Genomic DNA, 55767 nt, shown 5'->3' on the forward strand with positions numbered 1-55767 from the left:
TGCCGATCATCGCCCGGGCGATCAGCAGGACGCCGATGAGGACGAAGGCGTACGCCAGGAAGGTCCCGGTGCTGGAGGAACCGCCGTCCGGGCCGCCGTCCGGCTCGCGGGACAACAGCCACAGCACGAGGGCGTGGATCCCCACGAGGAGCATGATCCCGAGGAAGATCAGCGTCGCCGGGACGTAGACCACCTCCAGGCCCTGGAGGGTGAGGCTCTGGTTCGACAGGCCGGTCATGTCGAGCGGGACGCCGAAGTAGTCGTAGCGGGCGCGGGTGGCGACATAGCCGAAGTAGAGGAGCAGCGCCGTCGCGAGGGTCGTCGGCCCGATCGCCTCGGCGAGCTGCCGGATCCGGACGGAGACCGGCTGCTGGACGGGGGTGGGGTCGGGGGCCGGCGCGGGCGGTGGCGGCGGTGGTTCTCCGGCCGTCATCACTGGTCCGGGGAGAGGGAGGAGTCCGGGGAGTCGGGGGAGCGGTTCGGGGAGGTGGGCGGGGACTCGGGCGAGGCGGGCGGGGACTCGGGCGAGGTGGGCGGAGAATCGGGCGGGGAGTCCTCCTCGGGTGCCGGCCCCGGGGAGTCGGTGGACATCGTCAGGATGAGCTTGCCGGCGTCCTGGCGGGCCGCGCCGTGGACCAGCACCGGGTTCTCCCGCGTCGGCGGCGGCCCACCCCAGTCCGGCACGCCACTGCACGGCTCGTTCTCGTCGTTGTCGCACAGACAGCTGTAGTGCACCACCGCCCTGACCCGGTACGTGCCGGACGGCGCGTTCGCGGCGAGGACCGCCCCCGCCCGGCACTGGTCGCCCTCGTCCACCCGGACGGAGCGGCAGGGGGGATCGACGAGAGGTTCGTCCTCGTCGACCGAGCAGTGCGCGGCGTCGTCGGAGCGCACGGTCGGCCACGGCTTCGGGCCGCCGATCACCTCGAAGGAGATCCGCTCGACGGTGAGGGGGGTGGCGGTCTTGTTGATCAGGGTCAGGCAGCCGGGGTCGTTGCGATTGCCGTCGAGGCGTGGGCCGTTCCAGTTGACGGACCTGTGACCGCCGCCCTGAGGCGTCTTGCCCCCGCCCGAGGTGTCACCGCCGCCCGAGGTGTCACCCCCGTCCGACGTGTCACCGCCGTCGGCCGTCGAGTCGCCGTCCGGATCGCCGCTCCGGTCGCCGTGCGGCTCGGCGCTGCCGTCGTCGGCCGTGCCGTCCGTCGTGGCGGCGGAGTTGTTCCCCACGGTGTCCGACGCGTCGTCGCCCGTCGTCGCCGAGCGCACCAGCCAGACGACGCCGAGGACCGCCACCAGACCGAGGACCACGGCCATGACGAGGAAGCGGGTGCGCTGAGGTGGCATATTCGGAGGGTAAGTGCACCTTTCGTACCACTTCCTCCGGTACTACTCCACTCGCAGCATCCGCCGCAGCAACCCCCGCAGCACCACCCGCTCCTCCTCCCCCAGGCCCGCCAGCGGTTCGCGGGCGAAGCGGAGGGACTCGCGCAGGCTCTTGGCCACCCGGCTGCCCTCCTCCGTCGTCGCGGCCAGTTTCACGCGGCGGTCGGCCGGGTCGGGGCGGCGTTCGACCAGGCCGCGGGATTCGAGGCGGTCGACGATGCCGGTGACGTTGGACGGCTCGCACTTCAGCTTCTGGGCGAGCTTGCGCATGGGGAGCGGCTCCACGGAGAGCAGGCTCAGCAGGCGGGCCTGGGCGCCGGTGAGGGCGTGATCGGCGGCCGCCTCCTCGTAGTCCTCGTAGAAGCGGGCCACGACCTCGCCGATCAGCTCGACGACTTCCGTGGTCAGGGCGTCGGGGAGGGGGGTACGGGGTGAGGTCGCCATGGGCCGAGGGTACCCCGCTTACTTGACATCCTGAAATATTCAGGCGCATGGTTGTTTCAGGTAGTGAAACATTTCGTGTGTGAAAGGCAGCCCCCCATGACTGACTCCGCTCTCCCCACCACCAGCCGCGAATGGCGTCTTCTCAGCCGTCCCGTCGGCTGGCCGAAGGTCGAGGACTTCGAACTGGCCGAGGCGGAGATCCGGCAGCCCGGTCCCGGTGAGGTGCTGGTCCGCAACGCATACGTCTCCGTCGACCCGTACATGCGGGGCCGTATGAGCGCCGCCAAGTCCTACGCCGCCCCCTACGAGCTGGGCAAGGCCATGCAGGGCGGGGCCGTGGGCGAGGTCGTCGCCTCCGGCGCCGAGGGCGTGGCGGTCGGCGATCACGTCCTGCACTTCGGCGGCTGGCGCGAGTACGCCACCTTCGACGCCAAGCAGGCCGTCAAGGTCGACCCCGAGGCCGCGCCCCTCTCCACCTACCTCGGCGTCCTCGGCATGACCGGCCTCACCGCCTACGCCGGCCTGCTGCGCACCGCCGCCTTCAAGGAGGGCGACGTCGTGTTCGTGTCGGGCGCGGCGGGTGCCGTCGGCAGCCAGGTCGGCCAGATCGCCAGGCTGAAGGGCGCCTCGCGCGTCATCGGCTCCGCCGGCTCCGACGAGAAGGTCAAGCTGCTCGTCGAGGAGTACGGCTTCGACGCCGCCTTCAACTACAAGAACGGCCCGGTCGCCGAGCAGCTGCGGGCCGCCGCCCCCGACGGCGTCGACGTCTACTTCGACAACGTAGGCGGAGACCACCTGGAGGCCGCCATCGGGCAGCTCAACCAGGGTGGCCGGATCGCCGTCTGCGGCATGATCTCGGTCTACAACAACACCGAGGCCGCCCCCGGCCCGAGGAACCTCGCCCGCCTGATCCAGACCCGCGGCCGTATCGAGGGCTTCCTGGTCGGCGACCACTACGACCTCCAGACGGAGTTCGTCCGGGAGGTCGGCGCCTGGATCCGCTCGGGCGAGCTGAAGTACCGCGAGACGGTCGTCGAGGGCATCGAGAACAACCTGGAGGCGTTCCTGGGTGTGCTGCGCGGCGACAACACCGGAAAGATGATCGTCAAGCTCTGACCCTCCACCCCTCCCGCCGGTTTCCGGCATGCGGTAACTTCTTTCCGAAATCAACCGCCATTCAGCGACCCGGGCGCGAGTCGCGGCGGACGAAGGAGGAAGACATCCGTATGTCCATCCAGCAGTCCGACGTCCTCTACACCGCCGTCGCCACCGCCCTGAACGGCCGCGACGGCCGGGTCGCCACCGACGACGGCCGGCTCGACGTGACCGTGAACCCGCCCCGGGAACTGGGCGGCAGCGGCGCCGGAACCAACCCGGAGCAGCTGTTCGCCGCCGGCTACAGCGCCTGCTTCCAGGGCGCCCTGGCCGTGGTCGCCCGGGAGGAGAAGGCCGACCTGACCGGCTCCACGGTCACCGCGAAGGTCGGCCTGGGCAGGAACGACGACGGTTTCGGGCTCATCGTCGAGATCTCGGCCCGTATCCCCGAGGTCGACCCCGACACCGCCCGGTCGCTGATCGAGCGGGCCCACGAGGTCTGCCCGTACTCCAGGGCGACCCGGGGCAACATCGGCGTGACCCTGGCCTGAGCCCGGAAGACTTGCCGGGGCGCGCACCGTGACGCCCGTGCGGCGGCGGTCGTTGCGCATCACGAAGGCCGCACCCTTGGACGTGGGGTGCGGCCTTCACCCATGGGCGCGAGCCCCCCGGGCGAGCCCCGGAAGGCGTCGGAAGGCGTCGGAAGGCGTCGGAAGGCGGCGATCGGCGAGCGGGGCGGGAAGGCGTCGGGTGGGCGTCAGCCGGCCGCCAGTGCCGCCCGGTGCACCGCCGCCACCAGCCGCTTGTTCTCCGTCGCCGCCCCGCCCGGGAAAGCGAACCGGCGCCGGGTGTATCCGTAGGCCAGCCCGCTGCGCGGGTCCGCGAACGCCTGGCAGCCGCCCGCCCCGCTGTGCCCGAACGCCCCGACCCCGAGGAACGGGTACCAGGTGTCCGCGGTCGCCTGGAAGCCCAGCCCGAACGATTTGTGGGCGCGCGCCACCAGGTCGTACCCCACGGAGTGGAACTGCCCGAACTCCGCGGCCGTGTCCTCCTTCAGCAGCGGCGCCTTCCCGCCCCGCTCGCTGATCGCCGCCGCGTACAGCCCGGCCAGCCCGCGCGCCGAGGCCACCCCGCCCACCGAGGCCGGCCCCTTCGCCCGGACGAGCGGGTCGTTCGGCAGCAGCTCCAGGTCGGTCGGCTCGGCGGCGTGCCGGTTGAAAGCGATCGCGGCCAGAGTGTGCGGCCCGCCGGGCAGGGCGTCCAGCAGCGCCCGCTGCTCGGCCGTCGCCACCATCGGCTGCGCACTGCGGAACCGCGGCTCGTGCACGGCCGGCAGCCCCAGGAAGAGGTCCAGCCCGTACGGGACGCGCACCCGCTCCTCGTACACCTCCTGGAGCGTACGGCCCGTCGCGCGCCGTACGACCTCGCCGGTGAGCGCGCCGATGACCAGGCCGTGGTAGCCGAAGGCGGTGCCGGGGCGCCAGAACGGTCGCTGGTCGGCGAGGCGTTCGGCGAGCTGGCGGTCGTCGGCCACCTCCTGCCGGGAGAAGCCGGTGTCCGTGCCGACCACCCCGGCCCGGTGCGCGAGCAGCTCGCGCAGGGTCAGCTGACCCTTGCCCTCGGCAGCGAACTCCGGCCAGTAGTAGGTGACTTTGCGGTCCAGCTCCAGCGTGCCGTCCTGTACCAGGAGCGCCGTCACCAGATGGGCCGCGCCCTTGGTGGACGAGTACACGCCGTAGAGGGAATCGGGCTCGGTGCCCTCGCCCGCCCAGAGGTCGACGACCCGCCTGCCGTGCACATACGCGGCCAGCTGGCCCTCGTAGTCCGGCCGTTCGTCCGCCACGAACGAGGCGAACTCCTCCCGTACCGCCTCGAAGCCGTCGGCCACGGTGCCGTGGATCTCGTTCGTCGTCCGGGTCATCCCAGTCATCCGCTCTCCTCAGCCGGCCCGCTGCTTGCGTGCGCCATGGTGATCAGTGCCTGTGCGATCTGGGGAAACTCCCCCTCGGGTGGTCCCGGAAGCGGGATTCCGGAGATCGGTACGGCGAGGCGTACCTGTTCGACTCAACTGCAACACGAGGGCGTTGGTGTCACCGATACCCCGGATGGCCTATGGGGACCGCCGGAAGCGGGCATGCTGAGGGCACCGGACGCGCGTGCGGCGAGGAGAGTCCATGCCAACGATCCCTTCGCTCCCCAGCAGGGCCGACGTCCTGCGCATGGCCCGCAGTACCACCGACATCACCGGACAACTCCTCGACACGGCGGGCAACATCACCCGGATCGCCCTCAACACCCTGGACCCCAGGGACGGTTCGGGCGCGGAGGCGCTGCGGGTGCTGCGCCGGACCACGGCCGAGCTGGCCGAGGCCAGCGCCTCCCCGCAGGCCCAGGAGTCGTTCTACCGCGCCGTCGAGGCCCTCACCCGGCTCGGCGCCGGCGGGGCCCCGCTGGCCGCGCACCCGGTGGGCGAACCCGCCCGGGTGCTGCTCGTGGCCCTCGGCGACAGCCTGCTGCCGGTGCTGGACGCGCTGGAGCCCGCGGTGGCGGAGGGCGCGGCCGCGCTGGGGGAGCTGATCGAGGCGGCCTCCCCGCTGCTGCCGGCGGGCGCCGGACTGGCCGCCGGGCTGCTGCTCGCCCTCGCGCCGGTGCTGCGGACCTCGGCGGAGGTGCTGCGGGAGTCGTCACCGGAACTGCGGCGGATCGCGGACGCGGTGACGGCGGCCCTGGCCCCGCTGCTGCCGGTCCAGGCCGCGCTGGCGGAACGGGCCGCCACGGCGGGCGCGGACGTCGTACGGGCCGCCCTGCCCGCCCTCGCCGACCTCACGGAGGCCGCGTCCGCCTCGGCGCAGGCCGTCCGGCCGGTGCTGGTCGCGGGGGAGGAGCTGGTCGTGGCGGGCCTGGAGCAGCTCCAGCCCGCCCTGCTGGCGGGCGCGGCCCGGGCCGGCCGGGTGGCGCGGGCCACGGCGGTACGGGTGTCGGCGGCGGTGTCGCCGGCCGCGGGCGAGGGGGAGGTGCTGGTGGCGGTGCCGGTGTGACCGGCCGTCGGGCGGGTGGCCGGGCCCCTCGCCGTCTCCTCGCCGTCCCCCCGCGGTGCCCCCCGCGGTGCCCCCTCGCGGCCGCGCCCGCCGTCGACCCGTCGGCCCGGCTCGGCGGTCTCCAGGACGGGCGGATGATATGCACACGACCGATAGAGTTCGGCCATGCGAGATCTTGGGGTGGGGTTCCGGTACCTCCTGAAGGGCCAGCGCTGGGTGGCCCGGCACGGCAAGAGCTACAACTTCGGGCTGCTCCCCGGCCTGATCACCCTCGTCCTGTACGCGGCGGCGCTGGTCGCGCTCGCGGTGTGGGGCGAGGACTTCGTGACATGGGCGACCCCGTTCGCCGACGACTGGTCGAGCCCGTGGGAGAGGCTGTTCCGCGGGTTCCTCACGGTCGTGCTGTTCGCCCTCGGCCTGCTGCTGTCCGTCCTCACCTTCACGGCCGTCACCCTCCTCGTCGGCCAGCCCTTCTACGAGAGCCTCTCCGAGAAGGTCGACCGGGACGTGTCCCCCGACGGCACGGCCCCCCACTCCGGGCGGCCGCTCTGGCAGGAGCTGTGGATCTCCGCCCGTGACAGCCTCCGCATCCTGGCCCGGGCGCTGGTCTGGGGCGTGCTGCTGTTCGCCTGCGGATTCATCCCGGTCCTCGGGCAGACGGTCGTCCCCGTGATCGGGTTCTTCGTCACCGGGTTCTTCCTCACCGAGGAACTGTGCGCCGTCGCCCTCCAGCGCCGCGGGGTCGACCTGCGCAGCCGGCTCGAACTGCTGCGCGCCCGCAAGACCCTCGTCTGGGGTTTCGGCACCCCGCTGGGCCTGGCCTTCCTGGTCCCCTTCGTCGCGGTGTTCCTGATGCCGGGCGCGGTCGCCGGCGCCACCCTCATGGCGCGCGAACTGCTCGGTGAGGAGATCCGCGAGGACGGCAGCGACGAGGACGGCAGCGACGAGGACAGCAGGGACGACGCGGAGGTCACGGCGTGAACGAGCTGCTCGCCGTCGCCGTCATCACCGTCCTCGCGGTCGTCGCCCCCGGCGCCGACTTCGCGATGATCGTCCGCAACAGCTATCTGTACGGCCGCCGTACGGGGCTGCTCGCGGCCACCGGGGTCGCCGCCGGTGTGCTCGTGCACGTCACGTACACGATGCTCGGCGTGGGCCTGCTGATCGCGTCGTCCACCTTCCTCTTCACGGTCGTCAAGCTGATCGGCGCGGCCTACCTGATCTACATCGGCGTCCGCACCTTCCGCACCAAGGGTGACGTCGAGATCGACCTCACCGGCGCGACGGAGCTGACCCCGTTCGCCGCGCTGCGCGCCGGGTTCCTGACCAACGTCCTCAACCCGAAGACGACCCTGTTCGTCGTCTCGACGTTCTCGCAGGTCGTCAGCCCCGGCACACCGGTCCACCAGCAGGCCGGCTACGGCCTGTTCATGGCGCTGGCGCATCTGATCTGGTTCGGGGTGGTCGCCGTGTTCTTCTCCCACGACCGGATGCGGACGCTGATGCTGCGCGGCCAGAAGGTCCTCAACAAGGTCATCGGCACGGTCCTGGCGGGTCTCGGCATCAGCCTCGCCTTCGCGCCCGCCCACTGACGGCCGTGCGCACCCTCACCCCCGAGGCGCTCAACCGGGCCACCCTCGCCCGTCAGCTTCTGCTCCGGCGCGAGGAGTTGCCGGTGCCGGAGGCGGTCCGCCGGGTCGTCGCCCTTCAGGCGCAGGAACCCGCCTCGCCCTACCTCGCCCTGTGGAACCGCCTCGCCGGCTTCCGGCCGGCCGACCTCGACGCGGCGTTCGCCGGCCGTACGGTGGTCAAGGCGACCCTGATGAGGATCACCCTGCACGCCGTCCACGCCGACGACCACCGGACCTTCCGCGGGGCGATGCAGCAGACGCTGTACGCCTCCCGCCTCGGCGACCGCTTCGCCGCGGCCGGGCTCACCCCGGAGCACGCCGGAGAACTCGTCCCGGAACTCGTGGAGTTCACCCGGCGACAGCGCACCACCCCCGAGATCGACGCCTGGCTGGAGGAGCGGCTGGGCGCGGAGCGCAAGGCGGGCGCCTGGTGGGGCCTGCGGGGATACGCGCCGCTGCTGCACGCCCCCACCGGCGGTCCCTGGTCCTTCGGTGTCCGCCCGTCCTTCGTCGCGGCCCCGCCCGGCCCGCCGCTCACCGGCCGTGCCCCCGAACCGGAGGCCCTGCGCACCCTGATCCTGCGCTACCTGGCCGGCTTCGGCCCGGCGACGGAGGCGGACATCGCCCAGTTCGCCATGGTCCGCAGGGCCCCGCTGCGTGAGGCCCTGCGCGCCCTGGACGACGGCACGCTCGAACACTTCGGCACCCCCGAGGGCGTCCTCCTGCACGACCTGCCCGGCGCCCCGCGCCCGCCCGCCGACACCCCGGCGCCGCCCCGCCTGCTGCCGATGTGGGACAGCGTCCTGCTGGCGTACGCCGACCGCTCCCGGGTGATCCCGCCGGAGTACCGCAAGCTGGTCATCCGGGTGAACGGGGACGTCCTGCCGACCCTCTTGGTCGACGGCCGGGTCGCGGGCGTGTGGCGGCCGGCCCCCGAGGGCGCGGGCGTCGAGGCGAGCGCCTTCCACCCGCTGCCGCCCGCCGTCTGGGAGGCCCTGGCGGCCGAGGCCCGCTCGCTGACCGCCCTGCTCGCCGACCGCGACTCCCGGCTCTACAGCCGCTACGGCCACTGGTGGGCCAAGCTCCCGCCGGCCGCCGAGGTCCGGCTACTCGCCGGCGGCCACGGCTAGGATCGCCCGCACCTGCGCGACGATGTCCAGCCGGTTGCGGACGAACTCCGGGTCGGTCACCTCCGTGGTGTTGCCGGCGGCGAACTGGAGCACCGGTGTGTGCACATGCCCGCCCGGCAGGCGCTCGTGCAGTCCCAGCCGGTCGCGCAGCAGCGTCGCCCGGTAGGCGATCTCGTTGGAGAGGTAGTTCCCGCCGCCCCCGGCCCGCGCGGCCGAGCCCGCGGTGGGCCCGTCCGGCCGTACGACGGGGTCGGTGCCTCCCGCCGGGATCTCGGTCACGCCGGTGTTGTCGTAGACCGGGAACCGCCCGGTGTCCGCCGCCACGATCGCCGCGTACGGCAGGGTCGTGACCGTCCACTGGGGCGCGGCGGCGGGGTCGGTGACCGGGATGGTCTCCGTGCGGCCGATGTTCTCGTTGTCGGGGAAGCCGCCGCGCCAGGCGCCGTTGGTGCGCTCCACGTCGAAGCGGCCGACGCGGCCCTGGCTGACGGTCGCGAACAGGTCGACGTGCGGCAGGTACGGCCGCAGGGTGCGCTCCACCGTGTTCTCGGCGAAGTCCTGCCAGCGCACCGGGAACACGGCCGTCTCCACCCGGGCCGGTCCGTCCGCGGTCCGGATGACCGTGCCGTCGAGGGCGAGCGCGGTCGCCCCGGACGGGTTGGATATCCGGATGTCCCGGTCCAGGGTGAACGGGTCGAAGCCGGTGACCAGGACCCGCTTGAGTCCCCCGGTGTGCGGATACCCGATCCCGGTCTGGCCGCGCGAGGTGCGCTCCAGGGAGTCGAGCAGCGCGTCGCGCCGGGCTTCGCCGAGCCCGAACTCCGGCTCCCAGGTGCGCAGATGGCGGGTCATGGCGAGCCGGGCCCAGTACAGCGGCCGGTCGTCGTCCCGGCTGAGGTCGCCGCCGGCCGGACCCCGGCCCTGCGCCCGGTCCACGGCCCGCCGCCACAGCGCCGTTCCCTCCCGGACGACGACCCGGCGTGCCTGCGCGTAGGAGTGCGCGTCCGCCAGCAGCCGGGCCAGGCGCGGGGCGACGGCGTCGAACCCGGAGCGGGCGAGGATCTCCCGGGGGACGGCCTGGTCCAGCCGTTGTTCCTCGACGGTGGGGACGGGCGCGGCCTGTGCGGCGGTCGCGGTGGTGGGGGCGGAGAGGGCGGCCAGCAGGGCCAGTCCGAGGACGCCGGCACGAACGCGTAGGGAATGCACGGGGGTTGAGGTCCTTCCGTCGCTGTGGGGGAAGCGTGGTGCGGGACGACGGAAGTATCCCGTGAGGGGTGTGGTCCACGCCATGGCCCCTCGCGACGGTCAGTCGCGGCCCTCGCCCAGCAGTCGCAGGAAGTCCCGGAAGGCGCCCGGCATGTCCACGGACTCCGGGTCCAGCAGCCACTGGTACTGGAGGCCGTCCATGACCGCCACCAGCAGCGGGGCCGTCCGCTGCGGGGTGAGGCCGTTCGGAAGGCGGTCGCCGTACTCGGTGCGCAGGACGGCGGCCATGCTCTCCCGCACCCGGGTGTAGCGCTCGGTGAAGTACTCCCGTGCCGGATGACCCTCCGTCACGCTCTCGCCGAGCAGTGCGGAGAAGGTCTGGATGATGGCGGGCCGCATGGCGTTGTACTCGACGAGGGAGGTGAGCAGATCGACCCGCCACCGGGTGTCCGGCACCGCGTCCCACTGGTCCCGTTCCTCCAGCACCGCGACCAGCAGTGCCTCCTTCGTCGGGAAGTGGTGCAGCAGCCCCTGCTGGGTCAGCCCGACCCGCTCGGCCACCGCCGCCAGGCTCGCCCCGCGGTAGCCGCGCTCGGCGATCACCTCCAGGGCCGCCCGGACGATCTCGGCCCGCCGCTCCTCACTCCTGGCTCTGGCGCTCATGCCGTCACCGTACGGCATCCGTGGGAGGAAAAGTAACAGCGAGATAACGAAACCTACCGATCTACAGGTAATCGATGCACGATGGAGGCACTGCACGCGTACTCAATGAGGAGGCATCGCCCATGACGGGAATCGAAGGCGCCGTCGAGGCGGCGCTCGGCAAGCTCGACCTGGAGGCCAAGACCCGGCTCCTGTCCGGCAAGGACATGTGGTCGCTGCCCGAGCTGCCGGAGATCGGCCTGAAGTCCCTGGTCATGTCGGACGGCCCGATCGGCGTCCGGGGTGTGCGCTGGACCGCCGACGACCCTTCCGTCGCCCTGCCCTCCCCGACCGCCCTCGCCGCCACCTGGGACCCCGAACTCGCCCGCCGGGCCGGCGTACTGCTCGCCCAGGAGGCCCGCCGCAAGGGCGTGCACGTGCTGCTCGCCCCCACCGTCAACCTCCACCGCTCCCCGCTCGGCGGCCGCCACTTCGAGGCCTACAGCGAGGACCCCTACCTGACCGGACGCATCGGAACCGGGTACGTGCGGGGCGTCCAGGAGGGCGGCGTCGGCACCACCGTCAAGCACTTCGTCGCCAACGACGCCGAGACCGACCGCTTCACCGTGAACAACCTGGTCGGTGAACGCGCCCTGCGCGAGCTCTACCTGGCCCCCTTCGAGGCCATCGTCGAGCACGCCCGCCCCTGGGGCATCATGACCGCCTACAACTCGGTCAACGGCCCCACCATGACCGAGCACCACCAGCTGGTGAACGGGATCCTGCGCGGCGAGTGGGGCTTCGACGGCTTCAACGTCTCCGACTGGATGGCGGCCCGCGACACCGTCGGCGCGCTCCGGGGCGGCCTCGACGTCGCCATGCCCGGCCCGCGGACCGTCTACGGCGAGGCCCTCGCCCGCGCGGTGCTCGACGGCCGCGTCGAGGAGTCCGAGGTCGACGAGGCCGTACGCCGCGTCCTGCGCCTGGCCGCCCGCGTCGGGGCCCTCGCCGACGCCGAGGCCGCCGTCCCCGAACCCCCCGCCCCCGTCCACGGCGCGGCCCTGGCCCGCGAACTGGCCCGCCGCTCCTTCGTGCTCGTCCGCAACGAGAGGGGCGCCCTGCCCCTGAAGCCCGGCACCGTCGCCCTCCTCGGCGCCGCCGCCCGCGACGCCCGCGTCCTCGGCGGCGGCTCCGCCACCGTCTTCCCGGAGCACGTCGTCTCCCCACTCGACGGCCTCACCGCCGCCCTGCCCGAGGGCGCCCTCGTCTACGCCGTCGGCGCCGACCCCACCACCGAACTCGCCGTCGCCGACAAGGGCTTCACCCTGCGGGCGGTCTGCCGGGACGCCGGCGGAAACATCATCGGAAGCGGTTCCGCGCCGGGCGGCCAGATCCAGTGGATGGGCGACGACCTCCCCGACGGCGTCACCCACGACACCCTGCACACCGTCGAGCTCACCGGCACCTTCACCCCGCGCGAGACCGGCACCCACACCTTCGGCGTCAAGGGCACCGGCGCCTTCACCCTCGCCGTCGGCGGGACGACGTACTTCGACGGCCCCCAGCTGCCCGCCGACGACGCCGACCCCTTCGAGGCGTTCTTCGGCGCCCCCGTGCCCCGCGCCGAGGCCGAACTGACCGCGGGCGAACCGGTCGACGTCTCCCTCACCCACGTCTTCGCCCTCCCCGAGGACATCCCCTTCAAGGTGGTCGCCTTCGCCCTCGCCCACCAGGGGCCGCAGCGCGACCCCGACGAGCTGATCGCCGAGGCGGTCGAAGCGGCCCGCGCCGCCGACACGGCGATCGTGGTCGTCGCGACCACCGACCGGGTGGAGTCGGAAGGCTTCGACCGGCGGGACCTGCGCCTGCCCGGCCGCCAGGACGACCTCGTCCGCGCCGTCGCCGCCGCCAACGCGAACACCGTCGTGGTGGTCAACTCCGGCTCCCCGGTCGAGCTGCCCTGGCGCGAGGACGTCGCCGCCGTGCTGCTCACCTGGTTCCCCGGCCAGGAGGGCGGCGCCGCCCTCGCCGACGTCCTCACCGGCGCCCACGAGCCCGGCGGCCGCCTCCCCACCACCTGGGGCTCCCTCACCGACGCCCCGGTCACCCGGGTCGCCCCGGCCGGCGGCGAGCTCCCCTACACCGAGGGCGTCTTCATCGGCTACCGCGCCTGGGAGAAGGAGGGCCGCACCCCGGCCTACCCCTTCGGCCACGGCCTCGGCTACACCGACTGGGCCTACGAGTCCGTCGAGGTGGCGGGAACCACGGTGACCGTGCGCCTGCGCAACACCGGCACCCGCGGCGGCCGGGAGGTCGTGCAGGTCTACCTCGCGCCCGCCGGGCACGACACCGGCCGCCCCGCTCGCTGGCTGGCCGGCTTCGCCGGCGCCTCGGCCGCCCCGGGGCAGACGGCGGAGGTCACCGTCGACCTCCCGCGACGCGCCTTCGAGATCTGGGACGACACCGCACACCGGTGGTGCTTTGTGAAGGGTTCGTACGAAATCCAGGTGGGGCGCTCGATCGCCGACCGCAGGATCACCGCGACGGTTAACGTCTGAGACGGGACTCCTCACCCCAAGGACAGCCCCGGTCCGGGACCTGACCCCTGGACCGGGGCTTACCCCTGCCCGCCGCCCCGGAGCCGGCCGGCCTACCGGACGGAGAAGCCGTACACCGTCTCCGACCGGTACACCGCGCCCGGCCGCAGCTCGGTGCTCGGGAACTCCGGGCGGTTCGGGGAGTCGGGGAAGTGCTGGGTCTCCAGCGCGACCCCCTCGCCGGGGACGAACGGCTCGCCCAGATGGTCCGCCGAGTACACCTGGATGCCCGGCTCGGTCGTCGCCACCGTCAGCACCCGCCCGGACGCCGGGTCGTACAGCTCGGCCACCTCCTGCGGTGCCGCCGTCACCCCCTTGTCGAGCACGAAGTTGTGGTCGTACCCGGAGCCGAGCTTGCGCCGCGCCCGGAAGTCGAAGCGGGTGTCCACGACCTCGGCGAGCTCCCCGGTCGGGATCAGGTCCGCGTCGACCGGCGTGTACCGGGAGGCGGCCAGCCGCAGTTCATGGCTCCAGGCGTTCCCGGAGCCGGCCAGGTTGAAGTAGCTGTGGTTCGTCAGGTTCACCACGGTCGGCGCGTCCGTGACCGCCTCGTACACGAGGTGCAGGCCGCCCGACGCGTCGAGCGTGTACGTCGCCGTGATCTCCAGCCGGCCCGGGAAGCCCTCCTCGCCGTGCGGGCTGACCCGGCTCAGCCGCAGCCCGTGCTCGACCGGCGTCACCTCCCACACCCGCTTGTCGAAGCCCCGGGGGCCGCCGTGCAGGGAGTTGGGCGCGTTGTTGGGCTCCAGCGCGTACGTCATGTCGTCGAGCGGGAAACGGGCGTGCGCGATCCGGTTCGCGTACCGTCCGATCAGCGCGCCCAGGAACGGCTCCGGGTGCGTGAGATAGCCGTCCAGATCCGCGAACCCCACCACCACGTCCGCCGTCCGCCGGTCCCGGTCCGGGACCTCCACGGACTGCACGATCCCGCCGTACGACAGGACCCGCACCCGGGTCCCGGCCCGCTCCAGGGTCCAGCGGTGCACCGCCGTGCCGTCGGAAAGTGTTCCGAAGTGTTCGCTCATGAGCGAAACATTAGGTCACGGCCCCGGCGCGGTCCCACTCACCTCTCCTTCGCCACCACCTTGCGGTACGCGATCTCCGCCAGCCGGGCCTGTCCGTCCGTGCTCGGATGGAACCAGTCCCAGTGACTCAACTGATCGGTGCCGAACCGGAAGTCGTACACCGCGCCGCCGTCGAACCGGCACCGCTCGTCCTTCGCGCAGACCTCCTCCAGCACCGTGTTGTAGTCCGCCACCCGCCGCTGCACGGTGTCGCGCCGCTCGGTCGCCGCCGCGTCCAGCGCGTCCGCGTCGCCCAGCATCGACGGACAGATCCCCAGCTTCCACACCTGCTTGCCCAGGGCGCTGGTCCGCCCCTGCGCCCACAGCCGCTTCAGGTTCGGCACGCTCGTCACATACACCTGGGCGGTGGGCACCGCCCGGCGCAGCGTGCCCAGCGCGTCCTCGAACTCGGCGCGGAAGTCGGCCACCGGCGTCATCGCCGCCGTGGAGTCCCGGCACGCGTCGTTCGCCCCTGCCATCACCGTCACGAGCTGGGGCTTTCTCGCCGCGGCCCGCGCCATCTGGCCCGGCAGATCCGCCATCCGCGCCCCGGTCACCGCGTAGTTCCAGCTGTGCGTGGCCGCCTTCGACGCGCCCAGCAGCCGGACCGCCAGACTGTTCACCTCGGCGCTGCCGCCGGTCGCCCAGGACACCTCCGGACAGTCCTGGAGGACCGCGCAGGCGTCGAAGCCCCGGGTGACGGAGTCGCCGACCGCGGCGATCGAGGAGGGACTGGAGTCCCACAGCGGGGTCGGTGACGGCGACGGTCTCGCCTGCCGCGCCTGCGAGCCGGACGACGAGCCGTCCCCACCGCCCAGCGCGTCGCAGCCGGCCAGACCCAGTACGGCGGCCGTCGTGACGGCGAGCCCCGCCCGCGCCCGCCGGTTTCGCATCCGCATCCCCTGGTGATCCCCTCGCTCCTCGTACAACGGCCCCCTCATGACAACGTCCGGGAGTTCCCGGCCCGGGACGGCGGCCGCACATCAGGGCCCACAAGATGCAACGGTTCACGCCCGTACAGGCGTCCTGCCGGGTGAATGGCGGACGTTTCACGGCACCGGGACCGACGGTACGTCACACTCCTTGCGCCGCCGCACGGTAGCCTCGCCATCAACGCGGCTGCCTGCCACCGCCGCCACACCAGCCTGCAAGACTGTCCTGCTCTGCCCGGAGGTCCCGGTGACGACACGTGGAGTTCTGTACGTGCACTCCGCGCCGCGCGCGCTGTGCCCGCACGTCGAGTGGGCCGTCGCCGGGGTGCTCGGCACGCGCGTCAGCCTCGACTGGATCCGGCAGCCCGCCGCGCCCGGCACCTGGCGCGCCGAGTTCTCCTGGAAGGCCGAGGCCGGCACGGCGTCCAAACTGGCCTCGGCGCTGCGCGGTTGGCACCTGCTGCGCTTCGAGGTCACCGCGGAGCCCCGCGCCACCGCCGAGGGCGAGCGCTACAGCTGCACCCCCGACCTGGGCATCTTCCACGCCGTCACCGGGATCCACGGTGACATCCTCATCCCCGAGGACCGGCTGCGCGCGGCCCTGTTGCGCAGCCAGCGCGGCGAGACCGACCTGGAGGCCGAACTCTCCAAGCTCCTCGGCAAGCCCTGGGACGACGAACTGGAGCCGTTCCGGTACGCCGGCGAGGGAGCCCCGGTGCGCTGGCTGCACCAGGTGGTCTGAGACCCGACACGGGAAGGGCCCCCGCCTCGAGAGGCGGGGGCCCTTCCTTGTGTCCTTGCGCGGACGACCGCGTACGGACGCTTCTCAGATCGTGCGGAACGCCAGCACCACGTTGTGCCCGCCGAAGCCGAACGAGTCGTTCAGCGCGGCGATCCGGCCCTCCACGGGCAGCTTGCGCGCCTCGCCCCGCACGATGTCCACGTTCGCCTCGGGGTCGAGGTTCTCCACGTTGATCGTCGGGGGAGCCACCCGGTGGTACAGCGCGAGCACGGTCGCGACGGACTCGACACCGCCCGCACCGCCCAGCAGGTGCCCGGTCATCGACTTGGTCGCGGAGACGGCGAAGTGGTCCGCGTCGTCCCCGAAGACCTTCCGCAGCGCCTTCAGTTCGGCGATGTCACCGGCCGGCGTGGAGGTGGCGTGCGCGTTGACGTGCACGATCTCCGCCGGGTCCAGGTCGGTGTGGTCCAGCAGGTTCTGGAGCGCGTGCGAGATGCCCCGCCCCTCCGGCTCCGGCTGCACGATGTCGTGACCGTCGGCGGAGATGCCCTGCCCGACCGCCTCGGCGTACACGCGGGCCCCGCGCTTCGCCGCGTGCTCGGCGGACTCCAGGACGATCACACCGGCGCCCTCGCCCATCACGAAGCCGTCGCGGCCGACGTCGTAGGGACGCGAGGCGGCCTGCGGGTTCTCGTTGTTCTTGGACATCGCCATCATGTTGCCGAACGCGGCGATGGGCAGCGGGTGGATCGCCGCCTCCGTGCCACCGGCGACGACGATGTCGGCGCGGCCGGTACGGATCATCTCGATGGCGTAGCCGATGGCCTCGGCGCCCGACGCGCAGGCGGAGACCGGGGTGTGCACACCCGCGCGGGCGCCCACGAGCAGACCCACGTTGGCGGACGGGCTGTTCGGCATCAGCATCGGCACGGTGTGCGGGGAGACGCGGCGGACGCCCTTCTCCTTCAGCACGTCGTACTGGTCGAGGAGGGTCGTGACACCGCCGATGCCGGAGGCGATGACGGCACCCAGACGGTCGGGGTCGACACTCCCGTCCTCACCGGCCTTCGCTTCGAAGCCGGCGTCCTTCCAGGCCTCCTGGGCCGCGATCAGCGCGAACTGCGCCGAGCGGTCCAGCTTGCGGGCCTGCGGCCGCGGGATGACCTCGGTGGGCTCCACGGCGACCCGGGCCGCGATACGGACGGCCTGCTCGGCCGCCCAGTCTTCCTCCAGGAGCTTGACGCCGGACTTGCCGGCGATCAGCCCCTCCCAGGTAGAGGCTGCGTCGCCACCCAGCGGTGTGGTTGCGCCGATACCGGTGACGACCACGGTGCGATTGGTCGGGCTCACGGATTCTTTCTCCAACGTGACGAGGATTCAGCGGCGCCACCGCCGGGTGGCGGGGCAGTCCGGCCCAGGGGGACCGGGTGGGGATCAGCCCTGGTTCTTGAGGATGTAATCGGTCGCGTCGCCGACCGTCTTGAGGTTCTTGACGTCCTCGTCGGGGATCTTGACGTCGAAGCGCTCCTCGGCGGCGACGACGACCTCGACCATGGACAGCGAGTCGACGTCCAGGTCGTCGGTGAAGGACTTGTCCAGCTGGACGTCCTCAACCGGGATGCCGGCGATCTCGTTCACGATGTCGGCGAGACCGGCGACGATCTCTTCCTGAGTGGCGGCCATTGTGGCGCTCCTTCTTTGGTATCCAGAGGGTGTGGCTGTGGTGCTTCCCGTGCCGGAACGAACGATCCGGCACGGAGTGCCTAGGGGAGGGTAACGACAGTGGCGGCGTAGACGAGACCCGCCCCGAAACCGATGACGAGCGCGGTGTCGCCGCTCTTCGCCTCGCCGGTCGCCAGGAGCCGCTCCATCGCGAGCGGGATCGAGGCGGCCGAGGTGTTGCCGGTGGTGCGTACGTCACGGGCGACCATGACGGACTCCGGCAGCTTGAGAGTCTTCACCATCGAGTCGATGATCCGCTCGTTGGCCTGGTGCGGGATGAAGACGTCGAGTTCGTCGGCGGTGATGCCGGCGGCGTCCAGCGCCTCCTTGGCGACCTTCGCCATCTCGAAGACGGCCCAGCGGAAGACCGCCTGGCCCTCCTGCGTGATCGCGGGGAACCTGGCGACCTCGCCGTCGCGGTAGTCCGTCCACGGCACGGTCTGCTTGATGGTCTCCGACTTGTCGCCCTCGGAGCCCCAGACCGTCGGGCCGATCGCCGGCTCCTTGGAGGGGCCGACCACGACCGCGCCCGCGCCGTCGCCGAACAGGAAGGCCGTCGCGCGGTCCTCCAGGTCGGTCAGGTCGGACAGCCGCTCCACGCCGATCACGAGCACGTACTCGGCGGAACCTTCCACCACCATGCCCTTGGCGAGGGTCAGGCCGTAGCCGAAGCCCGCGCAGCCGGCCGAGATGTCGAAGGCGGCGGCCTTGTTCGTGCCCAGCTTGTCGGCGATCTCGGTCGCGACGGCCGGGGTCTGCTTGAAGTGCGAGACGGTCGAGACGACCACCGCGCCGATCTGCTCGGCGGTGATCCCGGCGTCGGCGATCGCCTTGCCGGACGCCTCGACCGACATGGCGGCGACGGTCTCCTCGTCGTTCGCCCAGTGCCGCGTCTCGATGCCGGACCGCGAGCGGATCCACTCGTCGGAGGAGTCGATCGTCTCGAGGATGACCTCGTTGGGCACGACACGGGTGGGCCGGTAGCCGCCGACTCCGAGGATGCGCGCGTACGGTGCGCCCTTACTGGGCTTGATCTTCGCCATCAGGGCTCCTTGTCACACACCGTGCTCGGCGATGAGCTCGCGAGCGGCTTCGAGGTCGTCGGGGGTCTTGAGCGCCAGCGTCTTCACACCGGGCAGCGCGCGCTTGGCCAGGCCGACGAGGGTGCCGCCGGGGGAGACCTCGACGATCGCGGTCACGCCCAGCTCCTTGAAGGTCTCCATGCACAGGTCCCAGCGGACCGGGTTGGCGACCTGGCCGACCAGGCGCTCGAGGATCTCGGCGCCGGTGGAGACGGCCAGGCCGTCCTTGTTGGAGACGTAGGTGACCGTCGGGTCGGCCGGCGTCAGGTCCGCGGCGGCCTTGGCGAGCGTCTCGACCGCGGGCGCCATGTGCGGCGTGTGGAAGGCGCCGGCGACCTTGAGCGGGACGACCTTGCGGACGCCCTCGGGCTTGTCCTCGTTCAGCGCGGCGAGCTGCTCCAGCGTGCCCGCGGCGACGATCTGGCCCGCGCCGTTGATGTTCGCCGGGGTCAGCCCCAGCTTCTCCAGGTGCGCGACGGACACCTCGGGGTCGCCGCCGAGCAGCGCCGACATGCCGGTCTCGGTGATCGCGGCGGCGTCGGCCATGGCCAGACCCCGCTTGCGCACGAGGGTCAGTGCGGTGGTGTCGTCGAGGACGCCCGCGAAGGCGGCGGCGGTGAACTCGCCGACGCTGTGACCGGCCACGGCGGCGGGCGAGACCTCGCCCAGTGCCGCGGCGGACAGGATGCCGGCCGCGACGAGCAGCGGCTGGGCGACGGCGGTGTCACGGATGGCGTCCGCGTCGGCCTGTGTGCCGTAGTGGGCGAGGTCCAGTCCGATGGCGTCCGACCAGGCGGCGACGCGGGCCGCGGCACCGGGAAGTTCGAGCCAGGGAGTCAGGAAGCCGGGCGTCTGGGCGCCCTGGCCGGGAGCGACGAGTACGAGCACTCTCACACTCTCTCTTGGGGACGGGCAAAGCCGCCCGTGGGGACAGGGACGAAGAACGGCAGGGGGTTTTGTGGACCCCCGACAAAAGGCTAGGTCTGAGGTTCGCCATCCATCAGGCGCCCCAGGATCAGCGCGATCCGCAGCGTGAACGCGGAGCGTACATCCGACGGCGACCAGCCGGTGACGTCAGTCACACGTCGAAGCCGGTAGCGCACGGTGTTGGGATGGACGAACAGCATCCGTGCCGCGCCCTCCAGACTGCTCGCCTGTTCGAGATAGACGGAGAGCGTCTCCAGGAGTGCGGACCCGGCCTCCTCCAGCGGTCTGTAGATCTCCTCCACCAACTGCTCGCGCGCGCTGGGATCACCGGCGATCGCGCGTTCCGGGAGGACATCGTCCGCCAGTACCGGGCGCGGCGCGTCCTGCCACGCGGAACACGCCTTGAGTCCGGCGGCGGCGGCCTGCGCGGACCGGGTGGCGGCGAGCAGGTCGGGCACCACGGGCCCGGCGACGACGGGACCGGCGGCGAAAGGCCCGATCAGGGACTTGGCGACGGCGAGCGGGTTGTCGCTGCCGCCGGCGATGACCACGAGCCGCGACCCGAGCACCCCGGTGAGCACCTGGAGCTTGGCGTGCCGGGAGGCCCGCCGGATCGCCTCGACGGTCAGCTCGGAGTCCCCGTCGGGAGCGGTCCCGAGGACGACACACACGTGCTCCGGCGCGTTCCAGCCGAGTGCGGCGGCCCGGCTCACCGCGCCCTCGTCGGCCTCCCCGCTGAGCACCGCGTTGACCACGAGCGACTCCAGCCGGGCGTCCCAGGCGCCGCGTGCCTCGGCGGCCTGGGCGTACACCTGGGCGGTCGCGAAGGCGATCTCCCGGGCGTAGACCAGCAGCGCCTCGCGCAGCACGCCCTCGTCGCCCGGGGCCGCGACCTCGTCGATCGCGGACTCCATGACCTCGATGGTGGTGCGCACCATCTCCACGGTCTGGCGCAGCGTGATGGCCCGGGTCAGCTCGCGCGGGGCGGTGCCGAACACATCGGTCGAGATCGCCTGGGGCGTCTCCGGGTGACGGAACCACTCGGTGAAGGCGGCGATACCCGCCTGGGCGACCAGCCCGATCCAGGAACGGTTCTCCGGTGGCATCGCCCGGTACCACGGCAGCGTCTCGTCCATCCGTGCGATGGCCTGGGCGGCCAGACTTCCGGAGGACTTCACCAGCCGCTTCAGCGTCGCGGGGTGCGGGTGAGGGGGGTGTGCTGCGGCGTCGGGGTGAGTGGTTTCGGGTTCGGGCACGGTGACAAGACTGCCTTATCGGGACGGGGACGTGCGCCGGTGGGTCACGGGGCGCGAGGCCGGACCACCGGCGCCGGGTCTACCGTGGGGTCCGTGATGGACGTACGCCGCGCCGACGCGCGCTATCAGGGCGGGGACCCGGCGGCCGGCATCGAGACCCGCCACGCGTTCTCCTTCGGCTCCCACTACGACCCCGGCAATCTGCGCTTCGGGGCGCTGATCGCCTGCAACGAGGAGCGCCTCGCGCCCGGCGCCGGTTTCGGCGAGCACCCCCACAGTCACACGGAGATCGTGACGTGGGTGGTGGCGGGCGAGCTGACCCACCGCGACTCGCGGGGCCACGAGACGACCCTGCGCCCCGGGGACGTCCAGCGCCTCAGCGCGGCGGCGGGCGTGCGTCACGTCGAACGCAACGACGGCCCGGTTCCGCTGACCTTCGTCCAGATGTGGCTCGCCCCGCTGGACCCCGGCGGCGAGCCGTCGTACGAGATCGTCCGCGGGATCGCGGACCGGACCCCGTACGCGGTGCCGGAGGCCGGCGCGATGCTCCATGTCCGCCGGCTGGCGGCGGGCGAGCGCACGGCGGTGCCGGACGCGCCGCACGTCTACGTCCATGTCGTCCGCGGCGCGGTGGGCCTGGACGGCGAGGAGCTCGGCCCCGGCGACGCGGCCCGGATCGCCGACGGCAAGGACCTCACGGCGGTCGGGGTGACCGACGCCGAACTGCTGGTCTGGGAGATGCTCTAGAGCTCCGCGCGCACCGCGTCGGTGAACGGGGGCCACGCCTCGACAGCCCACGGTCCGAACGCCCGGTCCGTGAGGGCCACGCAGGCCGCGCCCGTGCTGTTCCCGCCCACCCGCCCGGCGTCCGGATCGATCCACAGGAACGTACCGGACTGTCCGAAGTGGCCGAAGGTGCGCGGCGAGGACGAGGAACCGGTCCAGTGGGGCGACTTGGAGTCGCGGATCTCGAAGCCGAGGCCCCAGTCGTTGGGGTTCTGATGGCCGTAGCCCGGCAGCACCCCCTTGGTGCCCGGGTACTGCACGGTCATCGCCTCCGCCACCGTGCGCGGGTCCAGCAGCCGGGGCGCCTGCACCTCCGCCGCGAACCGCAGCAGGTCCGTCACGGTCGACACGCCGTCCTTCGCCGGGGACCCCTCCAGCGAGGTGTCCGCCATGCCCAGCGGCTCCAGCACCGCCTGGCGCAGATAGGTGGCGAACGGGATGTCGGTGGCCTTCGCGATGTGGTCGCCGAGCTGCTCGAAACCGGCGTTGGAGTAGAGCCGCCGCTCGCCGGGCGGGGCCGTCACCCGGTGCTCGTCGAAGGCCAGCCCCGAGGTGTGCGCGAGCAGATGACGGACCGTCGCCCCGGGCGGCCCGGCCGGCTCGTCCAGCTCGACGGCGCCCTCCTCGTAGGCGACGAGCGCGGCGTACGCGGCGAGCGGCTTGGTGACCGAGGCCAGCGGGAAGCGCCGGCCGACGGGTCCGTGGGTGCCCAGGACCGTACCGTCGGCCCGCACGGCACCCGCCGCGGCGGAGGGAACCGGCCAGTTCTCGATCAGTGCGAGGCTCTTCAGCGACATGCGTACGAGCCTATGCGGCTCACGGCGCAGGCCGCATCGAGGGGTCGGGCCGGGGTTTTCTTACCGGTTCCGCTTGCTTGGAGTCCACTCCAAGGCCATAGCGTGGAGGCCATGACGGTGTTGCAGACCACGCCCGTGACCACCCGGCAGGCCCCCACCCCCGCAGACGTCTGCTCCGCGCCACCACCGCGGCACCCCCGCCCCGACGGGCAGGACAGCTACACGATCAGCGAGGTCGTCGCGTTCACCGGCCTGACGGCCCACACGCTGCGCTGGTACGAGCGGATCGGACTGATGTCGCACATCGACCGGTCGCACACCGGTCAGCGCCGCTACAGCAACCGCGACCTGGACTGGCTCGACCTCGTCGGCAAGCTGCGGCTGACCGGCATGCCGGTCGCCGACATGGTGCGGTACGCCGAGCTGGTGCGCGAGGGCGACAGCACGTACGGCGAGCGGTACGAACTGCTGGAGGCGACCCGCCGGGACGTCCGGGCCCGGATCGCCGAACTCCAGGACACGCTCGCCGTGCTCGACCGCAAGATCATGTTCTACTCGGACGCCACGCGCGTCCGGGCCCACGAAGCCGAGAGGACCGCCTGATGAGCAGCCCGAAGATCCCGACAGCCCCGCTGGGCGAGCACGGCCCCGAGGCCGGCGTACAGGGCCTCGGCTGCATGGGCATGAGCTTCGCCTACGGCCCCACCGACGCCGACGCCTCCCGGGCCACCCTGGAACGCGCCCTGGAACTCGGCGTCACCCTGTACGACACGGCCGACGCGTACGGCGCCGGCGAGAACGAGCGCTTCCTCTCCCCGTTCTTCCGGGCGCACCGCGACGAGATCCTCGTCGCCACCAAGTTCGCGCTGGCGATCCCGCCGGACGACCCGACCCGGCGGATCATCCGCAACGACGCCCCCTACATCCGGCAGGCCGTCGAGGCGAGCCTCAGGCGCCTGGACGTCGACGTCATCGACCTCTACTACATGCACCGGCGCGATCCGGACGTGCCGATCGAGGAGACCGTCGGCGTGATGGCCGAGCTGGTCCGCGAGGGCAAGGTGAAGCAGCTGGGCCTGAGCGAGGTGACGGCGCCCGAGCTGCGCGCCGCGCACGCGGTCCACCCCATCGCCGCCGTGCAGTCGGAGTGGTCGCTGTTCAGCCGGGACATCGAGGCCCACGTGGTCCCGGCGGCCCGGGAGCTGGGCGTCACGCTCGTCCCGTACTCCCCGCTCGGCCGGGGCTTCCTCACCGGCTCCTTCGCCAGCGCCGAGGCCCTCACGGCCGACGACTTCCGCCGCCAGCAGCCCCGCTTCACCGGTGAGAACGCCGCCGCGAACGCGGCCCTGCTGGAGCCGGTCCGCACGGTGGCCGAGGCCCACGGCGCGACCTCGGGCCAGATCGCCCTGGCCTGGGTCCACGCGCAGGCCGAGGTCCACGCTCTCCCGGTGCTCCCGATCCCGGGGACCCGCAGGCCCGGTCGGGTCGAGGAGAACACCGGCGCGGTGGCGATCGAACTGACCGAGGAGCAGCTGAGCGCCCTGGAGCCCATCGCGGCGAAGGTCTCCGGCAACCGCTACGCGGACATGGCGTTCACGTCCGCCGGCCGCGAGTAGCTACAGCTCCGACAGCAGCTCCGCCTTCTTCACGGAGAACTCCTCGTCGGTGACCAGCCCGGCCCGGTGCAGCTCCCCGAGGTGCCGGATCCGTTCGGCGATGTCGGCGGGATCACGCCGTGGGCCCGTGGCCGCGACCGCGGCGGCGGGCCCACGCGTGCGCACGGCGGCGAGGACGGCCGCGGCGAACGGCAGCGACTCGTGCACCGACCCGTACCCCAGCCCGAAGACGACCGTCGCCGGATCCTGGTCCGCGGGCACGGGCGCCGTCTCCCCGCGCACCAGCCGGAGGTGTCCTTCGAACACCTCCGGCGAACGCCACTCCACACCGCTCAGTTCGGACACGGCGAAGCTCTGGTCGCCGGCTTTCCACTTGGCGGAGGACGCGCCCGTCCAGAACCACCGGAACCGCACGGCCCGTCCGTCGAAGGACGCCTTCGCGTCGTACGCCTTGAAGGACAGGGGCACGTCCGGGGCGGGCACGAGGAAGCGGTCCGCGGGACCGGCGTCGGCGGTCAGCCGGGAGCGCAGCTCGTCGGCGTAGTACTCGGCGAGGACCTCCCGCTCGGCCGGCAGCACCAGCCGGTACGGGTCGCACCCGTCCTTCAGCTGTCCGGCCGCCGCCTCCATGAGGGGATCGGCCCCGGGCCGTGGCTCGGCGTGCAGGACGACCGTCCCGCGCCGGCCGGGGGTGAGCGTCACCCCGGCCAGAGCCGTCAGCGGAATCCTTCGTTCGCCCAGCGCGGCCAGCAGCTTGGGCGTGCGCATCCCCCGTTCGTAACGGATGAGGACGGAGTCGGACTCGAACTCCCAGGCGGCATGAAATCCGGCCAGTACGTCACCCATGCGGCTCATCGTATGCGGGACACGCATCTACGTCCCCTCCCTGCGCGCGCCGCAATTCCTGCGTCTCTACGCGCGTCCGGCCGTCGTCGTGTCGGACAAACCCACCCGGCAGGTGTCCTCGTCGTCGGCGCACCGCACCGAGCGGTACGCGCCAGTGCCGATGTCGGCGAAGTTGCGCAGGCTGTCCGTGCCCGGCACGAAGTAGCCGCCGTGGCCCTCCGCGTCCTGGGAGGACAGCACCCGCGCGCCGAACTCCTCGGCCATCGGGTCCTCGCCGTGCCCGAGGCCGCCGACCTCGAGGTGCGGCACGTCCTGGACCCAGTCGTCGGCGTCCCGCATCGCCCACACCTGGGCACCGGTGCCCAGCTGCGAGGCCTTCTCCACGCGCATGCCGGGGCTGCCGGCCACGGCTATGTCCGTCACCCGCTCCGGCATGTCGCGCGCGGCGACGCCGCACACCACGGAGCCGTAGCTGTGGCAGAACATCGAGACGGCCGAGGTGCCGGGCAGGGCGCGCAGCAGCGCGTTCAGCCGTACGGCGCCGTTCGCGGCGCGCATCGCGGTCGCGGAGTCGATGCCGAGGCCGTCGGGGGAGGTGTAGTCCGCCCAGGCGATCACGGCCGTCCTGGCCGAGGGGCGCGCCGCGCGCTCGGCGTCGTACAGGGCCTGGGCCATGCCGACGGGTGCCGAGAACCTGCGGTTGGTCCGCTGGAAGGTGAGCAGGTCGGTGTCGACACCGGGGACGACCACGGAGATCCGCTCGGCGGCGTCGAGGTCGCCGAAGACCTCGGCGGCGCGGCCGGAGCCGTCCGGGTCGAAGGCCAGGATCTGGCGGTCGGTGTCGCGCAGCGCCTGGTAGCGCTGCATGCGCCGGCCGGCCTCCTGCTGCCCGCTGGGCGTGAGGCGGCTGTCGTGCGTGCGCTTGGCCTCGACCCGGATCTGCTGGCCCAGCGCGATCCGGTTGGCGCGGTAGCGCAGCTCGACGGGTGCCCCGTTCATGTTGCCGACCGCGAGCGCGTAGTCGTGCGCGAGCGCGGTGCGCTGCGGCGCGGTCAGCGAGGAGAAGAAGTGGGCGAGCCGGGCGGGCGCGGCCTTCGGGTCGGGGAGCGCGCGGCCGGCTATCCGGCCGTCCTCCCATGCGGCGACCGAGGCCTGTAGAGCGGTGGTCTCCCGCTGGTGGCGAAGGGCGGTCCAGCCGGTGGTCGCCAGCATCACGAACACCACGGCCAGGGCGAGCAGTGCGCGCCAGACGCCGAGTTGTGGGGAGGTGTCGAAGGAAGTCACTGGGAGGACACACTAGGAGAACGGGAGTGTCTCGGGTTAATTAAGTGACGGGGATCACGTTTCGACGGGCGTGGCGGGGGTCATACACCCCTTCAGGCCTCTGATCCGGACGTTCTTCGCGCCGTCCGCCAGTTCCCCAGCAGGGCCGGTCCGACCTGGTCCAGGTAGCGGGACGTGAGCGCGTGGATCCCCGCCAGGCTGAACTCCTCCTCCAGCAGCCACTGGCGTTCCGTCACCCGCATCACCCCGCTGAAGACCGCCACCGCCAGCCGCGGCCGCGGATCGGCGTCCACGTCGAGTCCCTCGCGCTCCGCGATCACCCGCGAGATCGTCTCCTCGCTCTCGGCCGCGCGCCGCAGATGCGCGGCGAGCAGTACCGGCGTCGACTCGATCACCCGGTACATCCGCAGATACAGCTCCACGGGGACGACGGACTCGACGACCTCGTTGATCGAGTGCCAGCCGCTCAGCACGGCCTGGCGCAGCGCCTCCATCGGGGCCTCGTGCGGCGGGCGCGCCCGTACCGCCTCGACGAAGTGCGCCACGGTCAGCTCCTCCAGGGCGAGCGCGGCCTCCTCCTTGCCGGCGAAGTAGCGGAAGAAGGTGCGCTGCGAGACGTCGACGGCCGCGGCGATCTCGTCCACGGTGGTGTGCTCGTACCCCTGGGAGACGAACAGCTCCACGGCGGCCCGCAGCAGCGCGTCCCGGGTGCGCCGCTTCTTGCGCTCGCGCAGTCCGGGCCGGGGCGGTGGCGCCGTGTCCATGGGCACTCTCACTCTCTGCCTTCTCCTCTGTCCGTCGGGTCCCGCTGCCGTGTCCCGCGTCTTTTCGGCCAGAACCGAATGTCGTGACAGTTACCGACTAGTGAACTCGTTTGTCAATTGTCAGTCGCTGTCACTAGCCTCGGAGCATGACTAGTCAGACCACCATCGACACGCCCGGGCCGGGGGGCAAGCTGCCGGGAACCCCGTCGGGCCGGCCGCCCGCCACGGGGCTGCGCGGCCATCAGTGGTTCACCCTCATCACCGTCGCCGTCGGGGTCATGATGGTGGCCCTCGACGGCACCATCGTGGCCATCGCCAACCCGGCCATCGCCGAGGACCTGGGCGCGACCTTCGCCGAGGTCCAGTGGATCACCAACGCGTACTTCCTCGCCCTCGCGGTCTCCCTCATCACCGCGGGCAAGCTCGGTGACCGCTTCGGTCACCGCCAGACCTTCCTGATAGGCGTGGTCGGCTTCGCCGCCGCCTCCGGTGCGATCGGCCTGTCCGACAGCATCGCGCTCGTCGTCACCTTCCGGGTCTTCCAGGGCCTGTTCGGCGCGCTGCTGATGCCGGCCGCGCTCGGCCTGCTGCGGGCCACCTTCCCGGCCGAGAAGCTCAACATGGCGATCGGTATCTGGGGCATGGTCATCGGCGCCTCCACCGCGGGCGGCCCGATCCTCGGCGGTGTCCTCGTCGAGCACGTCAACTGGCAGTCGGTGTTCTTCATCAACGTGCCGGTCGGTGTCCTCGCGCTCGTGCTGGGCGCGATGATCCTCCTCGACCACCGTGCCGAGAACGCGCCGCGCTCCTTCGACCTGCTGGGCATCGCCCTGCTCTCGGGCGCGATGTTCTGTCTGGTCTGGGCGCTCATCAAGGCCCCGACCTGGGGCTGGGGCGACGGCAAGACCTGGGCGTTCATCCTCGGGTCCGCCCTGCTCTTCGCGGGCTTCGCGTTCTGGGAGACCAAGGTCAAGGAGCCGCTGATCCCGCTCGGGCTGTTCCGGTCCGTCGCGCTGTCGGCGGGTGTGGTCCTGATGGTCCTGATGGCCATCGCCTTCATGGGCGGCCTGTTCTTCGTGACGTTCTACCTCCAGAACGTGCACGGCATGAGCCCGATCGACGCCGGTCTGCATCTGCTGCCGCTCACCGGCATGATGATCGTCGGCTCTCCGCTGGCCGGTGTGCTGATCACCAAGCTCGGCCCGCGCATCCCGCTGGCCGGCGGCATGGCGGCCACCGCGATCGCCATGTACGGCATGTCCACGCTGGAGAAGGACACCGGCAGCGGCGTCATGTCCCTCTGGTTCGCCCTGCTGGGTCTCGGCCTCGCGCCGGTCATGGTGGGCGCGACCGAGGTCATCGTCGGCAACGCGCCGATCGAGCTGTCGGGGGTGGCCGGCGGTCTCCAGCAGGCGGCCATGCAGATCGGCGGCAGCCTCGGTACGGCGGTCCTGGGCGCCGTGATGGCCTCCAAGGTGGACAGCGACCTGGCGCCCAACTGGACCGCCGCGGGACTGCCCGAACTCACCCCCGCCCAGCTGGACCAGGCCTCCGAGGCGGTCCAGGTCGGCGTGGCGCCGGTGGCGGAGGGCACGCCGGCGGAGATCGCCGCGAAGATCACCGGCGTCGCGCACGACACGTTCATCTCCGGCATGAGCCTGGCGTCCCTGGTCGCGGCCGGGGTGGCGGTGGTGGCGGTGTTCGTCGCGCTGCTCACCAAGCGGGGCGAGAACGCGGAGGCGGGCGCGGGCGTCGGCCACATCTGAACCGGCCCGCCCGGAGGCGAGGAATTGACGGCGCGTCAAGGAATTTCCCCTATCAGGGTGACAGCGCTAAAGGTTCCTCGCCTCCGGCACGTCCCGCAGGTCACAGTTAGTCAAGCCCTCCGGATGGCAGGGCGACCAGGGCGAGCGGCGCGCTGCCGGAGGGGGACAGCGCGCCGCCGGCCCCGGAACCGGCGGGCATGGACCGCGCGTCACGGGTTACCCGGCCAAGGAAACAACCCCGGAGGACAGGGAGTCGGCGATGGCCGGCTTCGGACACCGAACGCGCAGGTACCCCCGCTCACGTGGCCGTATGGGGTCAGGATGGGGGTCCCCCCGGTCGAGCGAAGCCGAGACTGGGGGAGGGACGGATCGCGCGACGCTCGGCATCGTCGGCCTCGTCTGCGCCGTCGCGGGCTTCTTCGCCCTGGGCATCGTCCTCGGCCCCGCGGCGATCGTCCTCGGCCGGCTCTCCATGGGCCGCGGCCGCTCGGGTTCCCGCCCGCTCCCCGCCGTCATCGCCGTCGCCCTGGGTGCGATCGACACCCTGCCGGCGATCATCTGGCCGGCGGGGGCGGCGGGCCCGGGGGGTGGCCGGCTCTGAGCGCGGGCACCACCTCGCGGCGCGGCTCCCGCAACGCGGCGACCTCCGCCCGCAGCGCCCGTACCTCTTCCGTCAGGGCCCGGATGGCCTCCGTCTGGGCGCGCTCCTCGACGTCGTCCTTCTCGAAGCGCTCGATGAACCAGGCGGCGATGTTGGCGGTGACGACACCCAGCAGGGCGATGCCCGAGAGCATCAGGCCGACCGCGATCACGCGGCCCAGGCCGGTGGTGGGGGCGTGGTCGCCGTAGCCCACCGTCGTCATCGTCGTGAACGACCACCACACGGCGTCACCCAGTGTGCGGATGTTCCCCTCGGGCGACTCCCGTTCCACCGACAGCACCGCGAGCGAGCCGAACATCAGCAGTCCGACCACCGACCCGGCCACGTACGTCGTGACCCGGATCTGCGAGGCCATCCGCGCCCGTCGCCCCACCAGCAGCAGCGTCGACACCAGCCGCAGCAGCCGCAGCGGCTGGATCAGCGGCAGCACCACCGCGCACAGGTCCATCCAGTGGGTACGGACGAACTCCCGCCGCTCGGGCGCCAGCGCCAGCCGCACCAGGTAGTCCGCGGTGAACGCCGCCCACACCACCCACTCGACGACCGTGCACGCCGTCGTCAGCGAGTGCCCGGCCGAGGTGTCCACGATCGGCACGGCGTAGGCCACGGCGAACACCACGGCAAGGGCCAGCAGCGGCCGCTGCGTCCACATCTCCCACCGGGCCTGAGCCGTTCCCTCGCGCATGGACGCATCGTAAAGAACATGTAAGAGCGGCGGGGCCGTCGGCCCCGCCGCCCTTCATCCGTTCCCGCCGGGCACGGCGTCAGGCGTCGCCGCCCGCCGCCCCGGGGTCCGCCGCCGAGACGTCCAGCAGCTGGTACCGGTCGACGGCCTGCTTCAGCAGCGACCGGTCGACCTTGCCCTCCTTGGCCAGCTCGGTCAGCACGCCCACCACCACCGACTGCGCGTCGATGTGGAAGAAGCGCCGCGCCGCGCCCCGGGTGTCCGCGAAGCCGAAGCCGTCCGCGCCCAGCGACTGGTACGTGCCGGGCACCCACCGGGCGATCTGGTCCGGCACCGACCGCATCCAGTCGGACACCGCCACGAACGGCCCCTCGGCCCCGCTCAGCTTGCGCGTCACGTACGGCACCCGCTGGTCCTCCTCCGGGTGCAGCAGATTGTGCCGCTCGACCTCGACGGCCTCGCGCCGCAGCTCGTTCCAGGAGGTCGCGGACCAGACGTCGGCCCGTACGTCCCAGTCCTCGGCCAGGATCCGCTGCGCCTCCAGCGCCCAGGGGACGGCCACGCCGGACGCGATGATCTGCGCCGGGATGGACCCCGAGGTGCCCGCGCTGAAGCGGTGGATGCCCTTGAGGATGCCCTCGGCGTCCACGTTCTCCGGCTCTGCGGGATGCTGGATCGGCTCGTTGTAGACGGTGAGGTAGTAGAAGACGTCCTCGCTGTCGGGCCCGTACATCCGGCGCAGACCGTCCTGCACGATGTGCGCGATCTCGAAACCGAACGCCGGGTCGTAGGCGACACATCCCGGGTTGGTCGAGGCGAGCAGCTGCGAGTGGCCGTCCGCGTGCTGGAGGCCCTCACCCGTCAGCGTCGTACGGCCCGCGGTCGCGCCCAGTACGAAACCGCGCGCCAGCTGGTCCGACATCTGCCAGAACTGGTCGCCGGTGCGCTGGAAACCGAACATCGAATAGAAGACGTAGACGGGGATCAGCGGCTCGCCGTGCGTGGCGTACGCCGAGCCCGCCGCGATCAGCGACGCCGTGCAGCCGGCCTCCGAGATGCCGTCGTGCAGCATCTGGCCCGTCGGCGACTCCTTGTAGGCCAGCAGCAGATCGCGGTCCACGGCCTCGTACTGCTGACCGAGCGGGTTGTAGATCTTCGCACTCGGGAAGAACGAGTCCATACCGAAGGTGCGGTACTCGTCCGGCGCGATCAGGACGAACCGCTTGCCCAGCTCCTTGTCCCGCATGAGGTCCTTCAGCAGGCGGACAAAGGCCATGGTCGTCGCGATGGACTGCTGACCCGAACCCTTCTTCACACTCGCGTACGTCTTCTCGTCCGGCAGTGCGAGCGGCGCGGCGCGCACGACACGCGTCGGGACGTAACCGCCCAGCCCCTTGCGCCGGTCGTGCATGTACTGGAGCTCCTCCGAGTCGCGCCCCGGGTGGAAGTACGGCGGCGCGCCGGACTCCAGCTCCTTGTCGGAGATCGGCAGGTGGAGGCGGTCGCGGAAGCCCTTGAGGTCGGCGACCGTCAGCTTCTTCATCTGGTGCGTGGCGTTGCGGCCCTCGAAGTTCGGGCCCAGCGTCCAGCCCTTGATCGTCTTGGCCAGGATGACCGTCGGCTGGCCGGTGTGCTCCACGGCCGCCTTGAACGCCGCGTAGATCTTCCGGTGGTCGTGACCGCCGCGCCCCAGGTGCAGGATCTGGTCGTCGGTCATGCCCGAGACCATCGCGCGCAGCCGCTGGTCGTCGCCGAAGAAGTGGTCGCGGATGTACGCGCCTGACTCGGTGGCGTACGTCTGGAACTGGCCGTCCGGTGTCGTGTTCATCCTGTTGACCAGGATGCCGTCGCGGTCCTGGGCGAGCAGCGGGTCCCAGGTGCGGTCCCAGATCAGCTTGATCACGTTCCAGCCGGCGCCCCGGAAGACCGACTCCAGCTCCTGGATGACCTTGCCGTTGCCGCGCACCGGGCCGTCGAGCCGCTGGAGGTTGCAGTTGACGACGAAGGTCAGGTTGTCCAGGCCCTCACGCGCGGCGATGGTCAGCTGGCCCAGCGACTCGGGCTCGTCCATCTCGCCGTCGCCGAGGAACGCCCACACGTGTGACTTCGAGGTGTCCGCGATCCCGCGCGCGTGCATGTAGCGGTTCATCCGCGCCTGGTAGATCGCGCCGATCGGCCCGAGGCCCATCGACACGGTCGGGAACTCCCAGAAGTCCGGCATCAGCCGCGGGTGCGGGTACGAGGACAGCCCGTACGGCGCCTTCGACTTCTCCTGGCGGAACGCGTCCAGGTTCTGCTCGCTGAGCCGGTCCAGCAGGAACGCGCGCGCGTAGATGCCCGGGGAGGCGTGCCCCTGGAAGAAGACCTGGTCGCCGCCGTCGCCCTCGTCCTTGCCCCGGAAGAAGTGGTTGAAGCCCACGTCGTACAGGGACGCCGAGGACGCGAAGGTGGCGATGTGCCCGCCGACGCCGATGCCGGGCCGCTGGGCCCTGGACACCATCACGGCCGCGTTCCAGCGGGTCGCGTTGAGGATCCGGCGCTCGATCTCCTCGTTGCCCGGGAAGAACGGCTCGGCCCTGGTGGGGATGGTGTTGACGTAGTCCGTGCTGCGCATCTCGGGCACGGCCACGCGCTTCTCGCGGGCCCGCTCGATCAGCCGCAGCATGAGATAACGGGCCCGCTCCCGGCCGCGCTCGTCGATGGCCGCGTCGAGGGAGTCGAGCCACTCCTGCGTTTCCTCGGGGTCGAAGTCAGGAACCTGACTCGGAAGGCCGCCAATGATGATCGGGTTGCGATCGGATCCGGAAGCCACGCTGGTCCTTACCTGTCAGAGGGCTGTGTGGGGCTGTGTGGGGGACTGCTGCTCTTGCCGCTGTTCTCGCTGTTCTCCGCCGGTTCTCCGGTACCTGCACCGCCCCCATCGTGTACCTCGGGCGCTCAAACGTCATCTCTACCCAGAGGTAACCGGTACCTGTTCGAAACCCGTACCCTTGGATGGTTCCCAAACACGCAAACAGGGCAGATAGGTGTGGTGTATGTCACCTAAGGCCCGGATAGCGTGCCTGGAGTTGCGTCGACACGGCCAGGATCGTCACCGTTTCGGCGGTCTGAACCGCCGGGTACTTGCGCGATCCGCCCCGCCCGTGTGGACTACGGCCAATGCTTCGCGCACGCGCGTGGCTGAGTTATTCCCAAGACATGATCAGGAGGCAACCCGTGAGCGCGACCGCGGACCACGCGGAGGAGCGGACGAGCCCTGCCGTCAGGCTGGGGTTCCAGCCCGAGCAGGTGGTCCAGGAGATCGGCTACGACGACGACGTCGATCAGGAGCTCCGCGAGTCCATCGAGGAAGTCATCGGCAGCGACCTGGTGGACGAGGAGTACGACGACGTGGCCGACGCCGTCGTGCTCTGGTTCCGCGACGATGACGGCGACCTGACGGATGCGCTGGTGGACGCCACCACGTACATCGAAGAAGGCGGCTCGATCCTCCTCCTTACGCCGAAGACCGGCCGGGACGGCTATGTGGAGCCGAGCGACATCTCCGAAGCCGCGACGACTGCGGGTCTCTCGGCCAGCAAGAGCGTCAGCGTGGGCAAGGACTGGAGCGGCAGCCGGCTGGTGACGCCCAAGGCCGCCAAGACCAAGAAGTGACGTGACCGGACCGACGGACGGGACGGGCCGCCGTGCCCGCCCGTCCGCCGGTTTCCGGAGATCGCCTGCGTAGGGTGGTGTCACCCAGACAGCCCCACCGAAGGGACATCCCCGCGATGGCGATCCAGGTCGGCGACAAGGCACCCGACTTCGAGCTCAAGGACAACCACGGCCGTGCCGTGAAGCTCTCCGACTTCCGGGGCAGCAAGAACGTCGTCCTGCTCTTCTACCCCTTCGCCTTCACCGGCGTGTGCACCGGCGAGCTGTGCGAGGTGCGCGACAACCTGCCGAAGTTCTCCGACCGCGACACCCAGGTGCTCGCGGTCTCCAACGACTCCATCCACACCCTGCGCGTCTTCGCCGAGCAGGAGGGTCTGGAGTACCCGCTGCTCAGCGACTTCTGGCCGCACGGCGAGGTCAGCCGCGCCTACGGCGTCTTCGCCGAGGACAAGGGCTGCGCGGTCCGCGGCACCTTCGTCATCGACAAGGACGGCCTGGTGCGCTGGACCGTCGTCAACGCGCTGCCGGACGCCCGTGACCTCGGCGAGTACGTCGCGGCACTCGACGCGCTCTGAGCACTCCGTGCCCGGGCCCCGGGTCCTCCCGGCTCCCGGGGCGCCTCCGGGACGCCCCTGGGGCGTCCCCGGTGTGTACCGACACCTCGATTCTTCGGTTCCAGGGCCTGCGAGGGGCGGGAACCCGTTACTAGGATCGACTCGTTGATCCGATATCCAACGCACGACGGGGCTTCCCGCCCCTGGACACCAATGGAGGACTCGTGGGAGTCAGCCTCAGCAAGGGCGGCAACGTATCGCTGACCAAGGAGGCCCCGGGCCTGACCGCGGTCATCGTCGGTCTGGGGTGGGACGTCCGCACCACGACCGGCACCGACTTCGACCTGGACGCGAGCGCGCTGCTGCTGAACAACGCCGGCAAGGTCGGCAGTGACGCGAACTTCGTGTTCTTCAACAACCTCAAGAGCCCCGACGGCTCCGTGGAGCACACCGGTGACAACACCACCGGTGAGGGCGAGGGCGACGACGAGGCGATCAAGGTCAACCTCGCCTCGGTCCCGGCGGACATCGAGAAGATCGTCTTCCCGGTCTCGATCTACGACGCCGAGAACCGTCAGCAGTCCTTCGGCCAGGTCCGCAACGCGTTCATCCGCGTGGTGAACCAGGCCGGCGGCGCCGAGATCGCCCGTTACGACCTGAGCGAGGACGCCTCGACGGAGACCGCGATGGTCTTCGGCGAGCTCTACCGCCACGGCGCGGAGTGGAAGTTCCGCGCCATCGGCCAGGGCTACGCGTCGGGCCTGCGCGGTATCGCCCAGGACTTCGGCGTCAACGTCTGACACACCCGGCGCTCTTACGCGCCCGGCGCCGTTCCGTTTGCGCACGGTGCCGGGCGCGCAGGACAACGGGAGAGGTCGTGCGACGCCGGCGCGGGACCCACGAGGGACGTCGTGCGGCGCCGGGCGCAGGACATCGGGAAGTACCGTCTCGGGGAGGGACAGCATCATGGGCGTCACGCTCGCCAAGGGAGGCAACGTCTCCCTGTCCAAGGCCGCGCCGAACCTCACTCAGGTGATGGTCGGGCTCGGCTGGGACGCACGCTCCACCACCGGAGCCCCCTTCGACCTCGATGCCAGCGCGCTGCTCTGCACCGGCGGCCGGGTCCTCGGGGACGAGTGGTTCGTCTTCTACAACCAGCTCAAGAGCCCGGACGGCTCGGTGGAGCACACCGGTGACAACCTCACCGGCGAGGGCGACGGCGACGACGAGTCGCTCATCGTCGATCTCCCCAGGGTGCCGGGCCACTGCGACAAGATCGTTTTTCCGGTCTCCATCCACATGGCCGACGAGCGCGGCCAGACCTTCGGCCAGGTCTCCAACGCGTTCATCCGCGTCGTCAACCAGGCCGACGGCCAGGAACTCGCCCGCTACGACCTGAGCGAGGACGCGAGCACCGAGACGGCGATGATCTTCGGGGAGCTCTACCGGTACCAGGGCGAATGGAAGTTCCGCGCTGTGGGACAGGGGTACGCGTCAGGACTCCGGGGCATCGCTCTAGACTTCGGAGTCAATGTTTCGTAAAGCCGCATACGGCGCGGGGGAGTCCCGCCCTCGGACTTTCGTCCGAGGGGACCCCGAACACAGGATTGGGTAGCCAGTGGTTCTGAAAACCTTCGGCTGGTCGTTCGCGGTCACCGCGCTCGGCCTGGTCGCAGCGGTCTTCTACGGGGGGTGGGAGGCCTTCGGCATCGTGGCGATCCTCTCCGTCCTGGAGATCTCGCTGTCCTTCGACAACGCGGTGGTCAACGCCGGAATCCTGAAGAAGATGAGTGCCTTCTGGCAGAAGATCTTCCTCACCGTCGGCGTGCTCATCGCGGTCTTCGGCATGCGGCTGATCTTCCCTGTCGTGATCGTCGCGATCAGTGCCAAGATCGGACCGATCGACGCGGTCGACCTCGCGCTCAACGACAAGGACCAGTACCAGGAGATCGTGACCGACGCTCACCCGTCGATCGCGGCCTTCGGTGGCATGTTCCTGCTGATGATCTTCCTCGACTTCATCTTCGAGGACCGGGACATCAAGTGGCTGGCCTGGCTGGAGCGCCCGCTGGCCAAGCTCGGCAAGGTCGACATGCTGTCGGTCTGCATCGCCCTGATCGTCCTGATGGTCAGCTCGATGACCTTCGCGGCCCACGCCCACCAGCACGGCGGCGCCCATGTCGACAAGGCGCAGACGGTCCTCCTCTCAGGAATCGCCGGTCTGATCACCTACATGATTGTCGGCGGTCTCTCCGGCTACTTCGAGGACAAGCTGGAGGAAGAGGAGGAGCGCGAGCACGAGGAGGAGGAAGAGGCCAGGCGGACCGGCAAGAAGAAGCCGGCCGTCGTCCTCGCCGGCCAGGCCGCGTTCTTCATGTTCCTCTACCTCGAAGTACTGGACGCGTCCTTCTCCTTCGACGGCGTGATCGGCGCCTTCGCCATCACCAACGACATCGTCCTGATGGCGCTGGGCCTCGGCATCGGCGCGATGTACGTCCGGTCGCTCACGGTCTACCTGGTCCGCCAGGGCACCCTCGACGACTACGTCTACCTGGAGCACGGCGCCCACTACGCGATCGGCGCCCTCGCCGTGCTCCTGCTCGTCACGATCCAGTACGAGATCCACGAGGTCATCACCGGCCTCGTCGGCGTCGTCCTGATCGCCTGGTCCTTCTGGTCCTCCGTGCGCCGCAACCGCGCGCTGGCGGCCGCGGAGGGAAAAGCCCACGGCTCGGACGAGAAGACTGAGGTCTCGTCCGGGGTGTGATCACCTTCGCGGTGAGGAACGCTCTTGTGCGGGGCGGTCGTCGAGGAGATGTCCTCCGCGGCCGCCCCGCCGGTCTATCCAGTGGCAGCCGACGTGGGGGCGGGAATGGGTTTCTTCGACGGGCTCTTGGGCAGCCGCTCGGCCGACTTCGACTCCGGCAGCGCGGCCAGCAACGCGATCGAACTGACCAAACGGCACCATCAGGTCTCCCTGACCAAGCAGGGCGCGGCCACCGGGAACCTGCGGGTCAACCTGACCTGGCGGATGCGGACGTCCGACATCGGCGGACCGCACCGGGAGAGCCTGCTGCGCCACCCCTTCAAGGCGCTGCGGCCCCCGGAGGTGCTCGGGCACAGCCAGAGCATGGTCAACGTCGACCTCGACCTCGGCTGCCTGTACGAGCTGGCCGACGGCACCAAGGGCGTCGTCCAGCCGCTGGGCGGGCTGCTCGGGGACGTGAACGCGCCGCCGTACGTCAAGCTCAGCGGGGACGACCGGTTCGGCTCGGCGTCCGGGGAGACGATGTACGTCAACCTCGACCACCGGGACGACATCAAGCGGCTGCTGGTCTTCGTCTACATCTACGACCAGACGCCGGCGTTCGACCGTACGCACGCGATGGTGACGCTGTTCCCGAGCAACGGCCCGCGGATCGAGGTGGGCCTCGACGAGCGGCATCCCCAGGCGCGCTCCTGCGCGGTGGTCATGATCGAGAACGTGAAGGGGGAGCTGATCGTGCGGCGGGAGGTGCGCTTCGTCTACGGGTTCCAGGGCGAGCTGGACCGGCTGTACGGGTGGGGACTCCAGTGGGGGCGGGGCTACAAGACCAAGGTCGAGAAGTAGCCCCGCGCGGACTCGCGCCCGTCACCGCCCGATGAACCGCCCCGTCACCGCCCGATGAACTGCGGGCCCTGCGGCGGCAGCCTGAAGGGGCCGTCCGGGTAGCCGTACCCGTGCGTCGGCAGGTTGGCCGGGTAGCCGTACGCCGGCTGCTGCTGGGGGACGGCGGACGTCGGCTGCTCGGGGGGCAGGGGCTGGGACAGGCTCGGGGTCGGCGGCAGCGGGGCCGGCGTGGGGTCCGAGGCGGCCGCCTCCTCCGACTCGTCGACCGAGATGCCGAAGTCCGTCGCCAGGCCCTTGAGGCCGTTGGAGTATCCCTCGCCGAGCGCGCGGAACTTCCAGCCGTCGCCGCGGCGGTACAGTTCGCCACAGATCAGCGCGGTCTCCTCGCCGGTCTCCGGGCGGATGTCGAAGGTCGCCAGGGGCTCGCCGTCGGTCGCCGCGTCGTACAGCAAAATGGTGAGGGAGCGTACGCGGTCGAAGGTGACGCCGTCCGCCGAAGCGACCAGGAGAATCTGGCTGACGCCGGGCTCGACACCGGTCAGATCTGTCTGGATGGTGTCGGTGAGGCCCTCGGCGACCCGCTTCTTGCCGAGCCGCCAGACCTTCCCGGCGGGGTGCCGGGGCTGGTTGTAGAAGACGAAGTCCTCGTCGGAGCGCACACGGCCGTCGGGACCGAGGAGCAGCGCGGAGGCGTCGACGTCCGGGACCCCCTGTCCGGGTGTCCAGCGCAGCACGGCGCGCACCGTGGTGGCCTTGAGCGGGACGTTGGACCCCTTCAGCATCGCGTGCGTCATGCGGTCATCCTGCCCTCTCGGTCCTGATCACGACAACGCGGGGGGTAAGGGAACTCGCACGGGCGAGTTACCTGAAATTCATGCCCGGGGGGAACCCCCGACATGGACTTCTACGTACTATTACCGGCCACCTCTTACTCAATCCACAGTCTTACCGTGCGTCACGGGGGAGATTTATGCGTCATTTCGGGCACCTCACCCCTGAGGTGCGGCAGCGACTGTTCCACCGCGAGCCGTGTGTCTTCGACACCGACTCCCCCGCCCGGCTGCTCTCCGCGGCCCTGGGCGCCACGCTCTACAGCCCCGCCACCCGGCCCAGGCTGGCCGACGACATCGTCAAGCAGGCCGGGCGCGGCGTGGTCTCCATGGTGCTGTGCCTGGAGGACTCCATCGGCGACGAGGACGTGGCGGCGGGCGAGGAGAACCTCGTCCACCAGTTCGCCGACCTGGCCGGCCGCCGGGGCGTGGAGCTGCCGCTGCTGTTCATCCGGGTGCGCACGCCCGAACAGATCCCCGATCTGGTCCGCCGCCTCGGCGCGCACGCGGCCCTGCTGAGCGGGTTCGTGTTCCCGAAGTTCACCGAGGAACGCGGCATCCCCTTCCTGGAGGCCCTGGCGGCCGCCGAGAGCGCCGGCGGGCACCGGCTGTTCGGCATGCCCGTCCTGGAGACGCCCGAGCTGATGTACCGGGAGTCCCGGGTGGACGCCCTGGAGGGCATCGCCCGCGCCGTGGACAAGTACCGGGGCCGGGTGCTCGCGCTGCGCCTCGGCGTCACCGACTTCTGCTCCTCCTACGGCCTGCGCCGGGCGCCCGACATGACGGCGTACGACGTCCAGATCGTCGCCTCCGTGATCGCCGATGTGGTGAACATGCTGGGCCGGGCCGACGGCACTGGGTTCACGGTGACCGGCCCGGTGTGGGAGTACTTCCGGGTTCCCGAGCGCATGTTCAAGCCGATGCTGCGGCACAGTCCCTTCCTGGAGGGGCAGGCCGTGGAGCTGCGCGAGAGACTGATCGAGCACGCGATGGACGGCCTGCTGCGCGAGATCTCCCTCGATCAGGCCAACGGCCTGCTGGGCAAGACCTGCATCCATCCCTCGCACGTGCCGGCCGTGCACGCGCTGTCCGTGGTCAGTCACGAGGAGTACAGCGACGCGGTGGACATCCTGCGGCCGGAACGCGGCGGTGGGGGTGTCCTCAGGTCGCAGTACACGAACAAGATGAACGAGGTGAAGCCGCACCGCGCGTGGGCCGAGCGGACCATGCTGCGGGCGGAGGTCTTCGGCGTGGCCAACGAGGACGTCAGCTTCGTCGACCTGCTCGCGGCCGGCATTCCCGGCTGAACACACCTCACGATCTAGGGACGCATGAACAACGCAGTGAACAACGGGGTCTGGTCCGGGACCTGGGTCGCCGAGCGGCTCGGACTGGAGCTGGTGGGCGACGACACGCTGACGCAGATGCTGGGGCTGGCCCTGCGCCGCAACCCCAAGCGGGCCCATCTGCTGGTGTCCAACGTGCTCGGCAAGCACGTCCCGCAGTCCCCGTCCGTCGTCCACGGCCACGGCTTCGCCCTCGGCCGCCGGGTGCGGGAGCTCCTGGGCGCCGAGGAGGCGGCCGAGGCGGTCGTCCTGGGGTACGCGGAGACGGCCACCGGCCTCGGCCACTGCGTCGCCGACGGCCTGGGCACCGCGCCCTATCTGCACTCCACCCGCCGCCTGGTCGCGGGCGTCCCGCAGGCCGGCGGCTTCGAGGAGTCCCACTCCCACGCCACCTCCCATCTGCTGCTGCCGGAGGACCCGGCGCTGCTGGTCGGCGACGGCCCGCTGGTCCTCGTCGACGACGAGTTCTCCACCGGCAACACCGTCCTGAACACCATCCGGGACCTGCACGAGCGCTATCCGCGCCGGCGGTACGTGATCGTCGCCCTGGTCGACATGCGTTCGGCGGCCGACGCCGGACGCCTGGACGAGCTCGCCCGCGAGATAGGCGCCCGGGTCGACCTGGTCGCGGCCGCCTCCGGGACCGTACGGCTGCCCGAGGGCGTGCTGGCCAAGGGGCAGGAGCTGGTCGCCCGGCACGAGCGGACGGCGGCGCCCGCGTCGCGCACGGCGCACGGCCGGGTCGAGCGGGTCGGCCTCGGCTGGCCGCAGGGGCTGCCCGACGGCGGCCGGCACGGCTTCACGCCCCGGCACCGGGCCCGGCTGGAGGGCGCGCTGCCCGAGATGGCCGCACGGCTCGCCGAGGCGATACCCGAGGCCGCGAGGCGCGTGCTGGTGCTCGGCTTCGAGGAGCTGATGTACGCGCCGCTGCGGCTGGCCCGGGAGCTGGAGCAGCTGGTGGCCGCCGAGGTCCGCTACTCCACCACCACCCGCTCGCCCGTCCTCGCGGTCGACGACCCCGGCTACGCGATCCGCAGCCGAATCGTTTTCCCCTCGCATGACGACCCCGCCGACGGCCCCGGCGAGCGCTATGCCTACAACGTCGCCGGCGGAGACTTCGACGCCGTCGTCGCCGTCGTGGACTCCGCCGCCGACACCGCGGCACTGCACGCCCCCGACGGCCTGCTGGCCCAGCTCGCCGCGCACACCCCGCACGTGGTCCTCGCGGTCGTACCGTCGTACGTGCCCGAGCCGCTGTACGCACCCGCCCTGTCAGGAGAGAGACCCGCCATGCTGCCCGACCCGCTCCGCGGACCCGCGTTCTCCTCGTACCCGCCCGAAGAGGTCGGCTGGCTGCTCCAGGACCTCTCGGACGTGACGCTGGAGGCGCCGACCGAGGAGCGGGAGGAGGCCATCCAGAGCGGCGGCGCCCACTACGCCGAGTCGCTGCCGGTGGAGTACCAGCCGAGCGCGCAGTACCAGGAGCTGTTCCAGGCGGCCCTGGACACGTCCGCGGCGCGCATCGCGCAGGCCGTCGGCGTCGTGACCGAGACGGTGATCGCCGAGCGCTCCCCCCGGCCCGTCCTGGTCTCCCTGGCTCGTGCCGGCACCCCGGTGGGCGTGCTGATGCGCCGCTGGGCGCAGTTCCGGCACGGCCTGGACCTGCCGCACTACGCCGTCTCCATCGTGCGCGGCCGGGGCATCGACGCCAACGCGCTGCGCTGGCTGGCCGCCCATCACGACCCGCGGGACGTCGTCTTCGTCGACGGCTGGACCGGCAAGGGCGCCATCACCCGGGAACTGGCCGCGGCGATCGAGGAGTTCGAGGCGGCGGGCGGTGCGGCCGGCTTCGACGCCGAGATCGCGGTGCTGGCCGACCCGGGCTCGTGCGTGCGGACGTACGGCACCCGGGAGGACTTCCTGATCCCCTCGGCCTGCCTCAACTCGACCGTCTCGGGGCTGATCTCCCGGACCGTGCTCCGCGCCGACCTGGTGGGGCCGGACGACTTCCACGGCGCCAAGTTCTACCGCGAACTGGCCGGCGCGGACGTCTCCGTGGCCTTCCTGGACGCCGTCGCCGCCCGCTTCGCCGAGGTCGCGGACGCGGTGGACGGCGCGGTGAAGGACCTGCTCGCCACCGACCGCACCCCGACCTGGGAGGGCTGGGCGGCCGTCGAGCGGATCAGCGAGGAGTACGGCATCCACGACGTGAACCTGGTCAAGCCCGGCGTCGGCGAGACCACCCGGGTGCTGCTGCGCCGGGTGCCCTGGAAGATCCTGGCGCGGGCCGGGGCGGGCGCCGACCTGGACCACGTACGGCTGCTCGCGGAGCAGCGAGGCGTACCGGTGGAGGAGGTCGGCGACCTGCCGTACACCTGTGTCGGACTGATCCACCCCCAGTACACGCGCGGGGCGACCGGCGCCGACGGCAAGGCGGTGGCGGTCTGATGCCGGTGCTGGTGGCGAGCGATCTCGACCGTACGCTCATCTATTCGGCGGCCGCGCTGGCGCTGACCATGCCGGACGCGCGGGCGCCCCGGCTGCTCTGCGTCGAGGTGCACGAGAGCCGTCCGCTGTCGTTCATGACGGAGACGGCGGCCGGACTGCTCACCGAGCTCGGGGACGCGGCGGTGTTCGCGCCGACGACCACCCGGACGCGCAAGCAGTACCAGCGGATCAATCTCCCCGGCCCGGCGTCGAAGTACGCGATCTGCGCGAACGGCGGCCACATCCTGGTCGACGGGGTCTCCGACCCGGACTGGCACGCGAGCGTGACCGCGCGGCTGGCCGAGCGGTGCGCGCCGCTGGAGGAGGTCCGCGAGCACCTGGAGCGGACCGCCGACCCGCTGTGGGTGCGCAAGCACCGGATCGCCGAGGACCTGTTCGCCTACCTCGTGGTGGAGCGCGAGCTGCTGCCCGAGGAGTGGGTGAAGGAACTGGCGGCCTGGGCGGAGAACCGGGGCTGGACGGTCTCGCTCCAGGGCCGCAAGATCTACGCCGTGCCGAAGCCGCTCACCAAGAGCGCGGCCGTGCGCGAGGTCGCCCGGCGCACCGGTGCCGAACTGACGCTGGCCGCCGGTGACTCGCTGCTCGACGCCGACCTGCTGCTCGCGGGCGACCGCGGCTGGCGGCCGGGCCACGGCGAGCTGGCCGACACCGAGTTCACGGCCCCCGGCCTGACCGCCCTGCCCGAGCGGGGCGTGCTGGCCGGGGAACGGATCCTGCGGGAGTTCCTGACGACGGTCCGGGCGCCCCGGTAGGTCTCAGGAGCAGCAGCCTCCGCCGCAGCAGCCGCCTCCGCCCCCGCCGCCCGACCTGGGCGCGGGGGCGGACGTCGTGCCGCCCACGGCGACGGTTGAGAGGAGTTTCACAGTGTCCGCGTGGCCTGCGGGGCAGTCGGCGGGGGCGGCGGATTCCGCCATCGGACGGCTCAGTTCGAAAGTGTTGCCGCAGGTCCGGCAGCGGTACTCGTAGCGTGGCATGCCGACAGGCTAATCCCCCTATGCCCGGACGAGCCTCCCATAGTTTCGGCTGTGTTCACTTCTGTCGATTTCTTATGTGGAGAATTTGCGAAGGGCGCTGGTAATTTGAGGGAGCCGCGATGAACCGCGAGGTCGGGGGGATTCAGGGTTTGCAGCCGCGTCCACGGCAACCATGTCAGACCCTCGTACGTCTGTACGTCTGCCTGTGCGAGCAATACGAAGTGCGGAGGGAGACGCGTAGTGACCCGAGCGGGGCAGGGGGAGGAGCCCCAGGAGCCGGACGCCACCATGCAGCTGAAGGTGCCTGCCGATTTCCGGGCGGACGAGACCATGCAGTTGCGGGTTTCGGATATACCAGACATACCCGAAAATCGATCCGGGAAATCGGAGAAAGCGCAGAAGTCGGAGAAGCCGGATAAGGCGTCCCGATCGGGGAACCGGCGCAAAGCACCCCGAACCCCCTTTCTCGTTCAGCTCTCCGCCACCCTCGGCCCCCGGCTGGCCCCGCTCCTCGCGTTCCTGGCCCCGTACGTGGCGCGGCTCGCCCCGTACGCCCGCAAACTGCGACCGCTCTACCCCCGCCCGGGCCGCACCGGCTGGCGGCGCTGGATACCCTCCTGGCGGCAGAGCCTGGGGGGCTTCTTCGCGTCCATAGGACTCACGAGCATGTTCCTGGTGGTCGCCTACGCGGCCACCGACGTCCCGGAGAACCTCAACACCTACGCCACCCAGCAGGACAACGTGTACTTCTGGGCCGACGGGACACCCATGGCCCGCACCGGCTGGGTCCAGCGGCAGGCGATGCCGCTCAAGGACATCCCCGAGGACGTCCGCTGGGCGGTCCTCGCGGCCGAGAACGCGAGCTTCTACAGCGACCCCGGCATCTCCTTCAAGGGCATCAGCCGCGCCCTGTTCCGCACCCTCGGCCAGGGCGACACCCAGGGCGGCTCGACGATCACCCAGCAGTACGTCAAGAACGTCTACCTGAACCAGAACCAGACGGTCAGCCGCAAGTTCACCGAGGCGATGATCTCCCTCAAGCTCGACAACCAGATGAGCAAGGACGACATCCTCGAGGGCTACCTCAACACCAGCTGGTTCGGTCGCGGCACCTACGGCATCCAGCGCGCCGCCCAGGCCTACTACGGCAAGGACGTCAGCGAGCTGAACGCCAGCGAGGCCGCGTTCCTCGCCTCCCTCCTCAAGGGCGCGGGGCTGTACGACCCGACGCTCAACTCCGCCAACCGCGCCCGGGCCGTGGAGCGCTGGACCTGGACCCTCGACCGGATGGTCGAGATCGGCAAGCTGTCGAAGACCGAGCGGGCCAAGTACAAGAAGTTCCCCGAGCCGCTCAAGAGCAACCCGCTCTACGACACCGGTGAGCAGAGCGACTACCTGGTCGAACTCGCCTCGCAGTACGCCAAGAAATCCGGCGGCATCTCCGACAAGGACTTCGACCTCGGCGGCTACCAGATCTACACGACCTTCGACAAGAAGCGTGAGGACCAGCTCACCGAAGAGGTCACCGCGGCTCGCAAGAAGGCCCTGAAGGACGACCCGAAGAAGGCGAAGACCACCCACTACGGCGCCGCCTCGGTGGACGCCGACGGACGGATCCTCGCCGTCTACGGCGGCCCCGACCACCGTACGCAGGGCTACAACGAGTCCAACGCCACCACCGTCCAGGCCGGCAGCGCGTTCACGCCCTTCGTGTACGCGGCCGCACTGGAGAACGGCATCCACAAGACCCGGGACGGGGACACCACACCGGTCACCCCGGAGTCGCTCTACAACGGCGACAACGAGGTACCGGTCACCACCCCCGAGGGCCCCTACTGGGACCGCAACGGCCGCAAGGTCTCCGCCAAGAACGACGGGGAGCGGTCCTACGGGCAGATCTCCCTGCGCCGGGCCATGGAGCTGTCGGTGAACACCCCGTTCATGCAGCTCGGCATGGACGCCGGCCTGGACGTGGTGCGCAAGACCGCGGAGGACTCCGGCTTCCTGTCCTCCAGCATCGGCGCCCAGGTGCCGCTGATGTCCCTGGGCAGCTCCACGCCCAGCGCGATCCGGATGGCGAGCGGCTACTCCACCTTCGCCGCCGACGGCAGGCACACCGAGCCGTACTCGGTGCGCAAGGTCACCAAGAACGGCTCCACGGTCCCGCTCGACACCCCCGCCGCCCGGCGCGTGGTCGGTGCCGAGGTGGCCCAGCAGGTCAGCTCCGCGCTCGCCGACAACTTCCGCGCCTCCCACCCGTCCGACGTCCCCGCCGGGCAGCAGACGGCCGCCGCCGCCTCGGACCTGTCCGAAGTGGCCGGAAAAGCCGGGACCACCCAGAACGACACGGCAGCCTGGTACGTGGGCACCGCCAAGGCCGTGTCCACCGCGGTCGTCGTCTACCGCATCGACCTCACCAAGAGCCTCGAACCGCTTCCACTGGAGGGCATCGCCGGCACGACCGACGACAGCGTCCCGTACGGCATCTGGTCAGGTGCCATGAGCCCGCTCGGCTGACCACCCAGCAGGCACCGTGTCCCCAACTCCCGGAGAATGAGCAGCACATGAAGTCACCGTCGGGCCGCCGCCGCAAGGCCCCGGCAACCACGCGCCGCCCCGCGGCCACGCACCCCGGGTTCCTGACGCTGGCGGCGCTCCTCGTCGTCGCCTCCCTCGTGGGCGGCTACCTGGTGCTGAACCGTACGGCCAACACCACGCCGACCGCGTCCTCGGGGGACAGCAAGAAGAACGCGGCGAAGGCCGACAAGGAGCCGAAGTGGGACGGCAAGACGCACGTCCTGGGGGACGGCTCCACCTCGTACACGGGCCCGCAGAAGGGCCAGCTGAAGGCGGTGCCGCTCAAGCCCGGTGAGAAGCCGCCCCAGTTCGTCGTCTTCTCCTGGGACGGCGCCCTGAGCGGCGACGACGAGCTCTTCGCCCACTACCGGGAGATGGCCGAGCAGTACAACGCCCACATGACGTTCTTCCTCACGGGCATCTACCTCCTGCCCAAGAGCAAGGCCGACCTGTACTCGCCGCCCCAGCACCCCAAGGGCACCTCGGCGATCAGCTTCCCCACCGACGAGCACATCCGCACCACCCTGGAGCAGCTCGGCGAGGCGTGGAAGGAGGGCAACGAGATCGGCACCCACTTCAACGGCCACTTCTGCGGCGCCAAGGGCGGCAAGGACTGGAGCGTCGAGGAGTGGAAGAGCGAGATCGACCAGTTCTACTCCTTCGCCGAGAACTGGAAGACCAACACCGGCTACACCGACATGGACCCGCTGCCCTTCGACTTCAAGAAGGAGGTCACCGGCGGCCGGGCACCCTGCCTGGAGGGCCAGGCGAACCTGCTGAAGGCCGCCAAGACCTACGGCTGGCGCTACGACGCCAGCTCCTCGGGCGACTTCCAGATCTGGCCCACGAAGAAGAACGGCATCTGGGACTTCCCGCTCCAGGCCCTCCCGTACGACGGCGGCGCGTACCAGGGCCTGTCCATGGACTTCAACTTCCTGGCCAACCAGTCCGACGGCCAGACCGACGGCGATCCGGCCCGGTACGCCGAGTGGCAGCAGGAGACCACCGACGCCTACATGGGCGGCTTCAACCGCGTGTACTACGGCAGCCGGGCCCCGATGTTCATCGGCAACCACTTCGAGCAGTGGAACGGCGGCATCTACATGAAGGCCGTCGACCACGTCATCGAGAACGTGTGCACCAAGAAGGACGTCAAGTGCGTGTCCTTCAAGGAGCTGTCCGACTGGATGGACGTCCAGTCGCCCGCCACCCTGGAGCGGCTGCGCAGCCTGGACCCGGCGCAGTCCCCGGACTGGTCGACCGTCGTGAAGTGACGTGTGAGAACCGCGCGGTTGCTGTCGGTGGGCGACCGCGCGGGGTCCGTGTGCGGGCGGTTGACGTAACCAAACCTCAACCGCATCCCCCTTCACAGGAGCTGCACATGGCGTGCGAAGATGCCGTACCCCGGCATCCCACCGCCGGGGCAAGAGGGGAAACATCAGTGAAGTCAAGGAAATTGACCGGGACGCGCCGCAGGGTCACCATATTGGGGGCGGCCGCGACCTCCGTCGTCGCCGGAGTCGCGCTGCTGCCCAACTGGAGCGCCGGTGCCTCGGTCGTCGACGACCCCACCGTCGACGCCCGGACCAAGGCCACGTTCCAGCGGCTGGCGGACGCGGTCTTCACCGACCGCACGGACGCCCTCGTCGACGGCAAGCAGGGCAACCGGGACAAGCCGCTGACCGACGGCTTCTCCGGCGACGTCCGGCTGTCCTCCGGCACGGCCCGCACCGAGGACGCCGCGCTGTCCTCGCTGGGCAAGCGCAAGGACACGCTCGCCAAGGCCGGCGAGACCTACAGCAAGGGCGCCACCACCGTCACCCTGAACGCCACCCGCGTGACGGGCCGTACGGCCAAGGCCGCGGTCACCGAGACCACGACCCTGACCTACGACAAGACGCGCGCCGGGCAGCCGAAGAGCACCGGCTTCCAGTCGCACCACGAGCTGACGTTCAAGGCCGACCGGCAGGGCAACTGGCAGCTGACCGACATCCGCGACACCGACCAGGGTGGCCTCGCGGTGAACACGCTGTCCAAGCCGACGACCGTCAAGGCGACCACCGCCGACGACACCATGCCGGCCGCCAAGCGCGCGGCGACCACCCGCAACCCGGTCGCCGCCCCGAAGACCGGCACGGCCCTGGACTACAAGGCCATGGCGACCTACGCCGAGAAGTACGTGTACACCTACAACAAGGACTACCCGGACTTCAACGGCCACGGCGCCGGCGGCGACTGCACCAACTTCGTCAGCCAGTCCCTGAAGGCCGGCGGCTGGAAGCACGTCCCCGGCTACGTGTACGACTACACCCGGTGGTTCGGCAACGCCGACATCCAGTCCGACTCGTTCGTCGGCGTCAACGAGTGGTCCTGGTTCGCCCAGAACTCCAAGCGGACCACGGCGCTCGACAACGTCTACCAGCTCGAGGTCGGCGACGTCCTCCAGATGGACTTCGACCGTGACGGGTCCAAGGACCACACGATGATCGTCACGTACAAGAGCGGCGGCGTCCCGTACGTGACGTACCACTCCAACAACACCCTCCGCAGGTCGGTGGCGAGCCTCGTGGCCTCGTACCCGAACGCGTACTACTACGCCTACCGCACCTGATCCGGCCGGTCCCGCCGCTCCGTGAGCTCCCGCTGCCCGGCTTCCCGCTCGGCGATGTCGGGGTGGCGGGCCCGCCAGTACGGGTTGTCGTGCGGCAGGGCGGATCCGACCCTGCCGTACATCCCGAAGACCATCAGCAGGATGCCGATCACGAAGCTGAGCATGCAGTTCTGGATCTTGAAGGCCAGGAAGTTGTAGTCCGTCTCCAGCAGGGCCATGTTCAGGAAGCCGCTGAGGATGAACAGGCCACCGAGGGTCATGTTCAGCGTGGACGCGAAGTTCCCGCCGATCACCATGCCGACGAAGAGCAGCAGCCCGACCCCGACCGAGAGCCAGCTGAGCGCGCCGTTGGTGTTGAGGCTCCAGACCTCGTCCCCGCCGGTGTCGAAGAAGCCGATCTTGTCGATGATGCCGAAGATCCCGAACACGAGCAGGCCCAGGCCCATCAGCCCGGCACCGATCCGGTAGACCATGTTCAGCCGGTGGTCGACGGGCAGATGATCGTCGAGCCTGATCCGGCGCCTGTGTTCGGAGTGCACCGCATGGGTCGCCATCTCCGCCTCCCGATGGGTGAGACATGCCGACGGGGCCGTACATACCCTTCAATATCCGCCCGTACGGGCCGGCGGGCAACGGGGGGCCGCGGCCGTCAGTGGGCGGTGCCGCGTTCCTCACGGATCCGGCCGACCACCTCGGACACCGTGCGGCGGACCGCTTCCGTCTCGGTCAGGAAGTGCCAGTAGTCGGGGTGACGGTCCTCGAGCGTGGCGATCGCGCGCTCCAGCCGGGCGACGGAGTCGTCCAGCGGGCGGGCATCGCGCGGGTCGGGCGTGTTGCGGCCGGCCATCGCCAGACGCTGGGCGTCACGGATCGCGAAACGGGTGCGGTCGATCTCCTGCCGCGGATCCTTCTGCACGGCGTTCAGCCTGGTCAGACGGTCACCGGCGGCGGACACCGCCTCGTCGGTGGTGTTCAGCAGGGCCCGTGCCGTGGACAGCAGCGCGGTGGCGTCCGGCCAGCGCTGAGCGTCGCGTGCGTCCCGCGCCTCCGTGAGCTTTTGCTCGGCCTGCCGGACGTTCTCCGCCGCCTGGTCCGGTACCTGCTGGAGGTCCTGCCAGCAGGCGGCCGTGAACCGCCGCCGCAGCTCGCTCAGAATGGGCTCCACCTGCCCGGAGCGGGTCGTGAGCGCCTGTGCGCGGGTCCGCAGCGACACCAGCCGGTGGTCGATCTCGGCGGCCCGCTCGGGCAGCCGCTCCGCCTCCACCCGGACCGCCTCGGCCTCCCGCGTCACCCGCTCGGCCCGCTCCAGCGTCTGCGGCACCCCGTGCTGCCCCGCGCCCTGGTTCAGCTTGGTCAGCTCGGGCGCCAGCGCCGCCAGCCGCGCCGCTAGCCCGTCCGCCCGCAGCCCCGTCTCCCGGACGGCGTCCAGCGCGTTCGACGCGGCCAGCAGCGCCTGCCGGGCCCGCTCCACGGCGGGCGCGAGCCGGGCCAGTTGCGTCTCGGCCTTGCCGAGCAGCGGACCGAGGCCGTCGGTGAAACGGTCCAGCTCCTGCTTCACCCGGCCCAGCTCGTCCTTGGCGCGGGTCAGCTCGGTGCGCGCCCGGCCGGCCGCCGAGGCCTCCAGGTCGTCCCGGTCCAGGTCGTGGGCGTCCACCGCCTGGATGTACTGGTGGCTCGCCTCGTCGATGCGCCGGCCGATCGCCTCGAAGTCCGCGACCGCCCGCCGGGCGGCCGGCGAGTCGTCGACCGCCGTGATCGTCTCGATCGAGATCCGCAGATCCCGCTGGGCGGTGTCCAGTTCGTAGAACGCGGCCGCCGCGGCGTCCTTCGCCGCCTGCGCTTCGGCCCGCTGGCTCTCCGACCGCCCGCCGAACCAGCGCCGGGTGCCACCGCCGGCGAACGCGGCGGGCAGCGCCAGCGCGGCCACGACCGGCAGGGCGACGAGGGTGAGGGTGTCCCGGAGCGCGCGGAGGGGTGCGCGCGGCACCGACGGCGAGTTCGGCTGCGCTGGTGTCGCCGTCACATCCCTCTCCCGTGCTGTGTCCGCCCTGCCCGGATGCCATTCTCCCACCCGTTAAGGACGAACACACGAGCCCGTTAGTTCGCGGTTCGCACGGTGACTTTGCCGTCGTGCGTCTCGGCCTCCACCACGTGCGGGCTGTTCTCGTCCCGCGGCACGGACACCTCCCGCGCGCCGTCGTCGGTCTTCGCCGTCACCTTGTACGCCGCGTCCGGCAGCGAGATCGTCACCGAGCCGTCCTCGGACACGGACTCCACCCGGTCCGGTACGGCGGCCAGGTCGAGCCGGACCGAGCCGTCCTCGGTCCGGGTGCGCACGGTGCGCGAGGAGACCTCGGCGCGCACGGACCCGTCCTCGGTGCGCAGGTCCAGCGGCCCGCGGGAGTCCTCGACCCGGACCGAGCCGTCGTTCGTGCGGATGCCGAGCGCGTCCTCGAAGCCCCGTGCCGTCACGCTGCCGTCGTCGTTCACGACGTTCACCGCGACCCCGCGCGGGACCTCGATCCGGTGCCGGGCGGAACAGGAGGCGACGAACCCCGAGCAGTCCGTCCGCAGCACCAGCCGGTCGCCCTTCATCGACCAGCGCGGCTTCGGGGTCTCGCCGACCGCCACCTTCCCCTTGAACCACCGGGTGACGTCGACCGTGCCGGCGTCATGGGCGTCGGAGGCGACGATCTCGAGCGCCGAGTCGTCGGAGTCGACGGTGAGGGTGGCGCCGCCGAGGGCGAAGGCGCGGTGGTCGGGGTGGGCGTCGTCGGAGGCGTCGGCGCCGCAGGCGGTCGCGGTGGCGGCGAGGGCCACGACGACCGCGGTCACGAGAGCCGCGCGGGCGGGAACGGTCGTACGGGCCATGATGTGTCTCCCCCTGGGCGTGTCCGGTGTGTCTACGACCGTAGGGAGCGGGGGAGCGCCGGACGATCCGGCGCGCTCCCGGATCCGGGGTGGGGGTAACCCCCGGCCGGTACCCCGCCGATACGGGTTTGCGGGACACCGCCCCGGGCAATGTAGGCTGTCGACTCGTTCTGGGTGCGTAGCTCAGGGGTAGAGCGCCTGCCTTACAAGCAGGATGTCGGCGGTTCGAAACCGTCCGCGCCCACCAGACGGTGTCGCAGGGCCCCCGGATCACTCCGGGGGCCCTGCGGCGTGTCGGGCCCGGGTGATCCCTAGGATGACGGCTGTGAACGGAATGTGGCGGCGGGCGGTGTGCGTGCTCGGGCTCCTCGTGGGCCTGCTCGCCATGCACGGCCTCGCGCCCGGCGTGCTGCTGCCGCACTCCGCGCACCCGCAGACGCGGCCCATGGCGGACGCCGCCGTGTCGGCCGTCGCCTCCTTCGTCACCTCGGCCTCCGAGGCCCACGACGACTGTCCCGAGGGTCACTGCGGCGGCGGACACGCCCGGCACGCGGACCCGACCTGCGCGTCGCCCGCGCCGGACGGCGGCCCGGTGCTGGCCGGCCCGGTGCCCGACCCGGCCCCGGTGCCCGTGACGCACGGCGCCGGGTGCGCGTCCGTGACCGACGACCCCGACGGCGCCCGCGCGCCCCCGTCCCTGGCGGAACTCCAGCTCCTGCGGATCTAGACACCCCTCGCGCAGCACGCGGCCCACGGGCCGGCGTGATGCGCCGACGTGTCCAAGTCCCCTTTTTCTCCCCAGGAGTTCTCGTATGACCAGCACCACACGCACCCGTGTCCGCCGGGCCGCCGCCACGGCGGTGACGGTGACCGCCGCGCTCGTCCTCGCCGCCTGCGGCGCCGCCGCTGACGGCGACGGCGACGGCGCCGCGGGCGCGAAGGCCACCGCCTCGGCCGCCTCGTACAACGCCCAGGACGTCACCTTCGCGCAGGGCATGATCCCGCACCACCGCCAGGCCCTGGAGATGGCCGAACTCGCCGCCGACCGCGCCTCGTCCACGCAGGTCAAGGATCTCGCCGCCCGGATCGAGCGGGCGCAGGACCCGGAGATCGGGAAGCTGACCGGCTGGCTGAAGGCCTGGGGCGAGGACGTGCCCGAGGAGGGCGCCTCCATGGATCACGGCTCCCACGGCGACGCCATGGCCGGAATGATGGACGAGGCCGCCATGGACGAGCTGTCGAAGGCATCCGGCAAGGCCTTCGACACCGCCTTCCTGACCCTGATGGTGGACCACCACGAGGGCGCCGTCGACATGGCCGGCACCGAGCGCGACAAGGGCCGCTACGCCCCCGCCAAGTCCCTGGCCGACGACATCGTCACCGGGCAGAGCGCGGAGATCGCGGAGATGAACGAGCTGCTCGGCAGGGACAGCTAGGCCGACGGCCGGGCGGGTCCGGGGAGCGGTCCCGGGACCCGCCCTGAGGGGGTTCCCGGTCCTGGGATCCCGGTCCAGGGTGACCGGTCCTAGGAGGGTTCCCGGGCCTCCTCGCCAGGTGGGGTCGCGTGCGCGTGCTTGAGGCGCGTGCGGGCCTCCATCCGGTCCCCGGCCGCCACCTCCGCCCAGAAGCGGTGGCCGCTCACGAACACCGCCAGCTCGTGCTCCCGGCGGCGCAGCTTCTCCACCTCGGCCTGCTCGTCGGCGGTCCAGCCGGGGGAGGCGGGGCGCTCGACCTTGCGCCAGCCGTTGTCGTCGCTGAATCCGTCCAGGGGCTCGACCGACCAGGGCAGCCGCTTCAGGAGGACCGACAGTTCGGCCCGGACCTGATGCAGCTCCTCCTGACCGGCGCGCAGGTCGCTCGGAAAGTCATAGGTCGTAGCCACGCGCTAATGCTACGCCTGTTCGATTTTGTGGGGCGAGCTCCTTCTGGGTGTTCCTGTGAACGCGTGTTCGAGCTGGGGTTCGTTGTCGGACCTGTGTCCTACGGTGGCCGCATGGATCACAGCGATGTGCGGCGCGTGCGGCTGGTTCCCTGGTCGGAGGGCGACCTCTGGCTGCTGCGGCGGACCAACAGCCCCGAGATGACCGAGCACCTCGGCGGGCCGGAGCCGGAGGAGCGGCTCCTCGCCCGGCACCGGCGGTACTGCGCGCTGTCGTCCGGCCGGATGTACCGGGTCACGCTCGCGGACGGGGGCGAGACCGCCGGCTCCATCGGGTACTGGGAGCGCGAGTGGCGGGACGGCACGGTGTGGGAGACGGGCTGGGGGATCCTGCCCGAGTTCCAGGGCCGAGGGCTGGCCGCGCTGGCGGCCCGTGCCCTCGTCGACGTCGTGCGGGAGGCGGGCGGCCACCCGGCCCTGCACGCCTTCCCCGAAGTGGACCACGCCGCGTCCAACGGGGTGTGCCGCAAGGCCGGGTTCACCCTGCTCGGGCAGGCCGACTTCGAGTACCCGAAGGGTCATTGGATCAGATCCAACGACTGGTACGTCGACCTGCGCGCGGGCCTCAGCGGGTAGCCGCCGCCACCTCCTTCACCAGGCGCGCGGTCACCGGCACGGACACGCCGTGCCGCTCGGCCGCGCGCAGCAGCGCCCCGCCGATCGCGTCGAGTTCGAGCGGCAGGCCGGCCTCGGCGTCGCGCTGCATGGAGGACTTCGCCGCGGGCTCGAAGGCGTCGTACAGGGCGAGTGACCGGGCCGGGTCGGCGGGGGCGCCGCAGGCCCGGCTGACCGCGGCGGTCTCCTCGACCAGGGCGGTGAGATCCTCCCGGTGCCGGGTGCGGATCTCGCCGACGGGGACGCCGTGGCGGGTGGTGAGCAGGGCGAACGGCGCGAGGAACGCCAGCTTCGCCCACAGGACGGCGGTCTCGTCCGGGTGCGCCCGTACGGTCGGGTCGGCCGCGGACAGGGCCTGGGCGAGCGCGTCGAGACGGTCGCGGGGCACCTGGTCCCCGGCGAGGTCGATGCCGGTGAAGCGGCTGCCGTGCTCGATCACGCCGGGTGCGACCCGGGTCGACTCGACGCGGATGACGGCCGGGGCGACCCGGTCCGGGCGGTGGTGGGCGCGCAGCAGCGCGGGGTGCTCGACGCCGTTGAGGAACGGCACGAGAAGGGTGTTCTCGCCGAGCGCCGAGGGCGGGATGCGGGTCAGGGCCGTGTCGAGGGCGGTGTGCTTGACGGTGATCAGGACCGCGTCGACCGGGGTGCGCAGCGCGGTGTCCGCCTCGACCTCGGCCGTGAAGTCGCCGAACTGGCCGCTGCGCACGCGGATGCCCTGGGTGCGCAGGGTCGCGGCGGTGTCCTCGCCGGCCAGGCAGACCACCCGGTGGCCGGCCCGGGACAGAAGCGCCGCGAGCAGGCCGCCGACCCCGCCGGGGCCCAGGACGGCGACGGTGCGTATGTCGTTCGCCATGATGCTGTTGTTCCTCTCGTCGGTCGGCCCCTGGTTCGTGGTGGCCGCCTCGAAGCGATCATGGCACGAACGCCGGGCGGCGGGGGAGACTTGAGGGCATGTGCCGGAGTATCAAGACGTTGCGTCCGCCCGCGCTGGCCGAGGAGGCCACGCAGGAGGAGATTCGGGCCGCCGCCCTCCAGTTCGTGCGAAAGGTGTCCGGCTTCCGGGCACCGGCCGAGCACAACCGGGAGGTGTTCGAACGAGCGGTCGAAGACATCGCCCTGGCCACGGCGGAGCTGCTGGACGGGCTGGAGGTACGGGGCGCCCACCGGGCGTGACCCTGCGGGGTCCCGTGCCGGTGTGCCGGCGCGGGACCGGCGCGCGTCCGTGCCGTCAGGCCGATGACGGGCGGCGCACCAGGTACGCCGCTCCCGCTCCCGCTCCGAACAGGGCCAGCAGGGAGACGCCGGTGGCCAGCCAGGTCGCGCCCAGCCAGTGCGCGCCGAAGTAGCCGAGGGCGACGCTGTAGGCGGCCCAGGAGAGGCCGGCCAGGGCGGACCAGGGCAGGAAGTCGCGGGCGCGGCGGTGGGCGGCGCCCGCGATCAGGGAGACCACCGAGCGGCCGGCGGGCGCGAAGCGGGCCAGGACCACCAGCGCGCCGCCGCCCTTGGCGAGTGCCTCGCCGAGACGTTCCTGCGCCGAGGTGAGCCGCCGGGAGCGGGCGATCGCACGGGCCAGGCGCTC

The 55767-nt window shown here is 71.4% G+C and carries 56 protein-coding genes and 1 tRNA gene (2 of these 57 cut by a window edge); 30 read left to right on the top strand and 27 right to left on the bottom strand.

Features of this window, described 5'->3' with window-relative positions; genetic code table 11:
• The 3 genes in view from IE275_RS31485 to IE275_RS31495 are tightly spaced (at most 42 nt apart) and all read right to left on the bottom strand, a layout consistent with a single transcriptional unit that may run on beyond the window.
• Positions 1 to 433: the 5' end (the start) of a hypothetical protein gene (locus IE275_RS31485; RefSeq protein ID WP_189715445.1), read on the bottom strand. 509 nt of this gene lie to the left of the window's left edge; 433 of the gene's 942 nt are visible here — the first part of the coding sequence; its start codon is at positions 431 to 433; the stop codon falls past the left edge of the window.
• Positions 433 to 1344, bottom strand: coding sequence for a hypothetical protein (locus IE275_RS31490; protein WP_189715447.1), 912 nt, complete (start codon positions 1342 to 1344; stop codon positions 433 to 435). The genes IE275_RS31485 and IE275_RS31490 overlap by 1 nt, the downstream gene beginning before the upstream one ends.
• A 42-nt stretch (positions 1345 to 1386) precedes the next feature.
• A complete protein-coding gene (locus IE275_RS31495) occupies positions 1387 to 1827 on the bottom strand; it encodes a MarR family winged helix-turn-helix transcriptional regulator (RefSeq protein WP_189715449.1) in 441 nt (146 codons plus the stop codon).
• 96 nt (positions 1828 to 1923) lie between these two features.
• On the opposite strand from IE275_RS31495, the gene IE275_RS31500 reads away from it, so the two are divergent.
• Both IE275_RS31500 and IE275_RS31505 read left to right on the top strand, forming a co-directional pair.
• Entirely contained in the window at positions 1924 to 2943 is a 1020-nt protein-coding gene (locus tag IE275_RS31500; RefSeq protein ID WP_189715451.1) for an NADP-dependent oxidoreductase, read from the top strand.
• Positions 2944 to 3053: 110 nt separating this feature from the next.
• A complete protein-coding gene (locus IE275_RS31505) occupies positions 3054 to 3473 on the top strand; it encodes an organic hydroperoxide resistance protein (protein ID WP_189715453.1) in 420 nt (139 codons plus the stop codon).
• A gap of 206 nt (positions 3474 to 3679) precedes the next feature.
• On the opposite strand, the gene IE275_RS31510 is transcribed toward IE275_RS31505, so the two are convergent.
• Positions 3680 to 4843 carry a serine hydrolase domain-containing protein gene (locus IE275_RS31510; protein ID WP_189715576.1) on the bottom strand — a complete coding sequence of 388 codons (1164 nt, stop codon included), beginning with the start codon at positions 4841 to 4843 and terminating at the stop codon, positions 3680 to 3682.
• 253 nt (positions 4844 to 5096) lie between these two features.
• Between IE275_RS31510 and IE275_RS31515 the strand changes: the two genes are divergently transcribed.
• The 4 genes from IE275_RS31515 (at position 5097) to IE275_RS31530 (ending at position 8721) form a co-directional block, all read left to right on the top strand.
• A complete protein-coding gene (locus IE275_RS31515; protein ID WP_189715454.1) occupies positions 5097 to 5960 on the top strand; it encodes a hypothetical protein in 864 nt (287 codons plus the stop codon).
• Positions 5961 to 6125: 165 nt separating this feature from the next.
• Positions 6126 to 6941 carry an EI24 domain-containing protein gene (locus IE275_RS31520; protein ID WP_189715456.1) on the top strand — a complete coding sequence of 272 codons (816 nt, stop codon included), beginning with the start codon at positions 6126 to 6128 and terminating at the stop codon, positions 6939 to 6941.
• Positions 6938 to 7552, top strand: a complete 615-nt coding sequence (locus IE275_RS31525; protein WP_189715458.1) for a LysE family translocator — start codon at positions 6938 to 6940, stop codon at positions 7550 to 7552. The genes IE275_RS31520 and IE275_RS31525 overlap by 4 nt, the downstream gene beginning before the upstream one ends.
• Positions 7553 to 7557: 5 nt before the next feature.
• On the top strand, positions 7558 to 8721 hold the full coding sequence (locus IE275_RS31530) for a winged helix DNA-binding domain-containing protein (protein WP_229870749.1): 1164 nt from the start codon (positions 7558 to 7560) through the stop codon (positions 8719 to 8721).
• Here the strand turns inward: IE275_RS31530 and IE275_RS31535 are convergent.
• Together IE275_RS31535 and IE275_RS31540 are read right to left on the bottom strand one after the other, a co-directional pair.
• The gene (locus tag IE275_RS31535; RefSeq protein WP_189715460.1) at positions 8698 to 9927 is read right to left on the bottom strand and encodes a pyroglutamyl-peptidase I; all 1230 of its coding nucleotides are present in this window, start codon (positions 9925 to 9927) and stop codon (positions 8698 to 8700) included. The two genes, IE275_RS31530 and IE275_RS31535, sit on opposite strands and share 24 nt — an antisense overlap.
• Positions 9928 to 10026: 99 nt before the next feature.
• On the bottom strand, positions 10027 to 10608 hold the full coding sequence (locus tag IE275_RS31540; RefSeq protein WP_189715462.1) for a TetR/AcrR family transcriptional regulator: 582 nt from the start codon (positions 10606 to 10608) through the stop codon (positions 10027 to 10029).
• Between the two features lie 104 nt (positions 10609 to 10712).
• Between IE275_RS31540 and IE275_RS31545 the strand changes: the two genes are divergently transcribed.
• Positions 10713 to 13127 carry a beta-glucosidase family protein gene (locus tag IE275_RS31545; RefSeq protein ID WP_189715464.1) on the top strand — a complete coding sequence of 805 codons (2415 nt, stop codon included), beginning with the start codon at positions 10713 to 10715 and terminating at the stop codon, positions 13125 to 13127.
• 92 nt (positions 13128 to 13219) lie between these two features.
• On the opposite strand, the gene IE275_RS31550 is transcribed toward IE275_RS31545, so the two are convergent.
• A complete protein-coding gene (locus IE275_RS31550) occupies positions 13220 to 14191 on the bottom strand; it encodes an aldose epimerase family protein (protein WP_189715466.1) in 972 nt (323 codons plus the stop codon).
• A 38-nt stretch (positions 14192 to 14229) separates the two neighbouring features.
• Complete coding sequence (locus tag IE275_RS31555) at positions 14230 to 15129, bottom strand: SGNH/GDSL hydrolase family protein (RefSeq protein WP_189715467.1); 900 nt, start codon at positions 15127 to 15129, stop codon at positions 14230 to 14232.
• Positions 15130 to 15409: 280 nt separating this feature from the next.
• On the opposite strand from IE275_RS31555, the gene IE275_RS31560 reads away from it, so the two are divergent.
• The gene (locus IE275_RS31560) at positions 15410 to 15904 is read left to right on the top strand and encodes a DUF3145 domain-containing protein (protein WP_189715470.1); all 495 of its coding nucleotides are present in this window, start codon (positions 15410 to 15412) and stop codon (positions 15902 to 15904) included.
• 84 nt (positions 15905 to 15988) lie between these two features.
• Here IE275_RS31560 and fabF read toward each other — a convergent pair whose 3' ends face one another.
• The 5 genes from fabF to IE275_RS31585 all read right to left on the bottom strand — a co-directional run bounded on the left by fabF (position 15989) and on the right by IE275_RS31585 (position 20891).
• A complete protein-coding gene (gene fabF, locus IE275_RS31565) occupies positions 15989 to 17254 on the bottom strand; it encodes a beta-ketoacyl-ACP synthase II (RefSeq protein WP_189715472.1) in 1266 nt (421 codons plus the stop codon).
• A gap of 84 nt (positions 17255 to 17338) precedes the next feature.
• Positions 17339 to 17587, bottom strand: coding sequence for an acyl carrier protein (locus IE275_RS31570; protein ID WP_019067091.1), 249 nt, complete (start codon positions 17585 to 17587; stop codon positions 17339 to 17341).
• A gap of 80 nt (positions 17588 to 17667) precedes the next feature.
• Positions 17668 to 18669: a ketoacyl-ACP synthase III gene (locus IE275_RS31575; protein ID WP_189715474.1), complete on the bottom strand. Its 1002-nt coding sequence runs from the start codon at positions 18667 to 18669 to the stop codon at positions 17668 to 17670.
• Between the two features lie 12 nt (positions 18670 to 18681).
• Positions 18682 to 19596, bottom strand: a complete 915-nt coding sequence (locus tag IE275_RS31580; protein WP_189715475.1) for an ACP S-malonyltransferase — start codon at positions 19594 to 19596, stop codon at positions 18682 to 18684.
• A gap of 89 nt (positions 19597 to 19685) precedes the next feature.
• The gene (locus IE275_RS31585) at positions 19686 to 20891 is read right to left on the bottom strand and encodes a PucR family transcriptional regulator (RefSeq protein WP_189715477.1); all 1206 of its coding nucleotides are present in this window, start codon (positions 20889 to 20891) and stop codon (positions 19686 to 19688) included.
• A gap of 96 nt (positions 20892 to 20987) precedes the next feature.
• Here IE275_RS31585 and IE275_RS31590 point away from each other — a divergent pair, with 96 nt between their 5' ends.
• Positions 20988 to 21638: a pirin family protein gene (locus tag IE275_RS31590; RefSeq protein WP_189715580.1), complete on the top strand. Its 651-nt coding sequence runs from the start codon at positions 20988 to 20990 to the stop codon at positions 21636 to 21638.
• On the opposite strand, the gene IE275_RS31595 is transcribed toward IE275_RS31590, so the two are convergent.
• Positions 21635 to 22474: a serine hydrolase domain-containing protein gene (locus IE275_RS31595; RefSeq protein WP_189715479.1), complete on the bottom strand. Its 840-nt coding sequence runs from the start codon at positions 22472 to 22474 to the stop codon at positions 21635 to 21637. The genes IE275_RS31590 and IE275_RS31595 overlap by 4 nt on opposite strands.
• Before the next feature lie 111 nt (positions 22475 to 22585).
• Here IE275_RS31595 and IE275_RS31600 point away from each other — a divergent pair, with 111 nt between their 5' ends.
• Together IE275_RS31600 and IE275_RS31605 are read left to right on the top strand one after the other, a co-directional pair.
• Entirely contained in the window at positions 22586 to 23077 is a 492-nt protein-coding gene (locus tag IE275_RS31600) for a MerR family transcriptional regulator (protein WP_189715481.1), read from the top strand.
• Positions 23077 to 24090 carry an aldo/keto reductase gene (locus tag IE275_RS31605; RefSeq protein ID WP_189715483.1) on the top strand — a complete coding sequence of 338 codons (1014 nt, stop codon included), beginning with the start codon at positions 23077 to 23079 and terminating at the stop codon, positions 24088 to 24090. The genes IE275_RS31600 and IE275_RS31605 overlap by 1 nt, the downstream gene beginning before the upstream one ends.
• On the opposite strand, the gene IE275_RS31610 is transcribed toward IE275_RS31605, so the two are convergent.
• The 3 genes from IE275_RS31610 to IE275_RS31620 all read right to left on the bottom strand — a co-directional run bounded on the left by IE275_RS31610 (position 24091) and on the right by IE275_RS31620 (position 26984).
• Positions 24091 to 24945, bottom strand: coding sequence for a DUF4429 domain-containing protein (locus tag IE275_RS31610; RefSeq protein ID WP_189715581.1), 855 nt, complete (start codon positions 24943 to 24945; stop codon positions 24091 to 24093).
• A 57-nt stretch (positions 24946 to 25002) separates the two neighbouring features.
• A complete protein-coding gene (locus tag IE275_RS31615; protein ID WP_189715485.1) occupies positions 25003 to 26220 on the bottom strand; it encodes an alpha/beta hydrolase in 1218 nt (405 codons plus the stop codon).
• A gap of 92 nt (positions 26221 to 26312) precedes the next feature.
• Positions 26313 to 26984: a TetR family transcriptional regulator gene (locus tag IE275_RS31620; RefSeq protein ID WP_189715487.1), complete on the bottom strand. Its 672-nt coding sequence runs from the start codon at positions 26982 to 26984 to the stop codon at positions 26313 to 26315.
• 146 nt (positions 26985 to 27130) lie between these two features.
• Between IE275_RS31620 and IE275_RS31625 the strand changes: the two genes are divergently transcribed.
• Positions 27131 to 28750: an MFS transporter gene (locus IE275_RS31625; RefSeq protein WP_189715489.1), complete on the top strand. Its 1620-nt coding sequence runs from the start codon at positions 27131 to 27133 to the stop codon at positions 28748 to 28750.
• A gap of 259 nt (positions 28751 to 29009) precedes the next feature.
• Positions 29010 to 29351 (top strand): small hydrophobic protein, encoded by a 342-nt coding sequence (locus tag IE275_RS31630; protein WP_189715491.1) that lies wholly within the window; start codon positions 29010 to 29012, stop codon positions 29349 to 29351.
• Here the strand turns inward: IE275_RS31630 and IE275_RS31635 are convergent.
• Together IE275_RS31635 and aceE are read right to left on the bottom strand one after the other, a co-directional pair.
• Entirely contained in the window at positions 29305 to 30096 is a 792-nt protein-coding gene (locus IE275_RS31635) for a potassium channel family protein (RefSeq protein WP_189715493.1), read from the bottom strand. The two genes, IE275_RS31630 and IE275_RS31635, sit on opposite strands and share 47 nt — an antisense overlap.
• Positions 30097 to 30175: 79 nt before the next feature.
• Positions 30176 to 32908, bottom strand: a complete 2733-nt coding sequence (aceE, locus tag IE275_RS31640) for a pyruvate dehydrogenase (acetyl-transferring), homodimeric type (RefSeq protein ID WP_189715495.1) — start codon at positions 32906 to 32908, stop codon at positions 30176 to 30178.
• Positions 32909 to 33312: 404 nt separating this feature from the next.
• On the opposite strand from aceE, the gene IE275_RS31645 reads away from it, so the two are divergent.
• The 6 genes from IE275_RS31645 to IE275_RS31670 all read left to right on the top strand — a co-directional run bounded on the left by IE275_RS31645 (position 33313) and on the right by IE275_RS31670 (position 37914).
• The gene (locus IE275_RS31645) at positions 33313 to 33750 is read left to right on the top strand and encodes a DUF3052 domain-containing protein (protein ID WP_189715497.1); all 438 of its coding nucleotides are present in this window, start codon (positions 33313 to 33315) and stop codon (positions 33748 to 33750) included.
• Positions 33751 to 33866: 116 nt separating this feature from the next.
• Complete coding sequence (locus tag IE275_RS31650) at positions 33867 to 34325, top strand: peroxiredoxin (protein WP_189715499.1); 459 nt, start codon at positions 33867 to 33869, stop codon at positions 34323 to 34325.
• Between the two features lie 203 nt (positions 34326 to 34528).
• Positions 34529 to 35104 (top strand): calcium homeostasis/redox stress adaptation protein, encoded by a 576-nt coding sequence (locus tag IE275_RS31655; protein WP_189715500.1) that lies wholly within the window; start codon positions 34529 to 34531, stop codon positions 35102 to 35104.
• A gap of 166 nt (positions 35105 to 35270) precedes the next feature.
• Positions 35271 to 35846, top strand: a complete 576-nt coding sequence (locus IE275_RS31660; RefSeq protein ID WP_189715501.1) for a TerD family protein — start codon at positions 35271 to 35273, stop codon at positions 35844 to 35846.
• Between the two features lie 76 nt (positions 35847 to 35922).
• Positions 35923 to 37071 (top strand): DUF475 domain-containing protein, encoded by a 1149-nt coding sequence (locus IE275_RS31665; RefSeq protein WP_189715502.1) that lies wholly within the window; start codon positions 35923 to 35925, stop codon positions 37069 to 37071.
• Between the two features lie 105 nt (positions 37072 to 37176).
• Entirely contained in the window at positions 37177 to 37914 is a 738-nt protein-coding gene (locus tag IE275_RS31670) for a TerD family protein (RefSeq protein WP_189715503.1), read from the top strand.
• A 44-nt stretch (positions 37915 to 37958) separates the two neighbouring features.
• On the opposite strand, the gene IE275_RS31675 is transcribed toward IE275_RS31670, so the two are convergent.
• Positions 37959 to 38708, bottom strand: coding sequence for a TerD family protein (locus IE275_RS31675; protein WP_189715504.1), 750 nt, complete (start codon positions 38706 to 38708; stop codon positions 37959 to 37961).
• Between the two features lie 176 nt (positions 38709 to 38884).
• On the opposite strand from IE275_RS31675, the gene IE275_RS31680 reads away from it, so the two are divergent.
• From IE275_RS31680 to IE275_RS31690, 3 genes are read left to right on the top strand one after another with little or no spacing between them, the layout of a single operon-like run.
• Positions 38885 to 40051: an HpcH/HpaI aldolase/citrate lyase family protein gene (locus IE275_RS31680; protein ID WP_189715505.1), complete on the top strand. Its 1167-nt coding sequence runs from the start codon at positions 38885 to 38887 to the stop codon at positions 40049 to 40051.
• Positions 40052 to 40075: 24 nt separating this feature from the next.
• A complete protein-coding gene (locus IE275_RS31685) occupies positions 40076 to 42538 on the top strand; it encodes a phosphoribosyltransferase (protein ID WP_189715507.1) in 2463 nt (820 codons plus the stop codon).
• Positions 42538 to 43350 (top strand): HAD family hydrolase, encoded by an 813-nt coding sequence (locus tag IE275_RS31690; RefSeq protein WP_189715509.1) that lies wholly within the window; start codon positions 42538 to 42540, stop codon positions 43348 to 43350. Before IE275_RS31685 ends, IE275_RS31690 begins: the two co-directional genes overlap by 1 nt.
• A 3-nt stretch (positions 43351 to 43353) precedes the next feature.
• Here IE275_RS31690 and IE275_RS31695 read toward each other — a convergent pair whose 3' ends face one another.
• Positions 43354 to 43572, bottom strand: coding sequence for an FmdB family zinc ribbon protein (locus IE275_RS31695; RefSeq protein WP_189715511.1), 219 nt, complete (start codon positions 43570 to 43572; stop codon positions 43354 to 43356).
• 288 nt (positions 43573 to 43860) lie between these two features.
• Between IE275_RS31695 and IE275_RS31700 the strand changes: the two genes are divergently transcribed.
• From IE275_RS31700 to IE275_RS31710, 3 genes are all read left to right on the top strand, one after another.
• Positions 43861 to 46089, top strand: coding sequence for a transglycosylase domain-containing protein (locus tag IE275_RS31700; RefSeq protein WP_189715582.1), 2229 nt, complete (start codon positions 43861 to 43863; stop codon positions 46087 to 46089).
• Between the two features lie 47 nt (positions 46090 to 46136).
• Positions 46137 to 47423 carry a polysaccharide deacetylase family protein gene (locus tag IE275_RS31705; RefSeq protein ID WP_189715513.1) on the top strand — a complete coding sequence of 429 codons (1287 nt, stop codon included), beginning with the start codon at positions 46137 to 46139 and terminating at the stop codon, positions 47421 to 47423.
• Between the two features lie 167 nt (positions 47424 to 47590).
• Positions 47591 to 48760 carry an amidase domain-containing protein gene (locus tag IE275_RS31710; RefSeq protein WP_189715515.1) on the top strand — a complete coding sequence of 390 codons (1170 nt, stop codon included), beginning with the start codon at positions 47591 to 47593 and terminating at the stop codon, positions 48758 to 48760.
• Here the strand turns inward: IE275_RS31710 and IE275_RS31715 are convergent.
• From IE275_RS31715 to IE275_RS31725, 3 genes are all read right to left on the bottom strand, one after another.
• The gene (locus IE275_RS31715; protein WP_189715517.1) at positions 48748 to 49314 is read right to left on the bottom strand and encodes a DUF4383 domain-containing protein; all 567 of its coding nucleotides are present in this window, start codon (positions 49312 to 49314) and stop codon (positions 48748 to 48750) included. The two genes, IE275_RS31710 and IE275_RS31715, sit on opposite strands and share 13 nt — an antisense overlap.
• Before the next feature lie 95 nt (positions 49315 to 49409).
• Complete coding sequence (locus IE275_RS31720) at positions 49410 to 50783, bottom strand: coiled-coil domain-containing protein (RefSeq protein WP_189715519.1); 1374 nt, start codon at positions 50781 to 50783, stop codon at positions 49410 to 49412.
• A 74-nt stretch (positions 50784 to 50857) separates the two neighbouring features.
• On the bottom strand, positions 50858 to 51631 hold the full coding sequence (locus IE275_RS31725; protein ID WP_189715522.1) for a DUF4097 family beta strand repeat-containing protein: 774 nt from the start codon (positions 51629 to 51631) through the stop codon (positions 50858 to 50860).
• A gap of 172 nt (positions 51632 to 51803) precedes the next feature.
• Here IE275_RS31725 and IE275_RS31730 point away from each other — a divergent pair.
• From IE275_RS31730 to IE275_RS31740, 3 genes are all read left to right on the top strand, one after another.
• A tRNA-Val gene (locus IE275_RS31730) sits at positions 51804 to 51878 on the top strand.
• A gap of 87 nt (positions 51879 to 51965) precedes the next feature.
• Positions 51966 to 52358, top strand: coding sequence for a DUF6153 family protein (locus tag IE275_RS31735; RefSeq protein WP_189715583.1), 393 nt, complete (start codon positions 51966 to 51968; stop codon positions 52356 to 52358).
• An 85-nt stretch (positions 52359 to 52443) separates the two neighbouring features.
• Positions 52444 to 53067: a DUF305 domain-containing protein gene (locus IE275_RS31740; RefSeq protein WP_189715523.1), complete on the top strand. Its 624-nt coding sequence runs from the start codon at positions 52444 to 52446 to the stop codon at positions 53065 to 53067.
• Positions 53068 to 53156: 89 nt separating this feature from the next.
• On the opposite strand, the gene IE275_RS31745 is transcribed toward IE275_RS31740, so the two are convergent.
• Positions 53157 to 53513 (bottom strand): DUF8825 domain-containing protein, encoded by a 357-nt coding sequence (locus IE275_RS31745; RefSeq protein WP_189715525.1) that lies wholly within the window; start codon positions 53511 to 53513, stop codon positions 53157 to 53159.
• 111 nt (positions 53514 to 53624) lie between these two features.
• Here IE275_RS31745 and IE275_RS31750 point away from each other — a divergent pair, with 111 nt between their 5' ends.
• A complete protein-coding gene (locus IE275_RS31750; protein WP_189715527.1) occupies positions 53625 to 54146 on the top strand; it encodes a GNAT family N-acetyltransferase in 522 nt (173 codons plus the stop codon).
• On the opposite strand, the gene IE275_RS31755 is transcribed toward IE275_RS31750, so the two are convergent.
• The gene (locus tag IE275_RS31755; RefSeq protein ID WP_189715529.1) at positions 54136 to 55041 is read right to left on the bottom strand and encodes a ketopantoate reductase family protein; all 906 of its coding nucleotides are present in this window, start codon (positions 55039 to 55041) and stop codon (positions 54136 to 54138) included. The genes IE275_RS31750 and IE275_RS31755 overlap by 11 nt on opposite strands.
• Before the next feature lie 98 nt (positions 55042 to 55139).
• On the opposite strand from IE275_RS31755, the gene IE275_RS31760 reads away from it, so the two are divergent.
• Positions 55140 to 55361: a DUF2277 domain-containing protein gene (locus IE275_RS31760; protein WP_189715531.1), complete on the top strand. Its 222-nt coding sequence runs from the start codon at positions 55140 to 55142 to the stop codon at positions 55359 to 55361.
• A 55-nt stretch (positions 55362 to 55416) separates the two neighbouring features.
• Here IE275_RS31760 and IE275_RS31765 read toward each other — a convergent pair whose 3' ends face one another.
• A protein-coding gene (locus IE275_RS31765) for a DedA family protein (protein ID WP_189715534.1) crosses the window boundary here: on the bottom strand, positions 55417 to 55767 show its 3' portion. It continues 264 nt past the right edge of the window; 351 of the gene's 615 nt are visible here — the last part of the coding sequence; its start codon lies off the right edge, out of view — the gene reads right to left on this strand; the stop codon is at positions 55417 to 55419.

The sequence above is a fragment of the Streptomyces phaeofaciens genome (genome assembly GCF_014648915.1).
Classification (GTDB): Bacteria; Actinomycetota; Actinomycetes; order Streptomycetales; family Streptomycetaceae; genus Streptomyces; species Streptomyces phaeofaciens.

Coding starts and splice junctions, on each gene's coding strand:
- IE275_RS31610 (WP_189715581.1), bottom strand. CDS start 24,945: ATGAGCCGCATGGGTGACGTACTGGCCGGATTTCATGCCGCCTGGGAG.
- IE275_RS31500 (WP_189715451.1), top strand. CDS start 1,924: ATGACTGACTCCGCTCTCCCCACCACCAGCCGCGAATGGCGTCTTCTC.
- IE275_RS31550 (WP_189715466.1), bottom strand. CDS start 14,191: ATGAGCGAACACTTCGGAACACTTTCCGACGGCACGGCGGTGCACCGC.
- IE275_RS31685 (WP_189715507.1), top strand. CDS start 40,076: ATGAACAACGCAGTGAACAACGGGGTCTGGTCCGGGACCTGGGTCGCC.
- IE275_RS31660 (WP_189715501.1), top strand. CDS start 35,271: ATGGGCGTCACGCTCGCCAAGGGAGGCAACGTCTCCCTGTCCAAGGCC.
- IE275_RS31635 (WP_189715493.1), bottom strand. CDS start 30,096: ATGCGCGAGGGAACGGCTCAGGCCCGGTGGGAGATGTGGACGCAGCGG.
- IE275_RS31540 (WP_189715462.1), bottom strand. CDS start 10,608: ATGCCGTACGGTGACGGCATGAGCGCCAGAGCCAGGAGTGAGGAGCGG.
- IE275_RS31705 (WP_189715513.1), top strand. CDS start 46,137: ATGAAGTCACCGTCGGGCCGCCGCCGCAAGGCCCCGGCAACCACGCGC.
- IE275_RS31545 (WP_189715464.1), top strand. CDS start 10,713: ATGACGGGAATCGAAGGCGCCGTCGAGGCGGCGCTCGGCAAGCTCGAC.
- IE275_RS31625 (WP_189715489.1), top strand. CDS start 27,131: ATGACTAGTCAGACCACCATCGACACGCCCGGGCCGGGGGGCAAGCTG.
- IE275_RS31725 (WP_189715522.1), bottom strand. CDS start 51,631: ATGGCCCGTACGACCGTTCCCGCCCGCGCGGCTCTCGTGACCGCGGTC.
- IE275_RS31670 (WP_189715503.1), top strand. CDS start 37,177: ATGGGTTTCTTCGACGGGCTCTTGGGCAGCCGCTCGGCCGACTTCGAC.
- IE275_RS31555 (WP_189715467.1), bottom strand. CDS start 15,129: ATGCGGATGCGAAACCGGCGGGCGCGGGCGGGGCTCGCCGTCACGACG.
- IE275_RS31675 (WP_189715504.1), bottom strand. CDS start 38,708: ATGACGCACGCGATGCTGAAGGGGTCCAACGTCCCGCTCAAGGCCACC.
- IE275_RS31605 (WP_189715483.1), top strand. CDS start 23,077: ATGAGCAGCCCGAAGATCCCGACAGCCCCGCTGGGCGAGCACGGCCCC.
- IE275_RS31740 (WP_189715523.1), top strand. CDS start 52,444: ATGACCAGCACCACACGCACCCGTGTCCGCCGGGCCGCCGCCACGGCG.
- IE275_RS31575 (WP_189715474.1), bottom strand. CDS start 18,669: ATGGCGAAGATCAAGCCCAGTAAGGGCGCACCGTACGCGCGCATCCTC.
- IE275_RS31595 (WP_189715479.1), bottom strand. CDS start 22,474: ATGTCGCTGAAGAGCCTCGCACTGATCGAGAACTGGCCGGTTCCCTCC.
- IE275_RS31590 (WP_189715580.1), top strand. CDS start 20,988: ATGGACGTACGCCGCGCCGACGCGCGCTATCAGGGCGGGGACCCGGCG.
- IE275_RS31490 (WP_189715447.1), bottom strand. CDS start 1,344: ATGCCACCTCAGCGCACCCGCTTCCTCGTCATGGCCGTGGTCCTCGGT.
- IE275_RS31695 (WP_189715511.1), bottom strand. CDS start 43,572: ATGCCACGCTACGAGTACCGCTGCCGGACCTGCGGCAACACTTTCGAA.
- IE275_RS31715 (WP_189715517.1), bottom strand. CDS start 49,314: ATGGCGACCCATGCGGTGCACTCCGAACACAGGCGCCGGATCAGGCTC.
- IE275_RS31755 (WP_189715529.1), bottom strand. CDS start 55,041: ATGGCGAACGACATACGCACCGTCGCCGTCCTGGGCCCCGGCGGGGTC.
- IE275_RS31570 (WP_019067091.1), bottom strand. CDS start 17,587: ATGGCCGCCACTCAGGAAGAGATCGTCGCCGGTCTCGCCGACATCGTG.
- IE275_RS31750 (WP_189715527.1), top strand. CDS start 53,625: ATGGATCACAGCGATGTGCGGCGCGTGCGGCTGGTTCCCTGGTCGGAG.
- IE275_RS31620 (WP_189715487.1), bottom strand. CDS start 26,984: ATGGACACGGCGCCACCGCCCCGGCCCGGACTGCGCGAGCGCAAGAAG.
- IE275_RS31515 (WP_189715454.1), top strand. CDS start 5,097: ATGCCAACGATCCCTTCGCTCCCCAGCAGGGCCGACGTCCTGCGCATG.
- IE275_RS31690 (WP_189715509.1), top strand. CDS start 42,538: ATGCCGGTGCTGGTGGCGAGCGATCTCGACCGTACGCTCATCTATTCG.
- IE275_RS31700 (WP_189715582.1), top strand. CDS start 43,861: ATGCAGCTGAAGGTGCCTGCCGATTTCCGGGCGGACGAGACCATGCAG.
- IE275_RS31600 (WP_189715481.1), top strand. CDS start 22,586: ATGACGGTGTTGCAGACCACGCCCGTGACCACCCGGCAGGCCCCCACC.
- IE275_RS31760 (WP_189715531.1), top strand. CDS start 55,140: ATGTGCCGGAGTATCAAGACGTTGCGTCCGCCCGCGCTGGCCGAGGAG.
- IE275_RS31520 (WP_189715456.1), top strand. CDS start 6,126: ATGCGAGATCTTGGGGTGGGGTTCCGGTACCTCCTGAAGGGCCAGCGC.
- IE275_RS31495 (WP_189715449.1), bottom strand. CDS start 1,827: ATGGCGACCTCACCCCGTACCCCCCTCCCCGACGCCCTGACCACGGAA.
- IE275_RS31630 (WP_189715491.1), top strand. CDS start 29,010: ATGGCCGGCTTCGGACACCGAACGCGCAGGTACCCCCGCTCACGTGGC.
- IE275_RS31510 (WP_189715576.1), bottom strand. CDS start 4,843: ATGACCCGGACGACGAACGAGATCCACGGCACCGTGGCCGACGGCTTC.
- IE275_RS31680 (WP_189715505.1), top strand. CDS start 38,885: ATGCGTCATTTCGGGCACCTCACCCCTGAGGTGCGGCAGCGACTGTTC.
- IE275_RS31505 (WP_189715453.1), top strand. CDS start 3,054: ATGTCCATCCAGCAGTCCGACGTCCTCTACACCGCCGTCGCCACCGCC.
- IE275_RS31735 (WP_189715583.1), top strand. CDS start 51,966: ATGTGGCGGCGGGCGGTGTGCGTGCTCGGGCTCCTCGTGGGCCTGCTC.
- IE275_RS31650 (WP_189715499.1), top strand. CDS start 33,867: ATGGCGATCCAGGTCGGCGACAAGGCACCCGACTTCGAGCTCAAGGAC.